This is a genomic window from Falsiroseomonas sp. E2-1-a20 (genome assembly GCF_051433195.1).
In the GTDB taxonomy this organism is placed as follows: Bacteria; Pseudomonadota; Alphaproteobacteria; order Acetobacterales; family Acetobacteraceae; genus Falsiroseomonas.
In genome coordinates this window covers 109,693-164,825 of sequence record NZ_JBHMFT010000005.1, presented here as the reverse complement: position 1 = coordinate 164,825, position 55,133 = coordinate 109,693, and the positions used below count along the sequence as shown (strand labels likewise).

At 71.2% G+C, this 55,133-nt stretch carries 53 protein-coding genes (2 of these 53 only partly in view); 29 read left to right on the top strand and 24 right to left on the bottom strand.

Annotation, left to right across the window (positions count from 1 at the left end):
- Nucleotides 1-352, top strand: the 3' portion of a protein-coding gene (locus ACFHPP_RS08800; protein WP_437162889.1) for a DNA polymerase III subunit chi. 107 nt of this gene lie to the left of the window's left edge; 352 of the gene's 459 nt are visible here — the last part of the coding sequence; its start codon lies beyond the left edge, outside the window; its stop codon occupies nt 350-352.
- Between the two features lie 274 nt (nt 353-626).
- Nucleotides 627-1,358: a hypothetical protein gene (locus ACFHPP_RS08795; RefSeq protein WP_437162888.1), complete on the top strand. Its 732-nt coding sequence runs from the start codon at nt 627-629 to the stop codon at nt 1,356-1,358.
- Between the two features lie 201 nt (nt 1,359-1,559).
- Here ACFHPP_RS08795 and ACFHPP_RS08790 read toward each other — a convergent pair whose 3' ends face one another.
- Together ACFHPP_RS08790 and ACFHPP_RS08785 are read right to left on the bottom strand one after the other, a co-directional pair.
- Nucleotides 1,560-2,519, bottom strand: a complete 960-nt coding sequence (locus tag ACFHPP_RS08790; RefSeq protein ID WP_437162887.1) for a Bug family tripartite tricarboxylate transporter substrate binding protein — start codon at nt 2,517-2,519, stop codon at nt 1,560-1,562.
- Between the two features lie 69 nt (nt 2,520-2,588).
- Nucleotides 2,589-4,463: an ABC-F family ATP-binding cassette domain-containing protein gene (locus tag ACFHPP_RS08785; RefSeq protein ID WP_437162886.1), complete on the bottom strand. Its 1,875-nt coding sequence runs from the start codon at nt 4,461-4,463 to the stop codon at nt 2,589-2,591.
- Between the two features lie 212 nt (nt 4,464-4,675).
- Between ACFHPP_RS08785 and ACFHPP_RS08780 the strand changes: the two genes are divergently transcribed.
- A complete protein-coding gene (locus ACFHPP_RS08780; RefSeq protein ID WP_437162885.1) occupies nt 4,676-5,512 on the top strand; it encodes an NF038132 family protein in 837 nt (278 codons plus the stop codon).
- 102 nt (nt 5,513-5,614) lie between these two features.
- The gene (ndk, locus tag ACFHPP_RS08775; protein WP_437162884.1) at nt 5,615-6,037 is read left to right on the top strand and encodes a nucleoside-diphosphate kinase; all 423 of its coding nucleotides are present in this window, start codon (nt 5,615-5,617) and stop codon (nt 6,035-6,037) included.
- A 123-nt stretch (nt 6,038-6,160) separates the two neighbouring features.
- Here the strand turns inward: ndk and ACFHPP_RS08770 are convergent, their stop codons facing one another.
- From ACFHPP_RS08770 to purM, 3 genes are read right to left on the bottom strand one after another with little or no spacing between them, the layout of a single operon-like run.
- Nucleotides 6,161-6,319, bottom strand: coding sequence for an aa3-type cytochrome c oxidase subunit IV (locus ACFHPP_RS08770; RefSeq protein WP_437162883.1), 159 nt, complete (start codon nt 6,317-6,319; stop codon nt 6,161-6,163).
- Nucleotides 6,320-6,327: 8 nt separating this feature from the next.
- The gene (gene purN, locus ACFHPP_RS08765; protein WP_437163000.1) at nt 6,328-6,969 is read right to left on the bottom strand and encodes a phosphoribosylglycinamide formyltransferase; all 642 of its coding nucleotides are present in this window, start codon (nt 6,967-6,969) and stop codon (nt 6,328-6,330) included.
- A 55-nt stretch (nt 6,970-7,024) separates the two neighbouring features.
- Nucleotides 7,025-8,086: a phosphoribosylformylglycinamidine cyclo-ligase gene (purM, locus tag ACFHPP_RS08760; RefSeq protein ID WP_437162882.1), complete on the bottom strand. Its 1,062-nt coding sequence runs from the start codon at nt 8,084-8,086 to the stop codon at nt 7,025-7,027.
- A gap of 48 nt (nt 8,087-8,134) precedes the next feature.
- Here purM and ACFHPP_RS08755 point away from each other — a divergent pair, with 48 nt between their 5' ends.
- Genes ACFHPP_RS08755 through ACFHPP_RS08745 form a run of 3 tightly spaced genes read left to right on the top strand, consistent with a single transcriptional unit; the run spans nt 8,135 to nt 10,707 of the window.
- Nucleotides 8,135-8,917, top strand: coding sequence for a hypothetical protein (locus ACFHPP_RS08755; RefSeq protein WP_437162881.1), 783 nt, complete (start codon nt 8,135-8,137; stop codon nt 8,915-8,917).
- On the top strand, nt 8,901-9,497 hold the full coding sequence (locus ACFHPP_RS08750) for a CDP-alcohol phosphatidyltransferase family protein (protein WP_437162880.1): 597 nt from the start codon (nt 8,901-8,903) through the stop codon (nt 9,495-9,497). The genes ACFHPP_RS08755 and ACFHPP_RS08750 overlap by 17 nt, the downstream gene beginning before the upstream one ends.
- Nucleotides 9,498-9,510: 13 nt before the next feature.
- Nucleotides 9,511-10,707 (top strand): AI-2E family transporter, encoded by a 1,197-nt coding sequence (locus tag ACFHPP_RS08745; protein WP_437162879.1) that lies wholly within the window; start codon nt 9,511-9,513, stop codon nt 10,705-10,707.
- 3 nt (nt 10,708-10,710) lie between these two features.
- Here ACFHPP_RS08745 and ACFHPP_RS08740 read toward each other — a convergent pair whose 3' ends face one another.
- A complete protein-coding gene (locus tag ACFHPP_RS08740; RefSeq protein ID WP_437162878.1) occupies nt 10,711-11,952 on the bottom strand; it encodes a sensor domain-containing phosphodiesterase in 1,242 nt (413 codons plus the stop codon).
- A gap of 149 nt (nt 11,953-12,101) precedes the next feature.
- Entirely contained in the window at nt 12,102-15,359 is a 3,258-nt protein-coding gene (locus tag ACFHPP_RS08735; RefSeq protein ID WP_437162877.1) for a CheR family methyltransferase, read from the bottom strand.
- Between the two features lie 238 nt (nt 15,360-15,597).
- Here ACFHPP_RS08735 and ACFHPP_RS08730 point away from each other — a divergent pair, with 238 nt between their 5' ends.
- The 3 genes from ACFHPP_RS08730 to ACFHPP_RS08720 all read left to right on the top strand — a co-directional run bounded on the left by ACFHPP_RS08730 (nt 15,598) and on the right by ACFHPP_RS08720 (nt 20,190).
- Entirely contained in the window at nt 15,598-16,311 is a 714-nt protein-coding gene (locus ACFHPP_RS08730) for an HdaA/DnaA family protein (protein ID WP_437162876.1), read from the top strand.
- A gap of 18 nt (nt 16,312-16,329) precedes the next feature.
- Nucleotides 16,330-18,570, top strand: a complete 2,241-nt coding sequence (locus ACFHPP_RS08725; protein ID WP_437162875.1) for an RNA degradosome polyphosphate kinase — start codon at nt 16,330-16,332, stop codon at nt 18,568-18,570.
- Nucleotides 18,571-18,687: 117 nt separating this feature from the next.
- A complete protein-coding gene (locus tag ACFHPP_RS08720) occupies nt 18,688-20,190 on the top strand; it encodes a Ppx/GppA phosphatase family protein (protein WP_437162874.1) in 1,503 nt (500 codons plus the stop codon).
- A 46-nt stretch (nt 20,191-20,236) separates the two neighbouring features.
- Here ACFHPP_RS08720 and ACFHPP_RS08715 read toward each other — a convergent pair whose 3' ends face one another.
- From ACFHPP_RS08715 to rnd, 3 genes are all read right to left on the bottom strand, one after another.
- Nucleotides 20,237-20,743 (bottom strand): DUF5675 family protein, encoded by a 507-nt coding sequence (locus ACFHPP_RS08715; protein ID WP_437162873.1) that lies wholly within the window; start codon nt 20,741-20,743, stop codon nt 20,237-20,239.
- 229 nt (nt 20,744-20,972) lie between these two features.
- Entirely contained in the window at nt 20,973-21,290 is a 318-nt protein-coding gene (locus ACFHPP_RS08710; RefSeq protein WP_437162872.1) for a hypothetical protein, read from the bottom strand.
- 201 nt (nt 21,291-21,491) lie between these two features.
- Entirely contained in the window at nt 21,492-22,673 is a 1,182-nt protein-coding gene (gene rnd, locus ACFHPP_RS08705; protein WP_437162871.1) for a ribonuclease D, read from the bottom strand.
- A 110-nt stretch (nt 22,674-22,783) separates the two neighbouring features.
- On the opposite strand from rnd, the gene aspS reads away from it, so the two are divergent.
- Together aspS and ACFHPP_RS08695 are read left to right on the top strand one after the other, a co-directional pair.
- Nucleotides 22,784-24,601: an aspartate--tRNA ligase gene (gene aspS, locus ACFHPP_RS08700; RefSeq protein WP_437162870.1), complete on the top strand. Its 1,818-nt coding sequence runs from the start codon at nt 22,784-22,786 to the stop codon at nt 24,599-24,601.
- A 30-nt stretch (nt 24,602-24,631) separates the two neighbouring features.
- Nucleotides 24,632-25,483 (top strand): cell envelope integrity EipB family protein, encoded by an 852-nt coding sequence (locus ACFHPP_RS08695; protein ID WP_437162869.1) that lies wholly within the window; start codon nt 24,632-24,634, stop codon nt 25,481-25,483.
- Between the two features lie 3 nt (nt 25,484-25,486).
- Here ACFHPP_RS08695 and ACFHPP_RS08690 read toward each other — a convergent pair whose 3' ends face one another.
- Genes ACFHPP_RS08690 through ACFHPP_RS08680 form a run of 3 tightly spaced genes read right to left on the bottom strand, consistent with a single transcriptional unit; the run spans nt 25,487 to nt 28,343 of the window.
- The gene (locus ACFHPP_RS08690; protein ID WP_437162868.1) at nt 25,487-26,485 is read right to left on the bottom strand and encodes an asparaginase; all 999 of its coding nucleotides are present in this window, start codon (nt 26,483-26,485) and stop codon (nt 25,487-25,489) included.
- A complete protein-coding gene (locus ACFHPP_RS08685) occupies nt 26,482-26,904 on the bottom strand; it encodes a hotdog fold thioesterase (protein ID WP_437162867.1) in 423 nt (140 codons plus the stop codon). The genes ACFHPP_RS08690 and ACFHPP_RS08685 overlap by 4 nt, the downstream gene beginning before the upstream one ends.
- 29 nt (nt 26,905-26,933) lie before the next feature.
- Complete coding sequence (locus tag ACFHPP_RS08680) at nt 26,934-28,343, bottom strand: MATE family efflux transporter (RefSeq protein ID WP_437162866.1); 1,410 nt, start codon at nt 28,341-28,343, stop codon at nt 26,934-26,936.
- Between the two features lie 149 nt (nt 28,344-28,492).
- Between ACFHPP_RS08680 and ACFHPP_RS08675 the strand changes: the two genes are divergently transcribed.
- Both ACFHPP_RS08675 and ACFHPP_RS08670 read left to right on the top strand, forming a co-directional pair.
- Nucleotides 28,493-29,965 (top strand): DUF2231 domain-containing protein, encoded by a 1,473-nt coding sequence (locus ACFHPP_RS08675; protein WP_437162865.1) that lies wholly within the window; start codon nt 28,493-28,495, stop codon nt 29,963-29,965.
- Nucleotides 29,966-30,051: 86 nt separating this feature from the next.
- A complete protein-coding gene (locus ACFHPP_RS08670; protein WP_437162864.1) occupies nt 30,052-31,089 on the top strand; it encodes an alpha/beta hydrolase in 1,038 nt (345 codons plus the stop codon).
- Here the strand turns inward: ACFHPP_RS08670 and ACFHPP_RS08665 are convergent.
- Both ACFHPP_RS08665 and ACFHPP_RS08660 read right to left on the bottom strand, forming a co-directional pair.
- Complete coding sequence (locus ACFHPP_RS08665; protein ID WP_437162863.1) at nt 31,086-32,639, bottom strand: PAS domain-containing sensor histidine kinase; 1,554 nt, start codon at nt 32,637-32,639, stop codon at nt 31,086-31,088. The genes ACFHPP_RS08670 and ACFHPP_RS08665 overlap by 4 nt on opposite strands.
- The gene (locus ACFHPP_RS08660) at nt 32,611-33,366 is read right to left on the bottom strand and encodes a response regulator (protein WP_437162862.1); all 756 of its coding nucleotides are present in this window, start codon (nt 33,364-33,366) and stop codon (nt 32,611-32,613) included. The genes ACFHPP_RS08665 and ACFHPP_RS08660 overlap by 29 nt, the downstream gene beginning before the upstream one ends.
- A gap of 292 nt (nt 33,367-33,658) precedes the next feature.
- Here ACFHPP_RS08660 and ACFHPP_RS08655 point away from each other — a divergent pair, with 292 nt between their 5' ends.
- From ACFHPP_RS08655 to ACFHPP_RS08640, 4 genes are all read left to right on the top strand, one after another.
- The gene (locus ACFHPP_RS08655) at nt 33,659-35,449 is read left to right on the top strand and encodes an IlvD/Edd family dehydratase (RefSeq protein WP_437162861.1); all 1,791 of its coding nucleotides are present in this window, start codon (nt 33,659-33,661) and stop codon (nt 35,447-35,449) included.
- Nucleotides 35,450-35,612: 163 nt separating this feature from the next.
- Nucleotides 35,613-36,362 (top strand): SDR family oxidoreductase, encoded by a 750-nt coding sequence (locus ACFHPP_RS08650; RefSeq protein WP_437162860.1) that lies wholly within the window; start codon nt 35,613-35,615, stop codon nt 36,360-36,362.
- A 32-nt stretch (nt 36,363-36,394) separates the two neighbouring features.
- The gene (locus tag ACFHPP_RS08645) at nt 36,395-37,240 is read left to right on the top strand and encodes a fumarylacetoacetate hydrolase family protein (RefSeq protein WP_437162859.1); all 846 of its coding nucleotides are present in this window, start codon (nt 36,395-36,397) and stop codon (nt 37,238-37,240) included.
- The gene (locus tag ACFHPP_RS08640; protein ID WP_437162858.1) at nt 37,233-37,562 is read left to right on the top strand and encodes a YdhR family protein; all 330 of its coding nucleotides are present in this window, start codon (nt 37,233-37,235) and stop codon (nt 37,560-37,562) included. The genes ACFHPP_RS08645 and ACFHPP_RS08640 overlap by 8 nt, the downstream gene beginning before the upstream one ends.
- Here ACFHPP_RS08640 and ACFHPP_RS08635 read toward each other — a convergent pair.
- The 5 genes from ACFHPP_RS08635 to ACFHPP_RS08615 form a co-directional block, all read right to left on the bottom strand.
- Complete coding sequence (locus ACFHPP_RS08635; RefSeq protein ID WP_437162857.1) at nt 37,538-37,939, bottom strand: VOC family protein; 402 nt, start codon at nt 37,937-37,939, stop codon at nt 37,538-37,540. The genes ACFHPP_RS08640 and ACFHPP_RS08635 overlap by 25 nt on opposite strands.
- Before the next feature lie 70 nt (nt 37,940-38,009).
- On the bottom strand, nt 38,010-38,831 hold the full coding sequence (locus ACFHPP_RS08630; protein WP_437162856.1) for a helix-turn-helix domain-containing protein: 822 nt from the start codon (nt 38,829-38,831) through the stop codon (nt 38,010-38,012).
- On the bottom strand, nt 38,828-40,363 hold the full coding sequence (locus ACFHPP_RS08625; RefSeq protein WP_437162855.1) for a UxaA family hydrolase: 1,536 nt from the start codon (nt 40,361-40,363) through the stop codon (nt 38,828-38,830). The genes ACFHPP_RS08630 and ACFHPP_RS08625 overlap by 4 nt, the downstream gene beginning before the upstream one ends.
- A 64-nt stretch (nt 40,364-40,427) precedes the next feature.
- Entirely contained in the window at nt 40,428-43,901 is a 3,474-nt protein-coding gene (locus ACFHPP_RS08620) for an AAA family ATPase (RefSeq protein WP_437162854.1), read from the bottom strand.
- Entirely contained in the window at nt 43,898-45,121 is a 1,224-nt protein-coding gene (locus ACFHPP_RS08615; RefSeq protein WP_437162853.1) for a metallophosphoesterase family protein, read from the bottom strand. The genes ACFHPP_RS08620 and ACFHPP_RS08615 overlap by 4 nt, the downstream gene beginning before the upstream one ends.
- Nucleotides 45,122-45,202: 81 nt before the next feature.
- Between ACFHPP_RS08615 and ACFHPP_RS08610 the strand changes: the two genes are divergently transcribed.
- The 6 genes from ACFHPP_RS08610 to ACFHPP_RS08585 all read left to right on the top strand — a co-directional run bounded on the left by ACFHPP_RS08610 (nt 45,203) and on the right by ACFHPP_RS08585 (nt 48,716).
- Entirely contained in the window at nt 45,203-45,952 is a 750-nt protein-coding gene (locus ACFHPP_RS08610) for an MBL fold metallo-hydrolase (RefSeq protein ID WP_437162852.1), read from the top strand.
- A complete protein-coding gene (locus ACFHPP_RS08605) occupies nt 45,949-46,602 on the top strand; it encodes a hypothetical protein (protein WP_437162851.1) in 654 nt (217 codons plus the stop codon). Before ACFHPP_RS08610 ends, ACFHPP_RS08605 begins: the two co-directional genes overlap by 4 nt.
- Nucleotides 46,599-46,880: a DUF3297 family protein gene (locus tag ACFHPP_RS08600; protein ID WP_437162850.1), complete on the top strand. Its 282-nt coding sequence runs from the start codon at nt 46,599-46,601 to the stop codon at nt 46,878-46,880. Before ACFHPP_RS08605 ends, ACFHPP_RS08600 begins: the two co-directional genes overlap by 4 nt.
- Nucleotides 46,881-46,900: 20 nt before the next feature.
- The gene (locus ACFHPP_RS08595) at nt 46,901-47,386 is read left to right on the top strand and encodes a YcgN family cysteine cluster protein (RefSeq protein WP_437162999.1); all 486 of its coding nucleotides are present in this window, start codon (nt 46,901-46,903) and stop codon (nt 47,384-47,386) included.
- 80 nt (nt 47,387-47,466) lie between these two features.
- Nucleotides 47,467-48,405, top strand: coding sequence for a dihydrodipicolinate synthase family protein (locus ACFHPP_RS08590; protein ID WP_437162849.1), 939 nt, complete (start codon nt 47,467-47,469; stop codon nt 48,403-48,405).
- A complete protein-coding gene (locus tag ACFHPP_RS08585) occupies nt 48,402-48,716 on the top strand; it encodes a cupin domain-containing protein (protein WP_437162848.1) in 315 nt (104 codons plus the stop codon). The genes ACFHPP_RS08590 and ACFHPP_RS08585 overlap by 4 nt, the downstream gene beginning before the upstream one ends.
- Nucleotides 48,717-48,732: 16 nt before the next feature.
- On the opposite strand, the gene ACFHPP_RS08580 is transcribed toward ACFHPP_RS08585, so the two are convergent.
- Entirely contained in the window at nt 48,733-49,029 is a 297-nt protein-coding gene (locus ACFHPP_RS08580; protein ID WP_437162847.1) for an alkylphosphonate utilization protein, read from the bottom strand.
- A gap of 109 nt (nt 49,030-49,138) precedes the next feature.
- Between ACFHPP_RS08580 and ACFHPP_RS08575 the strand changes: the two genes are divergently transcribed.
- The 3 genes from ACFHPP_RS08575 to ACFHPP_RS08565 are packed head-to-tail and all read left to right on the top strand — an operon-like array spanning nt 49,139 to nt 51,073.
- Complete coding sequence (locus ACFHPP_RS08575) at nt 49,139-49,855, top strand: M48 family metallopeptidase (RefSeq protein WP_437162846.1); 717 nt, start codon at nt 49,139-49,141, stop codon at nt 49,853-49,855.
- Between the two features lie 16 nt (nt 49,856-49,871).
- Entirely contained in the window at nt 49,872-50,624 is a 753-nt protein-coding gene (locus ACFHPP_RS08570) for an SDR family NAD(P)-dependent oxidoreductase (RefSeq protein WP_437162845.1), read from the top strand.
- 20 nt (nt 50,625-50,644) lie between these two features.
- Nucleotides 50,645-51,073 (top strand): DUF1810 domain-containing protein, encoded by a 429-nt coding sequence (locus ACFHPP_RS08565; RefSeq protein WP_437162844.1) that lies wholly within the window; start codon nt 50,645-50,647, stop codon nt 51,071-51,073.
- Nucleotides 51,074-51,084: 11 nt separating this feature from the next.
- Here ACFHPP_RS08565 and ACFHPP_RS08560 read toward each other — a convergent pair whose 3' ends face one another.
- From ACFHPP_RS08560 to ACFHPP_RS08550, 3 genes are read right to left on the bottom strand one after another with little or no spacing between them, the layout of a single operon-like run.
- A complete protein-coding gene (locus ACFHPP_RS08560) occupies nt 51,085-52,023 on the bottom strand; it encodes an HpcH/HpaI aldolase/citrate lyase family protein (protein WP_437162843.1) in 939 nt (312 codons plus the stop codon).
- Nucleotides 52,020-52,922, bottom strand: a complete 903-nt coding sequence (locus tag ACFHPP_RS08555) for a tyrosine recombinase (protein ID WP_437162842.1) — start codon at nt 52,920-52,922, stop codon at nt 52,020-52,022. Before ACFHPP_RS08555 ends, ACFHPP_RS08560 begins: the two co-directional genes overlap by 4 nt.
- A gap of 10 nt (nt 52,923-52,932) precedes the next feature.
- Nucleotides 52,933-53,079 carry a hypothetical protein gene (locus tag ACFHPP_RS08550; protein ID WP_437162841.1) on the bottom strand — a complete coding sequence of 49 codons (147 nt, stop codon included), beginning with the start codon at nt 53,077-53,079 and terminating at the stop codon, nt 52,933-52,935.
- A gap of 49 nt (nt 53,080-53,128) precedes the next feature.
- On the opposite strand from ACFHPP_RS08550, the gene aroB reads away from it, so the two are divergent.
- Together aroB and ACFHPP_RS08540 are read left to right on the top strand one after the other, a co-directional pair.
- Nucleotides 53,129-54,826, top strand: coding sequence for a 3-dehydroquinate synthase (gene aroB, locus ACFHPP_RS08545; protein WP_437162840.1), 1,698 nt, complete (start codon nt 53,129-53,131; stop codon nt 54,824-54,826).
- Nucleotides 54,827-54,891: 65 nt separating this feature from the next.
- Nucleotides 54,892-55,133, top strand: partial view of a DUF2889 domain-containing protein gene (locus ACFHPP_RS08540; RefSeq protein ID WP_437162839.1) — the start only. Its footprint extends 337 nt past the window's final position; only the first 242 of its 579 coding nucleotides appear in the window; its start codon is at nt 54,892-54,894; its stop codon lies off the right edge, out of view.

Genomic DNA, 55,133 nt, shown 5'->3' with positions numbered 1-55,133 from the left:
GGCGGAACCGGCGCGGCTGGAGGTGCTGGACGCCGCGCTGTGGACCTGCCCCGACCCGGACTGGCTGCCGCACGGCACCCCCCGTTCCGGCCACCCCACGCTCAACCCCATCTGGCTGACGACGGAGGATGCCGGGCCGGAGGGCGCCCCGAACGGCGCGCGCTTCCTGTTCCTGCTGGAAGGGACGGAAAGCGCGCGGCTGGAGGCGTTCGACCGGGTGCTGGACCTGTTCGACGGCGGCGATGCGGAGGCGGTGGCCGCGGCGCGGGGGCGCTGGAAGGCGGCGAAGGCGGCGGGGCATGCGCTGGCGTACTGGCAGCAGGGGGCGCGGGGGTGGGAGAAGAAGGGGTGAGGGGACGTAGATGAAGAATGCAGGAAGGTCCGAGTTTGGCGGGAAGTGGTGGTTTCTTGTCCACTAAGCCTGCCTTCTTGAGCACCCAGGACGCCCCCAAGCGCGGGTTTGGACACATCATGGCAGCCGTCGCTCGGATGTTGAGTATTCATCGAATCGAAGGCGAATTCCGTTGCAATCGTTAAACTTCTGTGCACGCTATGTTCTGGGCCCGGTTCTCACGGCGATCTGCCTCCTCTTTTCGAGCGGAGACAGCCTGTCTCAAGAAGGGGACATGATGCGTAGAGCCACCCTTGCAGCGGAGCGCAGCGCTAGGGCAGCAGAATGGCAGGCTGAATTGACTGCCTTTCAAGCAGCCCTCTCCCTCGTCGGTTCAATCGCCCTCCTATACACTTTGTATTTAACATTGAAATCGCTTCGTTCGGCACGAGAAGCTAATGAACAGCAAAGGCATCTGTTCATTGCTGATCAGCGGCCATGGGTTAGTGTACGAGCTGAATTGATTCACCTAGAATATTGGGGCGAACAACTCGGGCTTAAAATACGTTTCACGGTGAAAAATTCTGGGAAGACCCCTTCTCTACACGTGTGGATCGCGTCCGAATTCCGCCCACACACCGTCGGCCAAGCTATCTGGGACCTACAGCGGGATCTTGCCGCCCGCATACGCACAACATACCAAGAACGATCTACTCAAGGAGATCCAATTCTTGGGTTTTCGGTTTTGCCCGGCGACGAGCGTCGACATGAGCAAGTTTATTCTGTACACAAGGAGGAGGTGGCTGAGGGACCAAATGTAACGCCACGGTGGCGCCGCCAGCCGCATATAATTGGGTGCGTGACATACTCGTCTGAAGCCGCCCCATTTGCCTATCAGACATTATTCATTCTTGAATTGAGGCAGGGCGGTGAAAGCGGATCAAGCTCAGTCGATCTCGATCCAGAAAAATCTCTATTTAGAGACGTTGTTGTGATGCCGTATTTTGTTGGAGATCACGCTATCTAGCTTTAACTACTGCTTTAGATCCCGTTTTGAAACGACGGAATACAAAATCGGCGTAAATACGATGAGAGCGCAGATTATAGACGACATTTGGAATATCAGCATCTCAGCAGCCGGTCGTTGTTTGAGGTCGAGCGCATGCGTCCGCTTTGGGTCAAGTGCGGGCGCTAACCCACCGCAGAGCTACCATTCCAAAATCTAGGGTCAATCCTCCAGCTTCACCCCCGTCAGCGCCACCATCTCCGCCCACCGCGCCACTTCCGCCCGCTGGAACGCCCCGAACGCCTCCGGCCCCATCGGGTCCAGCGTGAACCCGGCCGCTGCCAGCCGCCGCTTCACCTCCGCCTCCTCCAGCGCGCCGAGGAACGCCCGCGAAAGCCGCTCCGCCATCGCCGCCGGCAGCCCGGCCGGGGCGAACAGCCCAAACCAGGCATCCACCGCCATGTACGGCACCCCCGCTTCCGCCGCCGTCGGCAACTCGGGAAAATCCGCCAGCCGCGCCGGCGCGCCCACCTGCAGCGCGCGCAGCCGCCCGTCGCGGATCAGCGCCGCCACGGTCGGGAAGGTGGAGGTGTAGAAATCCACCACCCCCGCCACCGTATCCGTCGCCGCCGGCGCCGCCCCCCGGTACGGCACATGCGTCGCATCCATCCCGGACCGCCGCACGAAGGTTTCCGAGATCACATGGCTCGCCGAGCCGGCCTGGGAGGAGGCATAGGTCACCCGCCCGCCATTCCGCCCCATCGCCTGCAATTCCGCCATGGTCTTCGCCCGCGAGGAGGCCGGCACCACCGTCGCGTGATGCACCGTCCCCATCTTGGCGATCGGCGTGAACCCCTCCACCACGTGGAAGGGCAGGCGGGCCATCATGGATTGGTTGGAGGCATGGGTCTGGTTGTGCCCGACCATGATGGTCAGCCCATCCGGCGCGCTGCGCGTCGTGGCCTCCGCCCCGATCACGCCGCCCGCGCCCGCCCGGTTGTCCACCACCACCGGCTGCCCGAGCGTCACCGCCGCGCGTTCCCCGGTCAGCCGCGCCAGGATATCCGTCGGCCCGCCGGGCGGCGCCGGCACGATCAGGCGGATCGGTCCCGCCCCCTGCGCCAGGGCCGGCGCGGCGAGGGCAACGAGCGGCAGGGCGGCCAGCGTGCGGCGACGGATCATGACGTTGTCTCCCGGGATGGATTTCCTCCCGGTGTCGCAACCGTCCCCCGTACCGTCAAGCCCGCGCTGTCAGGCCGCGTCCAGCTCCTCGGACAGCTTCAGCCATTCCTCTTCCAGCGCCGCGGTCTGGCGGGAAATCACGATGCGCCGCGTATTCGCCCAGGTGATGTCTTCCGGCTTGCGCTTCGCATAGGTCGCCGGGTCGTTCAGGCGCTTCTCGATCAGCCTGGTCTCCAGCGCCAGCTTCTCAATCGCCTTCTCGATCTCCTTCAGCCGCGTCCGCATCGGCGCCAGCGCGGCCCGCGCGGAGGCGCTCTTCTTCCGCTCCAGCGACCCCTTGCCGCCACCTTCCGCCTCCGCCGCGCGCCCCGGCCCGCGCGCCTGGTCGGCCAGCAGCGCGCGGTATTCGTCCATGTCGCCGTCGAAGGACTTCACCTGCCCATCCGCCACCAGCCACAGCCGGTCCGCGATCAGCTCCACCAGGTGCGGATCGTGGGTGATCAGCAGCACCGCGCCGCCGAAATCCGCCAGCGCCCGCACCAGTGCCTCCCGCGCATCGATGTCGAGGTGGTTGGTCGGCTCGTCGAGAATGAGCAACTGCGGCGCATCCCGCGTGCACAGCGCCAGGAGCAGGCGCGCCTTCTCACCGCCCGAGCAATTCGCGATCCGCGTCTCGGCGCGCTCCACCGTCAGCCCGAAGCGGGCGAGCTGGCTGCGGCATTGCGCGATGGTGGCGTTGGGCAGCGCCGCCTGCATGTGGCTCAGCGGCGTGCCGGAGGCGTCCAGATCCTCCGACTGGTGCTGCGCGAAGAAGCCGACTCGCAGCCGCGGCGCCCGCTTCACCGTGCCGCGCGACGGCCCCAGCCGCCCCGCCAGCAGCTTGGCCAGCGTGGACTTGCCGTTGCCATTGGCGCCGAGCAGCGCGATCCGGTCCTCCTGGTCGATCCGCAGGTCGAGGTTGCGCAGGATCGGCGGCCCGCCATAGCCGACCTCGACATGCTCCAGCGCGAGGACGGGCGGCGCCAGCTCCTCCGGCTCCGGGAAGGCGAAGGTGGTGCTGGCGTCCTCGATCACCGCATCCAGCACCGGCAGCTTCTCCAGCGCCTTGATGCGGGACTGCGCCTGCTTGGCCTTGGAGGCCTTGGCCCGGAAGCGGTCCACGAAGGCCTGCATATGCGCCCGCTGCGCCGCGATCTTGCCGCGCTGCGCTTCCACCTGCGCCGCGCGTTCGGTGCGGATGCGGACGAAGCGTTCGTAATTGCCGGGGTAGTACAGGATCTTGCCGCGATCGAGATGCGCGATCCCGTCCACCGCCCGGTCCAGCAGCCCACGGTCATGGCTGACGATGATGGCCGCACCCGCGAAGCGGTTCAGCCAGCCCTCCAGCCACAGCGTCGCTTCCAGGTCGAGGTGGTTGGTCGGCTCGTCCAGCAGCAGCAGGTCCGGCTCCAGGAACAGCGCGCGGGCCAGCGCCACGCGCATCCGCCAGCCGCCGGAGAAACTGTCCAGCGGCCGCGCCTGCGCCTCCGCATCGAAGCCCAGCCCGGCCAGCACCGTCGCCGCGCGGGCCGGCGCCGCATCGGCCTGGATCGCCATCAGGCGTTCATGGATTTCCGCCGCCCGATGCGCCTGGTCGTCCCGCTCCAGCGCCGACAGCAGCTCCGCCCGCTCGGTATCCGCCTCCAGCACCGCCTCCAGCAGGCTGGAGGGACCGCCCGGCGCCTCCTGCGACACCACGCCCATACGGGCGCGCGCGGCCAGGCGGATCTCGCCCCCATCCGGGATCAGGTCGCGGGTGATGGCCTTTAGCAGCGTGGATTTCCCGGCGCCGTTGCGCCCGACCAGGCCGAGCTTGTGCCCGGTGTCGAGCGTCAGCTCGGCCCCGTTCATCAATTCGCGCCCGCCGAAGCGGATGGTGAGGTCACGGATGCTGAGGACGGTCATGGGACCGCTTCATAGCCGGCCCGGCGCCGCAGGCGTAGGGGCAGAACCGAGCCGCCACCATAACGACCTGTCGGCACTCATTACAGGGGCGGATGAACTCCACAATCCAAATCGTATAACAAGTTGAACAAGCTTGAGATTGCGCCCTGGCATCGATCTTGCGGTTACGTGTCCGCGGCGATGGACGCCGCTACGCCAGGATGGAGAGCGTGATGTTGATGGAAGCAGGCTACGGATTTGCGCGGCGCCTCAAGCACCCCGCCAGTGGTGCGCTTGTCGCCGCCGTACTGGCCTTCGCCCCGCTGGGCGATGCCCTCGCCGGGCCGGTGCCCGTGGGTTGGACCGCCATCGGCGCGGCGGGCACCGAAAGCCCGAATGGCGTCGTCGTGGCGCCGCCGGTGGGTGGCCCAGGCTATTCCTACGTCACCACCAATGGCGGCACCAACGGCGGCGGCACGCTGCGGAACGGCTTCGGCAGCGAGACCAACGGCTCGACATTGACCACCAACGCCTTCGTCGCCGCAGCCAACGACACGCTGCGGTTCTTCTTCAACTACGTGACATCGGATGGTTCGGGCTTCGCCGACTATTCCTGGGCGCGGCTGCTGAACGGCGCGATGGACGAGGTCGCCATCCTGTTCACCGCGCGCACCCAGCCGGCCCCCGGCAACATCGTGCCCGGCTTCGGCCTTCCGGCCGCGCAGGCGACGCTGACGCCCGGCAGCATCGGCATCCAGGCCGGCACGACTTGGAACGTGCTGGGCGGCGACAGCGGCACCTGCTTCGCCAGCGGCTGCGGCCATTCCGGGTGGATCCAGTCGGACTACACCATCGCGGATGCCGGCACCTACCGCCTGCAGTTCGGCGTGACGAACTGGTCGGACACGATCTATGACTCCGGCATGGCGATCGCCGGTACCACCATCGCCGGCGTGCCGATCGACCCGCCGACCTCGGTGCCGGAGCCGGCCTCCATGGCGCTGTTCGGCTTCGGCCTGGCGGCGCTGGGCCTGGCGCGTCGCCGGCAGCGCGGCACGGCGCCGGCCTGATCTGGCCCCGGCCCGGCCTGGCGGGTTGGCGCGGCGGGTGCGGGGCTTGCGCAGGGCGCATTCCCCGCCTATCCGCCGCGCCACCAACCAAGGATCATCGCCATGGCCACCGAGCGCACCTTCAGCATCCTCAAGCCCGACGCCACGCGCCGCAACCTGACCGGCACGATCAACGCGGTGTTCGAGGAGAACGGCCTGCGCATCGTCGCCCAGAAGCGCATCCACATGTCCCGCGCCCAGGCCGAGACCTTCTACGGCGTGCACCGCGAGCGTGGCTTCTTCAACGACCTGGTCGGCTTCATGACCTCCGGCCCCGTGGTCGTGCAGGTGCTGGAAGGCGAGGATGCCGTGGCCAAGCACCGCGAGATCATGGGCGCCACCAACCCGGCCAACGCCGCCGAGGGTACGATCCGGAAGATGTTCGCCGAGAGCATCGAGGCCAATTCCGTGCACGGCTCCGACAGCGCCGAGAACGCCGCGACCGAGATCGCCTATTTCTTCGCCGGCACCGACATCGTCGGCTGACACCAAAGCCCTCTCCCCCCGCTGGGGGGAGAGGGTTGGGTGAGGGGGGCTCGAGACAGCCCCACGAAAAAGGGCCGCACCCCTCACGGGATGCGGCCCTTCCTTCATTTCAGCGCGCCTTCCTCAGACCAGGAAGATCGCCATCAGCAGCAGGATCGCCACGGTGATCCCGATCGACCAGGTCGTGCCCTTCATGAAGGCGCCGTAGAAGGATTGGCGCTCCGCCAGGATATCCTCGGCCTTCACTTCCACCATTTCATAGGTCGGCGCCTGCTCGGCCATGGTTGCCCTCATACGGATCCGCGTGTGGACCTGTTTGTAGGTAGCGCGGCGGCCAGCGGCAAGGGGTTGGCGAGGGCGCCCTCTGCCCCCGGCGCATCGATCTCCGCCACGCCGCCCACCACCCGCACCCGCCCCGCCGCCAGCCAGGCCAGCGCCGCCGGGTACAGCAGGTGTTCCTGCGCCAGCACCCGCGCGGCCAGCGTCGCCTCGGTGTCGCCAGCCAGGACGGGCACCGCCGCCTGCGCCAGGATCGGCCCCTCATCCACGCCGGGCGTCACCAGGTGCACCGTGCAGCCATGCAGCCGAACCCCGGCGGCCAGCGCGCGCGCATGGGTGTCCAGCCCGCGGAAGGACGGCAGCAGGGACGGGTGGATGTTCACCAGCCGGTCGCGCCAGGCTTCGCAGAACTCCGGCGTCAGCACCCGCATGAAGCCGGCCAGCGCCAGCAGCCGGATGCCGTGGCGGGTGAACTCCGCCTGCATCGCCGCCTCGAAGCCCGGCTTGTCGCGGCCGCGGCTTTCCACCACCACGGTCGGCACCCCGGCGGCCTGTGCCACCGCCAGCCCCGGCGCGTCGGCCCGGTTCGACAGCACCAGCCCGATCTCCGCCGGATAACCCGGCACTGCCGCCGCCCGCAGCAGCGCCGCCATGTTGCTGCCGCGGCCCGAGATCAGGACGCCGATGCGCTGCCTCAAGACGGGTGCCTCAAGCGGGCCAGCCGGGACCGATGTTGTCGATGCGCACCGTGGCCCGCCCTTCGCCGGCGACCAGCCCGCCGATGCGGAACACCGTCTCCCCGGCCGTCTCCAACTGCGCCGTCGCGGCTTCGACGTTGCCCTCGGCCACCACCAGCACCATGCCGAGCCCGCAGTTGAACACCCGCAGCATCTCCTCCGCCGCGACGTTGCCCTGGCGCGCCAGCCAGCCGAAGACCGGGGGCAGGGACCAGGCCCCGGCATCCAGCACCGCCGCCACGCCTTCCGGCAGCACGCGCGGCAGGTTGCCCGGCAGGCCGCCGCCGGTGATGTGCGCCGCCGCCTTCAGCAGCCCGGCCTTGTGCAGCGCCAGCACCGGCTTCACGTAGATCCGCGTCGGTACCAGCAGCGCCTCCGCCACCGACTTTCCCGCGCCGAACGGCGCCGGTGCCGACATCGTGAGGTTGGTGCCCTCCAGGATGCGCCGCACCAGCGAGAAGCCGTTCGAATGCACGCCGGAACTGGCAAGCCCCAGCAGCACGTCGCCCGGCCCGACATCCGGCTTCGGCAGCAGCGCGTCACGTTCCGCGGCGCCCACCGTGAAGCCGGCCAGGTCGTAGTCGCCGCCACGATACAGCCCCGGCATTTCCGCCGTCTCGCCACCCACCAGCGCGCAGCCGGCGATGCGGCAGCCTTCCGCGATGCCCGCCACCACCTGGGAGGCCTGCGCCACCTCCAGCTTGCCCGTCGCGAAATAATCCAGGAAGAACAGCGGCTCCGCGCCCTGCACCACCAGGTCGTTGACGCACATCGCGACAAGGTCCTGGCCGACGAAGCCATGGATGCCGCTGTCGATCGCCAGCTTCAGCTTGGTGCCGACGCCATCGGTGGAGGACACCAGGACCGGGTCGCGGAACCCTGCCGCCTTCAGGTCGAACAGCGCCCCGAAACCGCCGAGCCCACCCATCGTTCCAGCCCTGTCGGTGCTGCGCGCCAGCGGCTTGATGGCTTCCACCAGCGCGTCGCCGGCTTCGATATCAACCCCCGCGTCTCGGTAGGTCAGGCTGGTCATGGCGGCCCCCGATCGGGTATGCGGCTGGGAATGGAAAAGGATGGCAAGATGCCGGCGAGCCTGCGGCGCGGCCAGCGGAGCGGAAACAACCACGCGGCCGGGGGATCGGCAACTCGCGTGCTGCGCGCGATCTGCCTCGCTGTCCTGCTCGCCCTCACCCCCGCCCTGGCCGGCCCCGGCATGGCGCAGGAGGATCCGCTGGTCCAGCGCGGCATCCCCGCCGAGGCCACGGCGGAAACCGCCGTGCTGGCGCGCGAGCAGGCGCTGAACAACGGCCAGCGGCTCGCCTATGAACGCATGGCCGCCAGCCTCGGGATGAACCCCCGCGCCTCCGACGCGCAGATCGAGGGCATGGTCCGCTCCCTCATCATCGAATCGGAACGGATCAGCGCCCGCACCTACACCGCCCGCATCACCGTGAACTTCAACCCGCAGCGCGTCGCCGCCGCCGGTGGCCGCGCCCCCGCGCCGGCCTTCGACGGCAGCGCCCCCGCGGCGCCGCCCGGCGCGCCGGCCGCGGCGCCCAACCCCGGCTCCGGCCCCGCCGTCACCACGGTGGAGGCGCTGGCCAGCTACCGGTCTTTCGCCGAGTGGGTCGAGATCACCCGCCGCCTGTCCACCGCCGCCCCGGTCGCGCGGATGCAGGTGGTGGCGGTGGCCGCCGATGGCGCCCGCCTGCGCCTGTCGCTGCGCGCCCAGCCGGCCGAGGCGGCCGCCGGCATGGCCGATAGCGGCCTGTTCCTCAGCCCGACGATGGCCGATCCGCGCCTGCCGCCGAACCCGGTCCCAGGCCGCGAGGGATGGCGCCTCAGCCTTGCCGGAGCCCGCTGACACGCCACCCGAGCGCGTCCAGGCCTCGGCTGTCGCGCCGGATGCCGGGCCGTTCACGCTGCCAAACGCGATCACCTTCGCCCGGCTCTGCGCCGTCCCGGGCGCCATCTGGCTGATGCTGCAACACCGGCTGGACCTGGCCTTCTGGGTCTTCGTCGCCGCCGGCCTCTCGGACGGCATCGATGGCTGGCTGGCCCGCATCCGCAACAGCCGCTCCGCCCTCGGCGCGCTGATGGACCCGGTCGCCGACAAGGCGCTGCTGGTTTCCGTCTACGTCACGCTGGCCGCGCTCGGCGTGCTGCCGGATTGGCTGGCGATCCTGGTGGTGTTCCGGGACCTGCTGATCGTCGGCGGCGTGCTGGTGCTGTACCTGCTCGGCCAGCCGCCGCTCATCGAGCCGCTGTGGATCTCGAAGCTGAACACCGCGGCGCAGATCGCGCTCGCCGCCGGCGCGCTGCTGCTGTCCGGCTACCGGCTGGATGCGGATGCCGCGCTGCAATTCGGCATCTGGCTGGTCACCGCCACCACCCTGGCCTCCGGCGCCGCCTATGTGGTGCAGGCCGCCCGGCGTCACGCATGACAGGGCGGCGTCCATGACCGCGCCGCGCCTGCCGCCGCCCACCTTGCCGCCGGCGGTGCCGATGCCGCAGGGCGCCCTGCCGCCGCCGCGCCCGCCCATCCCGCCGCCGCCCGCCCCGGTGCAGCAGGGCCGCCGCGCCACACGGGGCGAGCGCTGGGGCCTGGTCGCGGGCGGCGCCGCCTTCCTGCTGTTCTGCGTCTGGCTGTTCTCCGCCATCCTGACGCCCTTCGTCCTGGCCGGCTGCATCGCCTATTTCCTGGACCCACCGACGACGCGCCTGGCGAAGCTCGGCGTGCCCCGCTCGGTCGCCGCCTTCCTGCTGGTACTGGCGCTGACGGCGCTCGCCCTGGTCGCGCTGCTGCTGCTGTATCCGCTGCTGGTGGCGCAGATCGGCGTGCTGATCGTCCGCATGCCCGCCTATGTCGCGGGCATCGGCCAGGCGGTGCGCCAGGCGCTGGAGGCGGCGCAGAACGCCTTCGGCCCGGATGTGGTGGACGCCCAGCTGCGCGACCTGGTGATCGGCCAGGCCGGCCAGATCGTCACCTTCATGGGCACCGCGGTCGCGCGCCTGATCGGCGGCGGCGTCGCGCTGTTCAACGTGTTCGCGCTGCTGGTGGTGACGCCGATCGTCGGCTTCTACCTGCTGCGGGACTGGCGGCGCATCATGGCGCGCATGGAAAGCTGGCTGCCGCGCCGATCCGCCCAGGTGCTGCGGCAATTGGCGCGGGACACGGACCGCGTGCTGGCGGCCTGGCTGCGCGGCCAGTTGCTGTGCTGCGCCATCCTGGCCGCCTACTACGCCGCCGCCCTGTCCGCCGCCGGGCTGGAACTGGGCCTGACCGTCGGGCTGATGGCCGGCCTGCTGTCCTTCATCCCCTATGTCGGCTCGCTGACCGGCTTCGTCACCGCCGTCATCCTGGCTGTCGCGCAGTTCGGCACCTGGAACGAGGTGCTGCTGGTCGTCGGCATCTTCGTCATCGGCCAGACGGTGGAGGGCTACGTCATCTATCCCCGCCTGCTGGGGGACCGGGTGGAACTGCACGCGGTCTGGGTGATCTTCGCGCTGTTCGCCGGCGGCGTCGCCTTCGGCTTCCTCGGCGTGCTGCTGGCGGTGCCGATGGCGGCGGCCATCGGCGTGATTGCCCGATATTGGCTGCGACGCTACCTGGAAAGTCCGCTGTACCTGGACCCGCCGCGGACGGGGAGTTGAGGCTCAGCCCACCCCCACCATCTCCCGCGCCGTCGCCAGGTCGCCAGGCCGGCCAAGCAGGTAGCCCTGGCCCTTCGCCACGCCCAGGCTTTCAAGCGTCGCGAACTCCGCCTCCGTCTCGATGCCCTCCGCCACGATCTCGCAGCCGGTCTCCCGCGCGAAGTGGCACAGCGCCGCCGCCAGGGCCCGCTTCGCCGGGTCGCTGTCCACCGACCGGGTCAGGCCCATGTCCAGCTTGATGATGTCCGGCCGCAGCTGCAGGATGTGGTGCAGGCTGGAATAGCCCGCGCCCGCATCGTCGATCGCGACCTTCGCCCCGGCGTGGCGCAGCGGCGCCAGCGCCTCGCGCAGCGCGGCGTAGTCCGGCACCTGCGCATGTTCCGTCACCTCCAGCACCAGGCGCTGCATCGGCAGCCCGGCAAAGACGCCCGGCAGCGCCCCGCCGAGGATCGTGGCCGGCGATGCGTTGACCGAGATGAACACCGGCGCCGGCAGCAGCCGCAGCGCCTCCACCGCATGGCGCAGCACCGCCACCTCCAGGCGTTCGCCGCACCCGGCGGCATGCGCCTCCTCGAACCACACATCCGGCGTCCGGTGGGGCTCCGGCGCGAAGCGGCACAGCGCCTCGAACCCCACCACCTGGAAGGGCTGCATGGACAGGATCGGTTGGTAGCGGAAGCCGAATTGCCGGCCGGCGATCACCTGCTCGATCCGCGCCGCCACCGCCGCCCGCGCCTGTTCCGCGGCGTGCACGCGGGAAATGTCATGCGCCGCCATGTCCGCGAACACCCGCATCACCTGCAGGTCGCGGGCATTGAGCGAGGGGTTCGGATGCGGGCTGAAGCAGCAGAACATGCCATAGGCCTGCCCATCGGGCAGCCGGATCGGCACGCTGAGATGCGCCCCGATCGGCACCGCGGCGGTGATGGGCAGGGACCGCGCCAGCGGATATCGCGCCGTATCCGCCATCAGCTCCGGCAGCCGGCCGGCCAGGATGTGCGGGCAGTACAGGTCCGCCAGCGGTCGCTGGTCCCCGGGCTTGATCAGCGCCTCCAGCCCCGGGGCATCCACCTCCCGGAACACCGCCCGGCCGCCGACGAACTGGGAGACGAAGGCCACCTCCATCCCCAGGTGCTTCCGCACCGCCGCCAGCTGGTGCCGGAGGCTGCCGCCGCACAGTCCCGGAAGTCCGCCATCCAGCCCGCCATCGCCCCCCTTCGGGGAGCCCGCCAAACCATCGAACATGCCTGCCTCCGCCGGACGGGATGACCGTCGAAACTGCTTCGCGGCAATCCTTGCGGCGTACCGGTACGGGCCGGCGGGCGGAGAATGGTGCGGGAAGGATTGAGAAAGCGTTGATAGGAGTGGCGCTTCCGCAGGTGCCGGCCTTGGCCTCAGTCCCACCCGGCCACCCGCTCGGTATCCAGCCGCCGGCCCGACGCGATCATGTCCAGCGGGATGCGCAGCGTCATCACCCGCCTGTCACCCTCCTGCGCCACCTCGCTGCTGCCACCGAGGTCGTGGCGCAGCAGCCTGTCGATCAGGTCGGAGCCGAAGCCGCGGCGGGTCGGTGCGCCGACCGCCGCCGGCACGCCGGTTTCCGACCAATAGATCAGCAGCCTCGCCCCGGCACGGGACCCTTCATGCCGCCAGCCCACCTGCACCCGCCCACCCGGCACGCCGAGTGCGCCATGCTTGGTCGCATTCGTCGCCATCTCATGCAGCACCATTCCCAGTGCCAGGGCGAATTTGGGCGGCAACCGCACCGGCTCGCCCTGCATCTCCACCCGGTCCGGGCCGTCCGCATAGGGCTCGACCTCCTTGGCGATCAGCGCCCGCAGGTCCACCGTGCTCCAGCCCTGGTCGGACAGCAGCTCATGCGCGCGGGCCAGCGCCTTGATGCGGCCGCCGAAGGCCTCGCCGAATTCGGGCAGGGATGTGGCGCGTCGCAGCGTGCTGGCCGCCACCGCCTGCACCACCTGCAGCATGTTGCGCACGCGGTGGTTCAGCTCATCCACCAGCGTGCCGAGCATCTCCCCCTCCACCACCTTGGTGACGTCGAAGAAGGTCAGCACCACGCCATCCACCTCGCCCTCCGCGGTGCGGTAGGGCAGCATCCGCATCAGGTAGTGCACGGTGCCGTCGCGCGCCGTCACCCGGCGCTCCACCGCCTCGCGCTCATCCAGGGCGCGGCGGGTTTCCATGCGCAGGTCCACCTGGTCCAGCTGGCTGGCGAAATCCGTCACCGGGCGGCCGCGGTCCGCCGGCACCAGGTTGAAGATGCTGCTGACCGCCGGCGTGAAGCTGCGGATCACCAGATGCCGGTCGAGGAACAGGGTGGCGATCTGCGTGCTGTCGAACAGGTTGCGCAGGTCGGCGTTGGCGAGGTCCAGCTCGTCGATCTTGCCGGACAGCTCGGTGTTCGCGGTGCGCAGTTCCTCGTTCACCGATTGCAGTTCTTCCTTCGAGGTCTCCAGCTCCTCGTTGGTCGATTGCAGTTCCTCGTTGACCGAGACCATCTCCTCGTTCGCCGAGGTCAGTTCCTCCGTCGCCGTCTCGTATTCCTCGGTGATGGATTGCAGCCGCTCCCGCGTGTCACGCAGCTCGCGCTCCAGCCGGGTGGTGCGTCCGTCCTCCGGCCCGCTTGCCACGGGTGCGTCCACGGCCGGCAGGATTTCGTTGAACAGGACCAGGAAAAGCCGGTCATTGGCCTCGCTTCCCGTCGCTGGCGGCGGCTCCGCCCCCGGCCCCGGCCCCGGCCCCGGCCCCGGCCCCGGCATGGGCATGGGCATCGGCGGAGCCTCGGTCGGCGGCGCAGTCGCCGGTGCAACGATGGGCACCACCGTCAGCGTCACGGTCAGGCGGCGCCCGTCGCTCTCCAACTCCACCATCGGTCGGACCGCGGGCCGGGACGTCCCAACCGCTTCCCGCAGCGCCGCCCGCAGGGCAACGCGCAGGCCCGGGCGTGCCATGGCCAGCAACTGGCGGCTCGGGCGGCCCGCCGCGGGTTCCAGGTAGCGACCGAGATGCGCCGACTGGTGCAGCACGTCGCCCTCCCGGCTCACCACCACATGCGGCGGCGCGAAGCGGTCCAGCACCAGGGATTCCGCCACCTGGCGCAATTCCGCCCTGCGTCCTGCCGCGGGCGGGCGCGTCGGCGGGCGCGTCGGCCAACCGCGGCTGGTTGCCAGGTGGAGGGGCGACGCGGCCGAGACGCCATTGTCCCGCCGCCGGTAAAGCCGGTGCGCCTTGTCCTCCGGTGCGAACAACTCCGTATGCCGCGCGATGGTCTCGGCCACGCCGAGGAACAGGAAGCCGCCCGGCCGCAGCGCGTAGTGGAACAGCGGGATCACCTGGTCCTGCAGGGCGCCACCCAGGTAGATCAGCAGGTTGCGGCAGGAGACCAGGTCGATGCGGGAAAACGGCGGGTCGTTGATGACGCTGTGCGGCGAGAAGACGCAGATGTCCCGCAACTCCTTCGTCACCGCGAAGCTGGCCGCATCCTCCGTGAAGAACCGCGCCAGCCGGGGCGGGGAGACGCCGGACAGCATCGGCCGGGGGTAGCGGCCACGCCGCGCCGCGGCCAAGGCCGCCTCGTCGATGTCGGTGGCGAAGATCTGTGCACGCGGGCCGCCGGGATGCGCGGCCATGTATTCGCGCAGCAGGATGGCGATGGAATAGGCTTCCTCCCCGGTGGCGCAGCCAGGCACCCAGACCCGCACCACCTCCTCCGCCGTGCGGTCGCGGAACAGGCTGGGAATGGCGTGCGATTCCAGCGCGGCGAAGGCCTCCGCATCGCGGAAGAAGCCGGTGACGCCGATCAGCAGGTCGCGGAACAGCAGGCGGGCTTCCTCCGGATCCGCCCGCAGCCGCGCCAGGTAGGCTTCCGCATTCGGCAGGCCGAGCACATGCAGGCGGCGCTGCACGCGGCGGAAGAAGGTCTTGTCCTTGTAGCCGGAAAAATCATGGCCGACGGTGGCCAGCAGGATGGCGGCGATCTCGGCATGCAGCGCCGCAAGCGCGGCGCGGCTGCGCACCCCTTCCGCCAGATCCGCCGGGCCGGCGGCCAGGGCGCGCAGCCGGGCGCCCATCTGTCCGGCCGGCACCACCAGGTCCACCACGCCGGCAGACACCGCGCTGTCCGGCATCTCCGGGTACTGCGGTGCGGTGCCCGCGGGCACACCGGCATCGGGCCCCTGGGCGATCGTCAGGCCGCCGGCCTCCCGGATCGCCTTCAGCCCCAAGGTCCCATCATGTCCGCTGCCGGACAGCACGACGCCGATCGCTTCCTGCGACTGGTCCTCGGCGAGGGAGGCGAGCAGGACGTCGATGGGATACCGTTCGCGCGCCTGGCCGGCAGGCTGATCGGCCAGCACCAGCTTGCCGTTGGCCACCGTCAGCACCGCATTGTGGTCAAGCACATGGACCTGGCCCGCCTGCAACTCCTGCCCGTCGACCGCCGCCAGGACCGTCATGGTGGTGCAGTCGCCGATGATCGCGGGCAGCGCCGAATGATGGCCGCGCGCCAGATGTGTCACGACCACGAAGGCCATGGGCGGCGCCGGGTCGGGCAGGCCGCGGAACAGCGTCTGCAAGGCCTCGACCCCGCCGGCAGAAGCGCCGACGCCGACGACGCGGAAGCTCTCAGTCACGGCAGAGCATCCATGAGGTGTGGAACTGGCGCAGTTTAGCACACAAAATAATATTGAAACAAAATATGCGTTACTTGATCATCATTTGGTGTGGTGTAAGCAATTTTCACAGCTGGCAAATAGCACTGATGGTGACTGTAATCCAGGCAATTACACCTCGCGATGTCCCGCCGCCGGACGCGCTGAATGGGTTGGCAATCGCCAGGACCTGCCGCCTCCGCTATCCAGGCAGCCAGCCATGCCCCTCGAGCCCCGCCAATTGCCGCTTCCACTCCCGCCACACCCGTCCTCCGCCCGTGCCGACCTGATCCCGGATGCCTCGAATGCGGAGGCGCTCGCCTGGCTCGAAACGCCCGAGATCTGGCCGTTGCGCCGTCTTGCCCTGCATGGCCCGGCCGGCACCGGCAAGACCCACATGCTGCAGGCCACCGCCGAAGCCTTCGGCTGGCGGGTGCTGGAGGGGCCGGGCCTGACGCTCGATTTCGCCCTGGCCGAGGCCACCGGCACGGCGCTGGACCGTGCCGATGCCGCGCCGGAGCCCGCGCTGTTCCACCTCATCAACCACCACGCCGCCGCCGGCCTTCCCCTGCTGATGGCGGCCCGCAGCCCGCCGGCGCGCTGGCCGACCATCCTGCCGGACCTCGCCAGCCGCCTCCGCGCCACCCATGCCGTGGGCCTCGCGGAACCCTCCGCGATCCTGCTCGCCGCCCTGCTGGCAAAGCACATCGCCGACCGCCAGCTCCACATCGAGCCCGCCGTCCAGGCCTTCCTGCTGTCCCGCCTGCCGCGCCATGCCGCTTCCATCGCCGACGCCGTCGCGGCGCTGGATGCCGCCTCGCTCGCCCGCGCCGCCGCCATCACCATCCCCTTCGCCCGGCAGACGCTGGCGCTGGATGACCGTTCCGAGACGTCATCCAACAACGCCTCCCCGGACCGCCCGCCGCTGCGCTAGTCTGGCGCGATGGACACGATGCCCGCGCCCGCGCCAGCCCCCGCCGCCCCCGCCCTCAAGCCGGGGGCCCCGCATGGCGCCGTCCGCCCCCCGGCCGTCGCGCCGGACAGCCCGACCCGATTCATCAACCGCGAATTGTCCTGGCTCGCCTTCAACACCCGGGTGCTGGAGGAAGCCGCCAATCCGCGCCACCCGCTGCTGGAACGCCTGCGCTTCGTCGCCATCTCCGCCTCCAACCTGGACGAGTTCTATTCCGTCCGCGTCGCCGGCCTTATCGGCCAGGAACGCGCCGGCATCACCGCCGCATCCCCGGATGGCCTGACGCCGAGCCAGCAGCTCGCCGCCGTGCACGGTGCCTCCCAGGCCCTGATCGAGGGCCAGCAATCCGCCTGGCACGAACTGCGCGGCCTGCTCGCCGGCGCCGGCGTCATCGTCGCCGACGTGAAGGACCTGACGGAGGCCGACCGCGCCTGGCTGGAAGGCTGGTTCATGGACCGGGTCTTCGCGGTGCTGACGCCGCTGGCGGTGGACCCTGCCCATCCCTTTCCCTTCATCGCCAATCTGGCGCTCTGCATGGTGCTGAAGCTGGTGCGGGAGGAGGATGGCGGCACCATGCGCGCCCTGCTGCCGCTGCCGCCGCAGATCGAGCGCTTCATCCGCCTTCCCGCCGGCCTGACGCCCGCCGGCGAACGCGCGCCGATCCGCTTCGTGATGCTGGAGGACCTGATCGTCCTGTTCCTCCGCCGCCTGTTCCCCGGCTTCATCGCCGCCGAGCACGGCCTGTTTCGCCTGATCCGCGACACCGACGTGGAGTTCGAGGAGGAAGCCGAGGACCTGGTGCGGTCCTACGAGACCGCCCTCAAGCGCCGCCGCCGCGGCCGCGCCATCCTGCTGTCGGTTGATGCCCGCATGGCGGCCGACATGGTGGACCTGGTGGCGGAGGAGTTGGATGCGGACCGCCAGGGCGTGGTGAAGGTGGATGGCCTGCTCGGCATCGCCGACATCAAGCAGCTGATCGTGGACGACCGCCCCGACCTGCTGTTCACCCCCTACACGCCGCGCTTCCCGGAACGCATCCTGGATTTCGGCGGCGACTGTTTTGCCGCCATCGCCGCCAAGGACATCGTCGTCCACCACCCGTATGAGAGCTTCGACGTCGTCGTCCAATTCCTGCGCCAGGCCGCGCGCGACCCCAACGTCGTCGCCATCAAGCAGACGCTCTACCGCACCTCGCGCGACAGCCCCATCGCACGCGCCCTGATCGAGGCCGCGGAGGCCGGCAAATCCGTCACCGGCATCGTGGAAATCAAGGCCCGCTTCGACGAGGAACGCAACATCGCGCTCGCCCGCGAACTGGAAGCCGCCGGCGTCCAGGTCGTCTTCGGCTTCGTCGAGCTCAAGACCCACGCCAAGGTCAGCCTGGTGGTGCGCCGCGAGCGCGAGATCCTGCGCAGCTACGCGCATTTCGGCACCGGCAACTACCACCCGATCACCGCCCGCATCTACACCGACCTGTCCTTCTTCACCGCCGATCCGGCCCTGACGCGCGATGCCGCGAAGCTGTTCAACTACATGACCGGCTACGCCCGCCCCGAAACCATGGAAGGCCTCGCCTTCGCCCCACTCACCATCCGCCCCGCCTTGCTCGGCCTGATCGAGCGCGAGATCGCCTTCGCCCGCGAGGGCAAGCCCGCCGGCATCTGGCTCAAGCTGAACTCCCTGGTGGACGAACAGATCATCGACGCGCTCTACCGCGCCTCCCAGGCCGGGGTGAAGGTCGAGTGCATCGTCCGCGGCATCTGCTGCTTGCGCCCCGGCATTCCCGGCCTGTCCGAGCACATCCGCGTCAAGTCCATCGTCGGCCGCTTCCTCGAACACTCCCGCGTCTACGTCTTCGGCAACGGCCACCGCCTGCCGTCCCGCCGCGCCCGCATCTTCATCTCCTCCGCCGACCTCATGGCCCGCAACCTGGACTGGCGGGTCGAAACCATGGTCCCGATCGAGAACCCCACCGTGCACGCCCAGATCCTGGACCAGGTGATGGTCGTGAACCTGCAGGACACCATGCAATCCTGGCAATTGCGCGCCGATGGCACCTATCGCCGCGTCACGCCCAGTGCCAAAGGAGACACCGGCAAGCCCGTCTCGGCCCACGACTACTTCATGACCAACCCGTCCCTCTCCGGCCGCGGCAGCGCACTCCGCCGCACCACCGCCCCGCCCCGCCGCAACCGCCAGGACCGCGTGCTGCAGGACTGAGAGGTGGAGGATTGACGTCCAACAGCATCGGCCCGGCCGACCGGAGACCGAACAGCGCGATGGGCGTTCAAGCTCGACCTCGATTCCACTTTAGGCCCTGAGCTTCTGGACCTCCCCATGCCCCGCACCCGTGCCGCCACCACCCTGCCGCCGCGCCAGGCGGTGGTCGATCTCGGCTCCAACTCCGTCCGGCTGGTGGTGTTCGAGGGTCTGTCCCGCAACCCGCTCACCATCTTCAACGAGAAGGCCGTCCTCGGCCTCGGCCGCGGCCTGCAGAACACCGGGCGCCTGAACGAGGACGCCATCGCCCCCGCGCTGACCGTCCTCTCGCGCTACGCCGCCGTCGCCCAGGCCATGGGCGCCGACACGGTGGAGGTCCTGGCCACCGCCGCCGCCCGCGATGCCGAGAACGGCCCCGACTTCATCGACGCCCTGCGCGCCCGCCTGCCGGGGCTGCCCGTCCGCGTCCTGACCGGGGAGGAGGAGGCGATGTTCTCCGCCGACGGCGTCCTGCTCGGCTTCCCCCAGGCGGATGGCATCCTGGGCGACATCGGCGGCGGATCGCTGGAGGTGGTGGACCTCGCCGCCGGCCGCGCCACCACCGCCGCCTCCCTGCCCATCGGCGCCATCCGCCTGGCGGACCGCGCCGGCAACGACGCCACCAGGGCCCGCGCCATCGTCGAATCCGACCTCGCCCGCGTCGCCTGGCTCAAGCGCGGGGAGGGGCGGGACCTGTACCTGGTCGGCGGCGCCTGGCGCGCCCTGGCGCGGATGCACATCGCCCAGACCGGCTACCCGCTGTCCATCGTCCACCACTACGTGCTGCGGCGGGAGGAGGCGCGGGACCTTGCCGGCGTCGTCGCGAAATCCGACCGCAAGATGCTGGCGTCCATGCCCGGCGCGCCCGCGAAACGCCTGGGCGACATGCCCTACGCCGCCGTGGTGCTTCGCCGCCTGCTGCGCGCCACCGGCGCCAGCCGCGTGGTGTTCTCCGCCAACGGGCTGCGGGAGGGTTGGTATTCCCGCCTGCTGCCCGATGCGGTGCGCCAGGAAGACCCGATGCTGGCCGCCGGCCGCGACCTGGCGATGCGCTGGGGCCGCGACCCGGACCTGCCCGCGGCGCTGTTCGCCTGGACCCAGGCGCTGTTCGACGAGGAAAGCCCGGAACAGGCGGCCTTGCGCGAAAGCAGTTGCTGGATCGCCGATTCCGGCAGCCACGACCACCCGGACTACCGCGCCGAGCACGCCTTCTACCGCGTCCTGCGCCAGCCTGGGGTCGGGCTGGACCACCACCAGCGCGCCTTCCTGGCCCTGGTCGTGGCGCTGCGCTACGAGGCCGACGCGACGGCCCCCTTCCTCGCCACCGCCCGCACCCTGCTGGATGCCGCGGCGGTGAAGCGTGCCGAAACCCTCGGTGCCGCCCTGCGCCTGGCCTTCACGCTGTCGGGCGGCACGCCCGTCCTGCTCGCCGGCACCGCCATCCGCCGCCGCGGCGGGGAGCTGCAACTGCGCCTGGTGGAGGGCAGCGGCGTCTTCGCCGGCGAAAGCGTCCAACGCCGCCTCGACGCCCTCGCCACCGCCCTCGGCCTGACCGCCACCGTCGAAGTCGCCGCCAACTAAAAGCCCTCTCCCCCCAACGGGGGGAGAGGGTTGGGTGAGGGGGGGCCTACGCCGGCACGCACATCCCCCCACCCCGCATCATGAAGTACAGCGGCAGCGGCGGATGCCCCATCTTGTCCTTGGGCCGCCCCACATCATTGCTGATCAGGATGCGGATGCCGCCCTTCGCCGTCCCCAGCACCTTCATCAGGCGCTTGAAGGCGGAGGCCGACCCGCCGATGAAGGCGGATTTCCGGTCCCAGCTATCGCCGACCAGGATGCAGCCATCCGTATGCTCGGCCTTGTTGCCGACATGGATGCGGATGCCCGAGAACTGCGGCACCTTGTCCACCAGCGGCACGATCCGCCCCAGCCCCTTCTTCGCGTAGCTGTCGGAGAAGCGCGGGCTTTCGCACAGGATCACCGGATAGGTCCCGGCGAAGATCGCCGTCCTGCTTTTGACCTTCTCCGTGCGGATCACATCCTCCAGCGTGAAGCAGGTGAAGTCGCCGATGGTCATGGTGCCGATCGTGGCTTCGTCCACGGCGAAGTGGCGGCGCAGGGTGATTTCCATGGGGCCTCCAGTACAGAGGGGTCAATGGCCCTGCACCGGGAATGCGCGCGGGCTTCTGGCGCCCGAAACTGGCCTTCGCCCATGCCGCCAGCATTTCGGCCCGTTTCGTGCGGCTTCACGCTGATCGCTGCCCGACGCGCCCCCAACCAACAATCTCGGCGCCGGCCTGTCCGGCCGCGCCCCCCCATCCATCAATATCGGGAATGCCCGCCCGCGCCCGCTGCCGCCCTCAGAACCGCTGCGCCGGCGCCGGCGCCGTCGCAGCCCGCGCGCAACTGCCCTGGTAGTCCACCGCCGTCCGGTTCGTGCAGCGCAGGCTCAGCCGGTATTCGCCGCTGGTGCGGTTCAGGGTCGCCGCCAGGTTGCAGCCCGCGGTGCTGGAAGGCGAGGTCATGGCGATGCGCTGCGGCGTGAAGGTCTGCACGCTCCAGGAAGACCACCGCTGGGTCCGTGTACTGTACTGCTGCACCGTCCCGCTCGGGAACAGCGCGTAGCGCGTGGTGAAGCGGGATCCCATCGCGGAATTGGCGCTGTTCGTGGCCGTCACGGCGTAGGTATCAGGTCACCTGCGTCGCCTGGGCCTGCGCCCGCGCCTCGCCCGGCAGCAGCGCCGCCGTGCCGAGGGCCAGCAGCCCCGCGCGCATCATGGTCTGGTTCATGTCGTTTCCCGCACCGCCGCTCATTATTGAGTGGTGGTCAGGGTGTAACGAAGTTCAGCTCACGCGCAAGTCTGTTTCATGTGCCCAAATCAGGCCTGGATCAGCCGCACCCGCCGCCCATCCACACCCAGCGCCACCCGCCCGGCGCGCAGATCGAGCGCCGCGCTGCCGAACACCTCCCGCCGCCAGCCCTGCAGGGCCGGCACCTCGGTCTCCCCGGCGGCGAGCCGTTCCAGCTCCTCGGAATTCGCCAGCAGCCGCGGCGCCACCTGGTGCTCCTCGCTTTTCGCCGCCAGCAGCACCTTCAGCAGCGCGACCAGGGCGGGGGAGGGGTTGGCGCCATTCGCCCGTTCCTTCGGCGCTTCCGGCAGGTCGCCCTCGCCGAGCCCCTTGGCCTCCTGCAACGCCACCAGCAGCGAAGCCCCGGACTTGCCCTTGGCGAAACCCTCCGAGATCCCGCGCGCCCGGGTCAGATCCGCCACCGTCTCCGGCGCCGTCGCGGCGATCTCGAGCAGCGTCTCGTCCTTCACCAGGCGTTGGCGCGGGATGTTGACGCGCTGCGCCTCCCGCTCCCGCCACGCCGCCGCGGCGCGCAGCAGGCCGAGGAAGCGGCGGTTGCTGGTGCGCGGGCGCAGCTTCTCCCACGCCGTCTCCGGGTCCTGGCGATAGGTCGCGGGCTCCGCCAGCGCCGCCATCTCCTCCGCCACCCAGGCGGTGCGGCCTTCGCGTTCCAGCTTGGTGGTCAGGCCGGTGTAGATGCGCCGCAGATGCGTCACGTCGGCCGCCGCATAGGCGATCTGCGCCGCGGACAGCGGCCGCGCCGCCCAGTCGCTGAACCGGTGCGCCTTGTCGATCTGCGCATTGGCGAGCGACCGGGCAAGCTGGTCGTAGCTCACCTGGTCGCCGAAGCCGGCGACGGTGGCGGCGATCTGCGTGTCGAAGATCGGCGTCGGCACCGCGCCGAAGCGCAGCAGGAAGATTTCCACATCCTGCCGCGCCGCATGGAACACCTTCATCACCGCGGGATCGGCCAGCAAGTCGCCGAGCGCCGCCAGGTCGATCCCCGGTGCCAGCGCATCCACCACCGCCACCTCGGAATCGCCGGCGAGCTGCACCACGCACAGCTCGGGCCAGTAGGTGCGCTCCCGCATGAACTCCGTGTCGACCGTCACGAAGCGCTCGCCGCGCAATCGGGTGCACAGCGCCACCAGGGCCTCGGTGTCGGTGATCAGGTACGGCGCCGATTCGGCGCCCTGGGTGCGGCGGCTCATGTCGGGGGGTGTAGCGCCCGGCAGGCCTTGGCGAAAGGCCGCCTGCCCTTGACATAAGCGGCCCGGTCGGGCGGTTTGCCGGATCATCCCAGCCCCACAGGCCATCACCCATGCACGCCTACCGCACCCATCACTGCGGCGCCCTCCGCGCCGCCGATTCCGGCAAGACCGTCCGCCTCTCCGGCTGGGTGCACCGCAAGCGCGACCACGGTGGCCTGCTGTTCGTCGACCTGCGCGACCATTACGGCCTGACCCAATGCGTGGTCGCCCAGGGCACCCCCGGCTTCGACACCCTGGATGGCGCCCGTCCTGAATCGGTGGTGACGGTGACCGGGGAGGTCGTGCCGCGCGAAGGCACCACCATCAACACCAAGCTGCCGACCGGCGAGATCGAGCTGCGCGTGCGCGACGTCACCGTGCAGTCCGCCGCGGAAATCCTGCCGATTCAGGTCGCTGGCGAGCAGGAGTTCCCTGAGGACCTGCGGCTCCGCTACCGCTTCATCGACCTGCGCCGGGAACGCCAGCACCGCAACCTGATGCTGCGCAGCGCCGTCATCGCCAGCATCCGCCGCCGCATGATCGACCAGGGTTTCACCGAGTTCCAGACCCCGATCCTGACGGCGAGCAGCCCGGAAGGCGCGCGGGACTTCCTGGTGCCCGCCCGCAATCATCCCGGCAAGTTCTACGCCCTGCCGCAGGCGCCGCAGCAGTTCAAGCAGTTGGCGATGGTCGCCGGCTTCGACCGCTACTTCCAGATCGCCCCCTGCTTCCGCGACGAAGCGTCGCGGGCCGACCGGTCCCCCGGCGAATTCTACCAGCTCGACTTCGAGATGAGCTTCGTGACGCAGGAAGACGTCTTCGCCGCCATCGAGCCCGTCCTGGCCGGCGTGTTCGAGGAATTCGCCGATTTCTCCGGCACGAAGCGCAGCGTGACGCCCGCGCCCTTTCCGCGCATCCCCTTCGACCAGGCGATGCTGGAGTTCGGCTCCGACAAGCCGGACCTCCGCAACCCCATCCGCATCGCCGACGTGACCGAGCACTTCGCCGGCGGCGGCTTCGGCCTGTTCGCCCGCGCCATCGACAAGGGCGCCGTGGTCCGCGCCATCCCCGCCCCCGGTGCCGCCGGAAATCCGCGCAGCTTCTTCGACAAGATGAACGAATGGGCGCGCGAACAGGGCGCCGGCGGCCTGGGCTACATCACCTTCGCCAATGGCGAGGCCGGCGGCCCGATCGCCAAGAACCTGGAACCCGCCCGCGTCGCCGCCATCAAGGCCGCCTGCAGCCTGTCCGATGGCGACGCCGTGTTCTTCGCCGCCGACAAGGTCGAAGCCGCCGCCAAACTATCCGGCCAGGCGCGCACAAGACTGGGCAATGAACTCGGCCTGGTCGAGAAGGATGCCTACCGCTTCTGCTGGGTCACCGACTTCCCCATGTATGAATTGAACGAGGAAACCGGAAAGGTGGACTTCAGCCACAACCCCTTCAGCATGCCGCAGGGCGAGCTGGAGGCGCTGAACACCATGGATCCGCTGAAGATCAAGGCCTACCAGTACGATATCGTCTGCAACGGCATCGAATTGTCCTCCGGCGCCATCCGCAACCACCGCCCGGACGTGATGATCCGCGCCTTCGAGATTGCCGGCTACACCGCGCAGACGGTGGAGGACCGCTTCGGCGGCATGCTGAACGCCTTCCGCTACGGCGCCCCCCCGCATGGCGGCTCCGCCCCCGGCATCGACCGCATCGTCATGCTGCTGGCCGATGAGCCGAATATCCGGGAAGTCATTTTGTTTCCCATGAATCAACAAGCTGAGGACCTGATGATGGGTGCGCCCGCGCCCGTCGATGCAGCGCGTCTCAAGGAACTTTCGATCCGCCTGGACCTTCCGCCGCCCAAGGGTGGTGCAGGCGGCCCCAAGGCTTCCTAAGTGCAGCGAAGCGCGCAGTCCGGAGTCCTCATGCAGCCAACCCGTCGCCTCAGCCTAATTGCCGCCCTTTGCCTGCTCGCGGTCCCGGCTTCCGCCCAGGTCACGGCGGGACCGCGCGCCGGGGTCTCGGAGGAAGCGCTGGCGGCCGGCATCGCGCGCATGGCACCGCATCGGGCCGCCTACCGGCTCGACCTGGGCGAGGCGCGGAACTCCGGCATCACCTCCGTCCGTGGCGCCATGGTGTTCGACGTCGCCGATGCCTGCGAGGGCTGGGCCACCCGCCAGCGCATGACGCTGACGGTGGTGGACCGCGAGGGCCAGGAGATCGAGACCGTCTCCGACTACGCGACCTATGAGGCCAAGGACAATTCCCGCCTGCGTTTCTCCCTGACCCAGTCCACCCAGGGCGCCGTCAGCCAGCGCGTGTCCGGGGAGGCCGAGTTGCGCCCCGATGGCGCCGGCACCGTGCGCTTCACCGACCCTGCGGGGCAGGAGGAGACGCTGCCCGCCGGCACGCTGCTGCCGATGCGCCACACGGTGCTGGCGGTGGAAGCCGCGCGTGCCGGCCGGCGCATCCTGTCCGCGCCGCTGTTCGACGGCACCACGAACGAGGGCGCGCAGGACACCACCACGGTCATCACGGCCTGGTCCGCCGCCGCCGGCACGCCGCGCTTCCCGCTGGCCAGCGGGGCCTCCGGCCAGATGCGCATCGCCTTCTTCGAGCGGGGCGGCAGCGCGGCCGGCGGCGCCTCCCAGCCGGAATACGAGGTCGGGCTGCGCTACTTCGAGAATGGCGTGGCGGACGATATCACCATGGATTTCGGCGATTTCTCTGTCACCGGCCGCGCGCTGGAACTGTCTCCGCTGCCCGGCGGCTGCTGAACCTCAGGCGGTCTCGAACAGCGCCGCGATCTCCGCCCGGTCCCGCGTCCGCGCCAGGGCCAGCATCAGCAGGATGCGGGCCTTCTGCGGGTTGAGGTTGTCCGCGGTGATGAACCCTTCCTCCCCGTAGCGACGCGTCGGGAAGGTCCGGCCGGACCCGGCGCGGGAGGACAGCACCACGGTGCAGCCGGTGACGATGGCCTCCGCCATCGCGGCGCGCTCCGCCGGGGTGAGGAAGCCGGGTGCCAGCGCCGCTGCGACCAGGCCGGAGGCGCCGGCGGCCAGGAAGGCATGCACCGCCACGCCATCGCCACCCGCCACCGAATACACGACGTCGACGCGGGGCGGCTGCTCGCTGTCCTGGATGGCAAAGCGCTGCGCCAACGGCAGCAGCCGCGTCGGGCGCCGCCAGTAGGAGACGCGGTCGGCATCGACATGGCCGAGCACGCCGACATCCGGGCTGCGGAAGGTCTGCAGCCGCCCGGTGGAGGTCTTGGTGACCTCCCGCGCCGCGTGCACCTCGTCGTTCAGCACCACCAGCACGCCGAGGCCGCGTGACGCCGGGTTCGCCGCCACCCGCACCGCCGCCACCAGATTCATCTGCGCATCGGAGGACAGGCCGGTGAAGGGTCGCTGCGCGCCGGTCACCACCACGGGCAGGTCGGTGGGCAGGGTCAGCGACAGCAGGTAGGCGGTTTCCTCCAGCGTCGCGGTGCCATGCGTCACCACCACGCCGGCGAGGTCCGGATGCGCGGCTTCCAGTTCGACAATCTTCGCCACCAGCGCCCGCCAGTCGGACCAGCCGATGGCGGTGGAGGGGATGGCGGCAAAGGGCACGGCGAACACCTCCGCCACCCGCGCCAGCTCCGGCACGCCGGCGACCAGCGCCTCCGCATCCAGGATCGGCCGTCCGGAGGAGGCGTAGTCCTGCACGTCCAGCGGATGCGCGCCCTGGGAGGCGATGGTGCCGCCCGTGCCGATCACGGCAACCTTGGGCCTCATGCGTCGATGACCGCGCAGGTCAGGCGGGAGACGCAGGCGAGCCTGCCGTCGCCGCGCCGGATCTCGGTCTGCCAGACCTGGGTGCGGGCGCCGGTGTGCATCGGGCGGCAGATGGCGGTCACGGTATCGCCCTGCTTCACGCCGGCCATGTGGCTGGCGTTGATCTCGATGCCGACGGCGCGATGCGCCTCGCCCAGGGTCATCATGCAGGCGACGGAGCCGATGGTCTCGGACAGCACCACGCTGACTCCGCCATGCAGCAGGCCGAAGGGCTGCACGTGCCGGGTATCGACCGGCATGGTGGCGTGCAGCGCATCCGCCTCGATCCGCGTGATCATGATGGACAGCAGCCCGGCCGTGGTCTCCGCCATGCGGGCGTTGATCTGGTCCGGCGTCCAGTCACGCTTCCAGAGGCTCATCGCAGGATCCCGGGCTGTTGCCGGCACAGTCATCCCAGCCGGCGGCGGAAGGTCAAGCCACCGGAGGCGGACAGACGCATCCAGCGCGCCAGCATCAGGCCGGCGACCAGGAACAAGCCGGCCGCCAGCCCGATCCACAGGCCGAGTGGCCCAAGCCCCAGCGGCAGCGCCAGGGCGAGGCCCAGCGGCAGGCCGATGATCCAGTAGCCGAAGCCGGCCAGCAGCATCGGCACCTGCGTGTCCTTCAGCCCGCGCAGCGCGCCGGCCGCCACCGCCTGCACGCCATCCGCCAGCTGGAACAGGCCGGCGACCACCAGCATCACGCTGGCCAGCGCCGCGGTTTCCACGGCTCCCGGGTTGCCGGCGGCGAGGAACAGCCAGGGAATCGCCCCGGCGAAGCCGACCAGGAAGGCGGCCGACACCGCCATGAAGCCGGCGCCGAGCACGATGCCGATCCAGCCGGCACGGGCCGCCGCGGTGGCGCGGCCGGCGCCGGTCATCAGCCCGACCCGGGCCGTCGCCGCCTGGGCGATGCCCATCGGCACCATGAAGGTGGCGGAGGCGATCTGCACCGCGATGGCATGCGCGGCGACGGCGATGGCGCCGAACCAGCCCATGGCGATGGCGGCGAAGGCGAACACGGCGATTTCCAGCGCCATGGAGCCCGCGATCGGCAGCCCGATCTGCGCCACTTCCCGCAGCCGTGCCACGTCCAGGCGCCAGAGCCGGCCGAACAGGTGGTAGCGGCGCAGGTGCCGGTCGCGCGCGATCACCAGCACCAGGCCCACGAACATGAACAGGTTGCACAAGGCGGAGGCGATGCCGGCACCGACCACGCCGAGGGCCGGGATGCCGTAGCCGCCGTGGATCAGCCAGTAGTTCAGCGGGATGTTGAGCGCGACGCCGACGAAGGAGACCACCAGGGCGGAAAGCGGCCGCTGTTCGGCCGAGAGGAACCCGCGCAGCACGACGAAGCCGCAGAACAGCGGCATGCCCCACATGAGGGCGCGGACATAATCCGCCGCCAGGGCCGCCAGCACCGGGTCCTGGCCCAGGCCACGCAGCAATGCCTCCGTGTGCCACAGGGCCAGCCAGACCGGGATGGTGGCGGCGGCGCAGGCCCAGAAGGCGGCCCGCACGTCGCGCCGCATGCCGCGCAGGTGACCCCGGCCGCGGCCGCGGGTCTGCGCGCACATCGGCCCGGCCGCCAGCGCCAGCCCGAAGGCCGGCGCCAGCGCCGCGAAATACAGGTTGCCGCCCAGCGTCGCCGCCGCCAGCGCCTCCGTCGCCACGCGGCCGAGGAACAGCGCATCGGTCAGCGACAGCGCGAATTGCGACAGGTTGGTCAGGACCAGCGGCCAGGCGAGCGCCAGGGTGGCCCGGCTCTCCGGCCCCCAGGCGCCGAGCCTTCCCCGGCTTGCGGCGGTTTGCGTGTGCATGGCGGTGGGGCTGTAGCGCGGATCGGCGGCCCCGTCCCGTGACGGTCCGGCGGAACAGCCGGGCCATGACCACGTTAGCGGGGCGACCCATGGAGGCCGGCCATGCCGATCCGCACAGATCCTCATCTGCCCCAGTGGAGGCCGCAGGCATGAGGTGGCGCAGGCGCGGCCGGGGCGCGGCGGAGGCGGCGATCGCCCGGATCGAGGCGGCCGTGGGGCTGGACGGGCCTGGCCGCGCGGTCGAGACCGCCCTGGCGCGGCCGGTTCAGCTTCTCGGCCGGCCGGCGCAGACGGTGCGCGATGCGCTGCATGGCAAATGGCTGGGCCATCCGCTGCATCCGATCCTCGCGACGCTGCCGGTCGGAACCTGGACGCTAGCCTTCGGGCTCGACCTGCTGGCGGCCGCCGGCCTGCTGAGGGACCGGCAGGCGAACCAGGCCGCCGACCTGGCACTGAAGGCCGGGGCGGCCGGGGCGGTCGTGGCCGCGGCGGCCGGGCTGGCGGACTGGCAATACACGGAAGGCCGGAACCGCCGCCTCGGAACTGTTCATGGGCTGACCAACAGCGCCGCCCTGGCCTTGACCCTGGCCTCCCTATCGCTCCGCAAGCGGGGCCGGCGGGGGCAGGGGCGGGCCATCAGCGCTTTGGGCTGGGCCTGCATGATGGCCGGCGGCTACCTCGGCGGGCACCTGGTCTATCGCCGGCGGGTCGGCGTGGACCAGGCCGATCGAAGCCGGGAGCCGCGGGATTTCGTGCCGGTCCTGCCGCTGGCGGCGCTGGAGGAGGACCGGCCGCGCCGCGTCGACGTGCACGACGCGGTGCAGCGGCGGGAGGTCGGCGTGGTGCTGGTGCGCCATCGGGGCGCGGTCCACGCCATGGGGGCGCGCTGCGCGCATCAGGGCGGGCCGCTGGACCAGGGCTGGGTGCTGGATGGCGCGCTCGTGTGCCCGTGGCACGGCTCGCGCTTCTGCCTGCGCACCGCGCAGCCGATGAGTGGCCCCGCCACCAGCCCGCAGCCGCGTTACCAGACGCGCATCCGTGACGGCCAGGTGGAGATCCGGCGGGAGCAGGAGCCGGGGGACGAGGTGGTGACGGCGGCGGATGTCCCACACGCCGTCGAGGCAGGGCGACCGGAGACGGGTCCAAAGGCCGATGAGGTGCTGTTCGAGCATCACCAGATGCTGCGGGCGCTGTTCCGCCGCATCGCGGCGACGCCGCGCGAGGACCCGGCCCGCCGCGACCTGCTGCGGACGCTGGCCTCCGAGCTGGAGATCCACGAATACGTCGAGGACCACATCTTCTACCCGGCGGTGCGCCCGGTCAGCGAGGATGTCGCCACGGCGCATGCCGAGCATCGGCAACTGTCCGACCTGCTGGCGATGACGCTGAAGCTGAGCACCTCAAGCTCCGAATTCGACGAACACCTGCGGGCGCTGCACGCGGCGGTGGAGCACCATGCGGGGTCCGAGGAGCGGTCGATGTTCATCGAGGCGCAGCGCCTGGGCGATGCGCGGCTGCGCGAACTGGGCCGGGCGTTGGAGGCGATGCTGGAGGACCAGCGGGTGTCGCGGTTCCGGCGCGGCTACCGCGACCTCAAGATCCGGCTGCTGGAAGGCGTCTGAGGCAAGGTTTGGCTCCGGCGCCGCCGCCCTTGGGCGCCGGGCGTCCGGCCGCTACAGTCGCGCCGGACGATCCCGGAGACCGGTTCATGAGGCGACGCCACCTTCTTGCCGCACCTGCGCTGCTCACCGCCGTCGCGGGCCTGCCAGCGGCGGCCCAGGGCACGCCGACCATCGTCACCGAGGAGTTCATGGTGCCGGTCGGCGAAGGCATCGAGGTGTTCGTCCGCAGCAAGCGGCCGGACGGCGCGACAACGGGCGCGTCCCGTACCCTGCTGATGGTGCATGGCGCCGGCTTCGGCGCCAGCAGCAGTTTCGACCTGCCCTTCGGCGGCCTGTCCTGGGTGGACTACATCGCCGGGCGCGGCTTCGATGTCTGGACGCTGGACGTGCGCGGCTTCGGTCGCTCCACCCGCCCGCCGGCGCTGTCGCAGCCGGCCGACCAGAACCCGCCGGTGGCGCGCGGGGAACAGGCGATGGCCGACCTGGCCGCCGCCGTCGCCTTCATCCGGCAGCGGCGCGGGCTGGAGAAGCTGGTGCTGCTCGGCCATAGCTGGGGCACCAAGCTGGTCGGGCGCCTTGCCGCGGAGAACCCGGCGCAGGTGGAGCGCCTGGTGCTTTACGCGCCGCCCTGGCTGCGGGACGGGCCGAGCCGCACCGACCCCGGCGGCGGGCCACTCGGCGCCTGGCGGCCGCTGACGCAGCAGGCAGCGCGACAGGGCATCCTGGCGCAGGCGCCGGAGGACAAGCGGGCGGCGCTGATCCCGCCCGGCTGGTTCGAGCATTTCGCCGGCGTGACCTGGGCGCAGGACCCGGATGGCATCCGCGCCAGCCCCTCCGTGCTGCGCATTCCGAACGGGCCGGTGGCGGATGGGCGGGAGTACTGGAATGCCGGGCGCCCGTGGTGGGAGCCCGCCAAGGTGACGGCGCCGGCGCTGGTCGTGGTCGGCGAGTGGGACCGCACCACGCCGCCGCCGCTGTGCTTCGCCGCCTTCGCCGAGCTGACGCAATCCCCGGGCAAGCGCATGGTCGTGCTGGCGGAGGGCACCCACAACATGTGGATGGAGCGCAACCGCGGCACGCTGTTCCAGGCGGTGCAGGTGTTCCTGGAGGAAGCTGTCGCTTAAGCGGGCCTTGGCAGCCGGACCACCAGCGCGGCGCCGCCGCCCGGAATTTCCTCCACGCAGATGCTGCCGCCATGCGCCTTGGCGATGGTGCGGCACAGCGAAAGGCCGACGCCCGTGCCCTCGCCATCCGGCTTGGTGGTGAAGAACGGGTCGAACACCCGTTCGCGCAATTCGGGCGGGATGCCGGGGCCATTGTCCGCGACGCGCAGTTCCACCGCATCGGACATGGCGCGCAGGCGGACCAGGATGCGCGGGCGCCAGCCGGGCTGCGGTGCCGTGCCGGCGAGCGCCGCCCGGGCATTGCCGACCAGGTTGCCCACCAGATGCGCCAGCTGGTCCGCATCGCCGCGGATGCCGGGCAGGTCCGGCGGAATGTCGGTGGCGAACTCGATCCCGGCCTCCCGCGCCACCTCGGCGGTCAGGTCGAGGCCGGTCGCCACGGCCGCCCGCAGGTCCACCTTCTCCCGCTTCGGCGGCTTCTGGCGGGCGGATGCGAGCAGGCTGGCGACGATGCGGCCGCAGCGCTCGGCGGCGCGGCGCACCTTTTCCGCCCGTTCGGCCAAGGGCGTGCCCTCGGCCTCCTCGGCCAGCAGCAGCGATTGGGCGGCGACGACGGCAAGCGGGTTGTTGATCTCATGCGCCACGCCGGCGAGCAGGGAGGCGATGGCGGACAGGCGCTCGTTGCGGCGCAGCGCGTCGCGGCTGGCGCGGCGGGCACGCTCGGCATCGCGGCGCAGCGTCAGGTCGCTGTAGGTGTTGACCAGCGTGCCGTCCGGCAGGCGTTCGGTGCGCAGTTCAATGACGGTGCCATCCGGGCGCGTTTCCTCCAGCCGTCCGGGCGGGCGGGTCATGATGTCGGCGACGCGGCGCAGGACCAGGGCTTCCTCCGGCTCGCAGGGGTCCTCCTCGGGCCGCAGCTCGGCGCGGCGCAGGCGGTGGCGGATGAAATCGGCGAGCGGCGTGCCCGGGGCACCGAGCTGGGGCGGGAAGCCGTACATCCGCAGGAAGCCGGGGTTGGCCAGCACCAGCCGTGCATCGGGGCCGACGATGTTCACGCCATCGGCGATGCCTTCCAGGATGGCGCGAAGCTGGGTGCGGTTCGCCTCCGCCTCCTCCTCCCGCAGCTTCTGGTCCGTCAGGTCGCGCATGAACAGGATGAAGGCGTCGCGGCGTCCCGCCACGGTCCGGAAGGGCGTGAAGGTCCAGGCGATGAAGCGGCGGCCGTTGCGGCGATAGTCGATCCAGCCCTCGATGTTCACCACATCCCCGGCCAAAGCGCGGTCGCCATGCGGGTCGAGCCGGCCGGCGACCTCCTCCCCCACCAGGTCGCGGGTGCGCATGCCGAGGATTTCCTCCACCGGGCGCTGGGCGAATTCGGCGAATTCGCGGTTGACGTAGATGTAGCGCCGATCGCGGGAGACGACGCAGACGCGGGCCGGGGCGGAATCGAGCACGCCGCGCAGCAGCGCGACGTCCGCGCCCGCATCAGGCCCCCCATCTGGCCCCGCATCCGGCATGGCTTCAGGATTCGGCAGTGGGGTCGAAGACATAGCCGGCGCCACGGATGGTGCGGATGACCGCGGGGCGGTCCGGCACGGCTTCCACCTTGCGGCGGATGCGGGCGATGCGGACATCGATGGAGCGGTCGAAATGCTCGTCGCCGCGCGGATGCGCCAGGTCCAGCAGCACCTCCCGCGTCAGGACACGGCCGGGGCGTTCGGCGAAGGCGCGCAGCAGGGCGAATTCGGAGGGGCCGAGGGGGATTTCCTGGCCATCCGGGCCGGTCAGCCGGCGGGCGTCGAGGTCGAGCCAGGTGCGGCCCATGCGGATGCGGTGGGTGGCCGGGGCCGGCGGCACGGCGGCCGGGGCCGGCGCGGCGGGTGCTGCGCCGATGGCGGCCGCCGTTGCCTCCCGCCGCCGCAGCACGGCGCGCAGGCGGGCGAGCAGCTCGCGCAGGTCGACGGGCTTGGCGACGTAGTCGTCGGCGCCGACCTCGAGCCCCACGACGCGGTCCACCACGTCGCCGGCGGCGGACAGCATCACGATGCCGATGTCGGATTCGGCGCGCAGCGCGCGGGCGACGGACAGGCCATCCTCGCCCGGCATGGCGATGTCGAGCACCACCAGATCCGCCATGCGCTCCGCCAGCAGGCGGCGCAGCGCGGCGCCGTCCTCGGCGCGGCGCACGTCGAAGCCGCGGCGGGCCAGGTATTCGGCCACCGCCTCGCGCAGGTCGGGTTCGTCGTCGCAGACGATGATGGCGGGCGTCTCCGCCATGGCGGGTCTCGCTTCAACAGGTAGGCGGGATGCAACATCGGCGGGTCGCACGATGCAATAGATCACTTCGGGGGAGGCAACGCACGAAATCCGGGTGAAACCTGGCTGCGGCATCAGGGCGGTGCGCGAAAGGAGCGAACCGCATGTCCGACATCGCCCAGGACTGCCTGTGGAGCCGCCTGTCCCGGCAGTGGCTGGGCGAGAGTGCTTCGCCGCGCCCAGGTAGAGGTTGACGAAAGGCCGCCGCGGCGCCTCACTCCCACCCAACGGCGACAGCCGATGGGGATACGCCATGGACGACCACGACCAGACCAAGAAGCCCTTCAAGCTGCGCAGCCAGCGCTGGTTCGACGACCCGCAGGACCCGGGGATGACCTCCCTCTATATCGAGCGGCAGTTGAACTTCGGCATGACGCGGGCGGAGCTGCAATCCGGCCGGCCGATGATCGGCATCGCCCAGACCGGGTCCGACATCTCCCCCTGCAACCGCCACCACATCGCGCTGGCGGAGCGGGTGAAGGCGGGCATCCGGGATGCCGGCGGCGTGCCGCTGGAGTTTCCGGTCCATCCGATCCAGGAGACGCTGAAGCGGCCGACGGCGTCGCTCGACCGCAACCTGCAATACCTGTCGCTGGTGGAGATCCTGCACGGCTACCCGATCGACGGCGTCGTGCTGACCACGGGCTGCGACAAGACGACGCCGGCCATGCTGATGGGCGCGGCCACCATGAATATCCCCGCCGTGGCGCTGCCGGGTGGGCCGATGCTGGATGGCTGGTGGCATGGGCGGCTCGCCGGGTCCGGCACCATCGTCTGGGAGGCGCGGAAGAAACTCGCCGCCGGCGAGATCGACTATGAGGGCTTCATCGAGATGGTGGCGGCGTCCTCCACCAGCGTCGGGCATTGCTCGACCATGGGCACGGCGCTGTCCATGAACTCGCTGGCGGAAGCCGTCGGCATGACGCTGACCGGCAGCGCGGCGATCCCCGGCCCGTACCGGCAGCGGGCGCAGATGGCCTACATGACGGGCGTGCGCGCGGTGGAGATGGTGAAGGCCAACCTGCGGCCCTCCGACGTGATGACCAAGAAGGCGTTCGAGAATGCGGTGATGGTGGCGAGTGCCATCGGCGCGTCGAGCAACTGCCCGGTGCACATGGTGGCGATCGCGCGGCACATGGGCGTGGAACACGACCTGGCCGACTGGCAGCGCGTCGGTGCCGAGGTGCCGCTGCTGGTCGATTGCCAGCCGGCCGGGCGCTTCCTGGGCGAGGCCTTCTACCGCGCCGGCGGCGTGCCGGCGGTGATGAAGGAATTGCTGGATGCCGGCATCCTGCATGGCGACGTGATGACCGTGACCGGCAAGACGGTGGCGGAGAACCTGGCGGGGCTCGGCGAGCCGGACCGGGAGGTGATCCGCAGCTTCGGCAAGCCGATGAAGGAGCATGCGGGCTTCATCGTGCTGTCGGGCAACCTGTTCGACAGCGCCGTGATGAAGATCAGCGTCATCGACAAGGAGTTCCGGGCGCGCTTCCTGTCCGAGAACCCGGATGTCTTCGAGGGCAAGGTCGCGGTGTTCGAGGGACCGGAGGACTATCACGCGCGCATCGAGGACCCCTCGCTCGGCATCGACGAGAGCACGGTGCTGGTGGTGCGGAACTGCGGCGCGGTGGGCTATCCCGGTGCCGCGGAGGTGGTGAACATGCAGCCGCCGGCGGCGCTGATCAAGCGCGGCATCATGGCGCTGCCGACGATCGGCGACGGGCGGCAGAGCGGCACGTCCGGCTCGCCCTCCATCCTCAACGTCACGCCGGAAGCTGTGGTGGGCGGTGGCCTCGCGCTGCTGAAGCACGGCGACCCGATCCGCATCGACCTGAAGGCGCGGCGCGTGGACGTACTGATCCCCGAGGCGGAGATGGCGGCGCGGCGCGCGGCCTGGACGGCGCCGGTGCTGCTGCACAAGACGCCGTGGGAGGAGATCTACCGCAGCATGGTCGGCCAGCTTGGCACCGGCGGCTGCCTGGAACCGGCGACGCTGTTCCTCAACATCCTGGAGACGCGCGGCGAAAGCCGGCACAACCATTAGCAGAAGCCCTCTCCCCCCTCTTCTGGGGGAGAGGGTTGGGTGAGGGGGATGTGCGAGGGGCCGAAGGCGTTGATCGCCTGGCGCGGCCCCCCTCACCCCACCCTCTCCCCCCGATGGGTGGAGAGGGCTTTGCAACAGGCGGGAAGAGACGAGGGTCGGGCCGATGGCAGGACGATTGGCGGGCAAGCGCTGCCTGGTGACGGCGGCGGCGCAGGGGATCGGGCGTGCCACCGCGCTCGCCTATGCGGCGGAAGGGGCGACGGTGGTCGCCACCGACAAGGATGTGGCGAAGCTTGCGGATTTGGCCGCGCCGGGGCTGACGGTGCGCGGGCTGGACGTGCTGGACGAGAAGGCCATCGCGGCGACCGTCGCGGCCATCGGCGAGATCGACATCCTGTTCAACTGCGCCGGCTTCGTGCACCAGAACACGGTGCTGACGGCGACCGATGCCGAATGGGATTTCGGCTTCGCGCTGAACGTGCGGTCCATGTGGAAGATGCTGCAGGCGGTGCTGCCGGGGATGCTCGAGCGCAAACGCGGCACCATCGTCAACATGTCGTCGGCCTGTTCCTCCATCAAGGGCGCGCCGAACCGCTTCCTGTATGGCACGACGAAGGCCGCGGTGATCGGCCTGACGAAATCCGTCGCGACGGAATACGTGACGCAGGGCATCCGCTGCAACGCGATCTGCCCCGGCACGGTGGACACGCCCAGCCTCGGCGAGCGTATTTCCGCCAATGCGGCGCAGGCCGGCAGCGAGGCCGCGGCGCGCGCCGCCTTCGTGGCGCGGCAGGCGATGGGGCGGCTCGCCACCGCCGAGGAGATGGCGGCGCTGGCGGTCTATCTCGCCAGCGACGAGAGCGCCTTCGTCACCGGCCAGGCCATCGTCATCGATGGCGGCTGGACGCTGTGATTTCCCGCGCAACCCGAGTATAGGCGTCCCCCATGAAACTCCTGCGCTATGGCCCTGCGGGTCAGGAAAAACCCGGCCTGCTGGACAACTCCGGCACCATCCGTGACCTCTCGGGCGTCGTCCCCGACCTTGCCGGCGTGGCGCTGTCCGCCGCGGGCCTGGCGCAGATCGCGGCGCTGGACCCGGCGAGCCTGCCGGCCGTGACCGGCACGCCGCGCATCGGCCCGCCGGTCGCCGGCATGAAGAACTTCGTCTGCATCGGGCTGAACTACGCCGACCATGCGGCGGAGACGGGCGCTGCGATCCCGAAGGAGCCGATCGTGTTCCTGAAGTCGCTCGGCGCGTTGTGCGGGCCGAATGACGACGTGATGATCCCGAAGGATTCGGTGAAGACCGATTGGGAAGTCGAGCTCGCCATCATCGTCGGCAGCCTCGCCAAATGCGTTTCGGAAGACACCGCGATGGAGCATGTCGCGGGCTATGCGATCTGCAACGACGTGTCCGAGCGCGAGTGGCAGATCGAGCGCGGCGGCACCTGGGACAAGGGCAAGGGCTGCGACACCTTCGGCCCGCTCGGGCCGTGGCTGGTGACGAAGGACGAGATCGCCGATCCGCAGGATCTGTCGATGACGCTGGATGTCGATGATGCGCGGATGCAGGACGGATCCTCCCGCACCATGATCTTCGGCGTGCGCCACCTGGTCTCCTACGTCTCCCACTTCATCACGCTGCATCCGGGCGACGTGATCTCCACCGGCACGCCGCCGGGCGTCGGCCTCGGCCAGAAGCCGCCGGTGTTCCTGAAGGCCGGGCAGACCATGAAGGTGGCGATCCAGGGGCTGGGCGAGCAGGTGCAGCGCACCATCCCCTATGCCTGAGGGTCCGACCGTCCTGATCTTCGACTTTCCGAATTTGGCCTTCGGGACAACGCGGACGGAGGCGTTGAAGCCGCTGGCGCAGGACATCGCCGGGCAGGCGGGATTGCTGTGGAAGATCTGGACGGAGGAACCCGCCGCCGGGCGCGCCGGCGGCGTCTACCTGTTCGAGACGCGCGCGGCGGCGGAGGCCTATCACGCCATGCACGCGGCACGGCTCGCGGCGCGTGGCGTGACGGGGATCGAGGCGACCTATCGCGGGGTGAACGAGGTGCTGACCGCGATCGATCGTGGGCCGGTTCAGGCCGGCGGTTCCGGCCAGTAGGTCCCGAAGGACCAGACCTGGCCCTGCGGGTCGCGCACGGTGAAGTCGCGGGAGCCGTAGTCGGTCTCCTCCAGCGGCCGCAGCACCTCCGCCCCGGCGGCGACGGCGCGGGCATGGGCGGCATCGGCATCCGGGGTCCGCAGGTAGATGGTGCCGGAAATGCCGCCGAGCGCGCCGGGCGGCTGACCCAGGCTGTCGGCGCGCGGCGAACCCAGCATCACCAGCCCCGAAGTGCCGTAGTGCAGTTCCGCATGGGCGATGCCGCCCTTGTCGTCGGGCACCACCAGGCCGCGGCGGAAGCCGAAGGCGCGTTCCAGCCAGTCGATCGCGGCCGGCGCATCGGCGTAGCGCAGGCAGGGGCAGAGCGGCGTGTCCATGCGGGGTCTCCTTGCCGTGGAGGTCCAAGGGTAGGCGCGGGGGCGGCGGCCGGATTGAAGAAATGTCGCCCTATTCGACGAAGCCCAGCCCATCCGGCAGCCGTCGCCGCAGCAGGTCGCCAGGCGTGAGGCCGGTGAAGGCGCGGACCTCGTGGATCAGGTGGGACTGGTCGGCATAACCAGCCTCCGCGGCGAGGGCGGCCCAGCCCTGCTCGGGCACTTCCGGCAGGCGGTCGATGACGGCACGAAAACGCTGCAGGCGCGCGGCCATCTTGGGGGTGAGGCCGGTGCGGGCGCGGAACCGCGTCACGAGGGTCTGGCGGGACCAGCCAAGTTCGCCGGCCAGCGCACCGATGGCGATGCGGCCGGCGCTGGCCTCGATGCGGCGCCAGGCCTGCGCTACCGGGTCGGCCGGAGGCGCCGTGCCGGCAAGGCGTTGCAGCAACTCGGCCTCGAGCAGGTCGAGGCAGTCGGCCGCGCCCCTGGTTTCCGCCAGGCGTTCGCCCAGGCTGGCGCCGCCCCGGCCCAACGCCTCGGGCAGCGACAGGAATGCGGCCGGGACGGCGGACAAAGGGGTTCGCAGCAGGCGTTCCGCGCCGAGCGGCGTCAGCATCACCTGCACGCCGCGCTGGCGGCCGGACATGACGCTGCGGGCGGGGGCGGGGTGCGGCCGGGCGAAGAAGCCGGCGGCGCTGGCGAAGCCGGTTTCCGCCGCGGGGTCGGGCCAGGCCACGCCGATGGGCGGGCCGAGGTTGAACAGCAGCACCGCCTCGGCGACCGGCATCTCCAATCGTCGCAGCGGTGCGTCGCGCTGTTCCTCGTAGTGCCACAACCCGCGCACCAGGCCGCGCAGCGCGGGGTGGATGGTGCGGGGGTGGAAGGCGGAGCTCACATCGTGGCGCCGATCACCCAGGGGGCGAATTCGCTGCTGCCGAAATCGTAGGTTTCGCTTTTCGTCCGCTCGCCGCTGGCCACCCGCAGCATCAGCTCGAAGATGCGCTGGCCGGCTTCCTCGATGGTCTCCTCGCCGGTGACGATGGCGCCGCAATTCACGTCCATGTCTTCCGACATGCGCTCATACATCGCGGTGTTGGTGGCGAGCTTGATGGAAGGCGCCGGCTTGCAGCCGAAGACCGATCCGCGTCCGGTGGTGAAGCAGACCAGGTTGGCGCCGCCGGCGACCTGGCCGGTGGCGGCGACGGGGTCGTAGCCGGGGGTGTCCATGAAGACGAAGCCCTTGGCGGTGACAGGCTCCGCATAGCGATAGACCTCGACCAGGTTGGTGCTGCCGGCCTTGGCCATGGCGCCGAGCGACTTCTCGAGGATCGTCGTCAGCCCGCCGGCCTTGTTGCCGGGGGAGGGGTTGGCGTTCATCTCCGCACCTTCCCGCGCCGTATACTCATCCCACCAGCGCATCAGGTCGACCAGCTTTTCGCCGACTTCCCGTGAGACGGCGCGGCGGGTCAGCAGGTGCTCGGCGCCGTAGGTCTCGGGTGTCTCGGACAGGATCACGGTGCCGCCGTGCCGCACCACGAGGTCGGAGGCCGCGCCGAGCGCCGGGTTGGCGGTGATGCCCGAATAGCCGTCCGAGCCGCCACATTGCAGGGCGACAACCAACTCACTAGCCGGCACCGGCACGCGCTGGGCGGCATTGGCCTCGGCCAGCACCTCCCGCACGAAGGCGATGCCGGCTTCCACGGTCTTCCGGGTGCCGCCCATCTCCTGGATGTCCATGGTGCGCAGCCGGCCGGCGAGGCGCTGTTCCTCCAGCAGCCCGCCGAGTTGGTTCACCTCGCATCCAAGGCCGATGGCGATGACATGGGAGAAATTCACGTGGCGCGCGAAGCCGGCCAGCGTGCGGCGCAGCAGCTTCAGCGGCTCGCCTTCCGTCATGCCGCAGCCGGTCTTGTGGGTCAGCGCCACCACGCCGTCCACGTTCGGGAAATCCGCCAGCGGGTCGTGGCCCACGAAGGGGTTGCGCTTGAAGGCATCGGCGATGAGGTCGGCGACATGGGCGGAGCAGTTCACCGAGGTGATGATGCCGATGTAGTTGCGCGTCGCGGCGCGACCATCGGGGCGCCGGAAGCCCATGAAGGTGGCGGGGGTGTTGGCGTATTGCGTCGGCCGCGTCTCGCGGCTCCAGGCATAGTCTTTGGAGAAATCGCCCATGACGCAGTTGTGGGTGTGGACCCAGTCGCCGGGCGCGATGGTCTCGGTGGCGAAGCCGATGATCTGGCCGTACCGGCGGATCTCCTCGCCCGGCGCGTGCGGGCGGATGGCGACCTTGTGGCCGGGCGGGATGCGGCGCGCGCCGACGGTGACGCCTTCGATGACGGTCGTGCCGGGGGGCAGGCCGATGCGGGCGATCAGGACGCCGTCGTCGGGCGCGAGGCGGATCACCGGGGGCTGGGTGCGGACATCCATGAAACTGTTCCTCCGTTGCCGCAGCTTAGGCCGCGTGGGGGGCAGGGCGGAAGGGCGCTGCGCCTCAGGCCGCGGCCGGCCGGGGCAGTTCCCGAACCGCCACCCCGGGCTGGCGCCGGGCGAGGTCGGCGATGTGGGCGTGGTGGGTGAAGAGGATGGTCTGGGTGGTGCGCCCGAGGCGGGCCAGCATGGCGAGCGCCAAATCCGCGCGGGCATCGTCGAAGGTCGCCAGCAGGTCGTCCGCGATGAAGGGCAGCGGCTCCGTGCCGGCCGCATGCGCCTCGACGGCCGCGACGCGGAGCGCGAGGTACAACTGGTCCCGCGTGCCTTCGCTCAGCGCCTCGACCGGGCATTCGGGGCCGCTGTCGCGCACCGCGCGCAGCGTCGTGCGGCCGGCATCGTCCTCATCCGTGGTCAGGCTGGCGTAGCGACCCTCGGTCAGCAGGGCGAAATGGCGGCTGGCGGCGCGGAGCAGCGGCGCCTGGCGTTCCGCCCGGATCCGCTCGATTCCGGCGGCCAGCAGGCTGCGGGCCAAATGCAGCCGGGCGTAGCGCTCGGCGGCCGCGCCGGCCTCGGCCAAATGGTGCCGTGCTTCCTGGGCCAGCCCGGCGGAATCATGTCCCGCCCGCATGGATTCGAGGCTCGCCTCCGCCGCCTGGCGGGCGGCACCGAGGCTGGCGAGGGAGTCGCGGAGCGCGGCCTGTTCGGCCTCGATCTGGTCGAGCCGGGCGCGGGCCTGGTCCGGATCGGCCGCCGCGGCCTCCGCGCGGAGCGTGGCCTCGTCGCCGCCATCGCCCTGGCGCAGCAATTCGGCGGATTGCAGGGCGATCTCGGCGTGCAGTGCCTCGCGCCGCGCCGCGCGCCGGATGGCCGCCTCCAGCGCCGGCAGGTCGGCGGCGCCGGCGGCCTGGCGCAGCGCGGACAGGCCGCGTTCGGCGGCGTCGTGGCGGGCGGTGGCCTCGGCCAAAGCGCGGCGGCGCTGCTGCAGGCGTTGCGCGAGGTCGGCGGCGGCCCGGCTTGCCTCGCGCGCCTCGGCCAGGCGGCGGGCCAGCCGGGCGACGGCGAGCGGCGCCGCTTCGTCCGGTCCGGCGGCACCGAGGGCGGCGAGCAGCCGGCTGGTTGTCCCGGCAAATTCGGCGACGGTGCGCTGCATGTCGGCCACCCGCGCGGCGTCGCGGTGCCAGGCGGTGGCGGCCTCCGCGACCCGGGTCCAGGCGCCGAGGGCAGATTCCAGCATCTCCGCCGAGGCTTCGGCCGGCAGGTCGAGCGCCAGGGCCGCGGGCCGCCATTCCGCCTCGAAGGCGGCAAGCTCGCCGGCGGCCAGGCTGTGGCGGGCCCTGGCGGCGTCCAGGCGCTCCGCCGCATCCGCCAGTCGGGTGGCGAGGGTCCTGTGCGCCGTCTCCGCCGCCTCGGCCTCGGCCAGCCGGTCCTGGGCTTCGGCGAGCACCCCGGCCAGGGTCGGGTCGGCCGCGCCGGCGGGCAGCAGGCCAGCGAGCCGGTCCCGTGTCGTGGCAAGTCGGCTGGCAAGTTCGTCGCGCTTCTGGCGGGCTTCCGCCTCCAGCCCGGCGAGCCGCAGGATTTCGGCATGGACGCGCCGCCATTCCGCCATGGCCGGCGGGTCCGACGGCGTGAGGCCGGCCAGGGCCCAGAGCGCCTGCCAGGCGGCTTCCGCGGCGCCGGCACGGGAATCGGCGGCGGCCTGGGCGGCCTCGGCCTCGGCGCGGCGGCCCCGGAGCAGGTCGAGGCGGGCCGATTTCGCCGCGTAGTCATTCACCCGGGCGGCGTCGTCTGCGCGGGCATCTGCCAGGCGGTCGGCGGCATCGCGCAGGTCTTCGAAGGCGTCCGGATCGGGCGGTGCGTCGGGCGCGCCGTCCTCCAGCGCGGCGCGGATCCGGCGCCAGGCCGCGTCGCGTCGGGCGCGTTCCGCGGCGATGACGGCGCGCGTCGGCACGGTCTCGCCGCGGGCCAGGTGGGCGATGGCCGCCTCCAGCTCGGCGATCTCGGCACGCAATCCGGCGGCCGCGGCCTGGGCCTGCTCGCTCTCGGCGTGGGCCGCCGCCAGATGCTGCGCGGCGGCCTCGGCGGCGGGTTGCAGCGGCAGCTTGCAGGCGGCGAGCGCCTCGGCCGTCCCGGTCCAGAGTGGCAGGGCGGCAAGGGCGGTTGCGACCCGTCCGGCCGCGACGGCGAGCGCCCGTTCCGCGGCCGCCAGTTCGCGATCGAGCGGACCCTCGCCGCGCGCGGCCTCGATGGCGCGCCGCAGCGGTGCGGAGGATGGCGGGGCGGCGGCGTCAGGGGTGGCGGCGTCGAGTCGGTCGCGGCATTCGGCATGCGCCCGGCCGGCTTGGCGCAGCGCCTCGGTGGCCTCCTCCAGCGCGGTGGCCAGGGCGGTGCGGCGGCGGATCAGGGTCTGGGCGCGGCGCCGATCCGCCGGGCTCGGCAGGGCATCGCGGACGGCTTCCGGGGTCGCGGCGGTGCCGAGTTGTGCCGCGGCCTCCAGGACCTCTGCGCGATAGCGATCCACCTCCCGCAGCACCTCCGGCAGGTCGCGGGCCGCGTTCAGGGCGGCGACGCGCTGCTCCGCCAGCAGGTCGATCTCATCCTGCAGGGCGAGCACGGCCGGGTCCTGCGGCAGGGCGTCCTGTTCCGCCGCCAGCCGCTCGGCTTCCTCCTGCTCCCGGCGCCGGTCCTCGGCGGCCTGGCGGCGTTCCTCGACCAGCGTGGCCAGGGTGGTGGCGGCGTTGGCGGGCAGGGTCGGCGCATCGGCGACCTCGGCCAGTTCGGCGCGGCTGGCGGCGAGCGCGGTCAGCAGGGGCAGGACACGGCGCAGGCGGTTGAGCCGGGCGGCCTCGGTGGCGAGCATCGAGGCCTGGCGACGATTGGCATCGACCTGCTCGTACAGCCCGTCCAGTTCCGTCTTGGCCGCCAGCCAGGCGCGGGGCTGCACGGTTGCGTCCTCCGCGGCGCGGCGCTTCTCGCTCCAGGCCTCGGTCGCGGCGGCGAGGGCGCGCCGGCCGCGGCCATCGCCATGCAGGGTCTTCGCCTCCGAATCCAGCCGGTCCAAGGCCTTGCGCAGGTTGGGCAGGCCCATGCCGGCCAGCAGGCTCTCGCCGGCTTCGCCGCCGCTGGCCAGCAGGGACAGCGCGCCGCGGCGCAGCGCATCGCCGTTCAGGCCGTAGGTCGTCTCGAACAGGTCGCGGCCGGCACCGCCGAGCAGGCGCAGCAGCGCGCCTTCGGGGACCGGGCTGTCGGCCGCATCGCGCAGCGTGTCCTTGCGGCCCTTGCGGCGGATGAAGGCGGCGCGGCTGCCGTCCTGCCCGGCGACCTCGAAGCCCAGGCGCAGCTGGGCGGTGTCGTGCAGGAAGGCGTAGGGGCTGCGCTGCGGGAAGCCGAACAGCGCGTCGCCGATGGCGGACAGGGCGGTGGATTTGCCGGCCTCGTTGGCGCCCAGCACCACGACCAGGGGGGCCTCCGGCGGGAAGTCCAGGCGGGCATCGGTGAGGTGGCCGTAGCGCAGCAACTCCAGGCGCAGCAGCCTCATCCGGCCGGCTCCGCCGCGATCGCGGCCGCGACCTCCTGCCAGGCAACCTCCGCGAGGCTGGCCAAGCCGGCTTCGTCGCTGGGCAGGTCGAGCCCCTCGCGCGCCGGCGGCGGCACCTTGCCGCGCAGCGCGGCGAAGTCGGCCAGCAGCGTGGCGACAAGCTGCGGGTCGCCGAGGCCGGCGGTGAAGGCAGCGCGCAGCGGAGCGATGGCTTCGCTGGCCGTGGCACGTGGCGGCGTGGTGCGCAAGCGCACCTTTTCGACCCACAACTCGCCGCCGGCCTCGATGGCGGCGTTGCGGCATTCCGCCGCCAGGCGCGCCGCATCGGTCGCGAGCGCGGGATGGGGCGGCGCTTCGCCGTGCAGCACCAGGCGGGCGAGCATGGGACGGTCCTCGGCGCCCGACAGCGCCTGCTGCACCGCATCGGCGATGCGTCGGGCGAGGGCCGCGTCGTCGGCCGCGGTTGCATCGACCTCCAGCAGGGCCCAGCGCAGCGTGTCGACGGCGCGGTGTTCCACGGCGACGATGCGGCGATCCTCCACCGTGACCAGGGAGCAACCCTTGGCCCCGGTCTCCCGGATGTGGCGGCCCTGGAGGTTGCCGGGGAAGACGATCCAGGGGCGCTGCTGGATCACCTGGCGCGCGTGGATGTGGCCGAGCGCCCAGTAGTCGTAGCCCTTCAGGGCCAGCCGGCCGGGCTCGCAGGGGGCGTAGGTTTCGTGCTCGCCGGGGTCGTTGGCGGAGGTGTGCAGCAGGCCGATGTTCAGGAAGCCGGGCAGCGGGTCGCAATAGCCCTCCGAGATGTCCTCCGGCACCGCGCGGTTCGGGAAGGAATGGCCGTGCAGGGCGATGCCGAGTTCGCCAAGCTCGTGGCTGGTGCAGCTGCGGGTGGAGAATTCGCGGACGTTGGGCGGCAGCGACAAATCCTTGGTGATGATGGACTTCGCATCATGGTTGCCGCGCAGCAGGAAGCAGGGGCGCGCCAGGCGCTTCATCTGCTCGGCAAAGAACAGGCCGGTCGAGAAATCCTTCCAGTCGCCATCGTACAGGTCGCCGGCGATGAGGAGGAAAGCGACATCCTCGGCGATGGCCAGGTCGACCAGGGCGGCGAAGGCGCGGCGGGTGCAGCCGCGCAGCAGTCCGGGCGGCAGGTCGGCCCGCGCGTGCAACCCGGCCAGGGGGCTGTCCAGGTGGATGTCGGCGGCGTGCAGGAACTTCATGGGCGGTGACACCCAGGATCGGCCGGCTTGGCGGCCGGCGCAACCCCGCTACTGTGCAGGGAGGGCAAGGGGTGGGCGCGCATGTATACGCTGGACGTGCTGGTGCAGGGCTATCCCGGCAAATCCGTCTGCCACGGCGCGCTCGGCTGGAGCACCATCGCGCTGTTGCGCGGCGAGGGCCGGGTGGCGCTGGTCGATGTCGGGTCCTTCAACATCCGGCCGGAACTGGCGAAGCAATTGGCGGCCCGCGGCGTGCGGCGGGAGGATGTGACGGACATCCTGCTGACCCACGCGCATTGGGACCACAGCGTGAACGCGCCGCTGTTCCCCAACGCCACCGTCTGGATCGGCGCGGCGGAGCTGGCCTGGGCGGAAGCCGAGCCGTGGGATTTCAACGCGCTGCCGGAGCTGCATGTGCGGGAGCTCGCCAGCAATCCAAGAACGCGGCGGATCGTGGCGGGGGATGAGCCGCTGCCGGGCGTGCATGCCATCGCGGCGCCGGGGCATACGCCCGGGTGCCTCGCCTTCTACATGGCGGCGAACGACCCGCCGGTGATCTTCAGCGGCGACGCGGCGAAGAACCGGGCGGAGATGCTGTCCATGGCCGCCGACATGACGATGGATGCCGCCGCCTCCGAATCCTCGATGGCCGGCATCTGGTCGCTGTGGCGGGCGGTGCCGGGGACGCTGCTGGTGCCGGGGCATGACCTGACCATGCGGCTGGATGCGGAAGGCCGCCCGGAATATTGCGGGCAGCGCCAGGCGGCGGTGCGGTCCTGGTTCAGCGAAGACCTGGCCGTGACCACCGACTTCGACCTGACGGCGCCTTGAGCGGATCAGCGCGCGCCTGGGTACGGCTGCCCTCCGGCCGGCGGCTGGACCTGCTGGCGCCGACGCCCTTCGACTGGACGGACGAGGACCTGGCGATCGGCCTGGCGCGAACGTTTCGGTGGGGCGGGCACTCGGTCTGGCCGGGGGCACCGCTGTCCGTCGCGCAGCATTCGCTGGCGGTGCTGGCGCTGCGGCGGCGGGCCAGGCCGGCGCCCCGGCGGGCCGAGGCGTTGCGCGAGTTGCTGCACGATGCGGAGGAGGGGCTGACGAATTTCGACTGCATCTCCCCGCTGAAGCCCTTCCTCGGGCCGGGCTTCATGGCGTTGCAGGACCGCCTGGCGTCCGTGGTGGCGCAACGCTACGCGCTGGCGCCGTGGGATGCGGAGGGGAAAAAGCTGCACAAGCGGCTGGACGTGGCGATGGCGGCGGCGGAGGCGGTGCATGTGGCCGGCTGGTCGCGGGCCGAGGTGCGGGCCGTGCTCGGCATCCGGGCGCGGGTGATGGAGGCGGACCCGCTGGCGGCGGCTTTCGGCGGCGTGCCCTGGCAGCCCTGGCCGCCGGAACTCGCCGCCCAACGCTTCCTCGATGCGCTGCGCGGATTGCAGGAACCCTTGGCAGCGCGGCCCGGCGCGACTACCACCCCCGCATGAGCGAAGATTCTGCATCTCCCCAGGCTGCCTCCGAGACGCTGCCCGACCGCCTGTCGGTCAACCCGGGCAGCCCGCACTACCAGGAGGCGCTGCTGGCGCGCGGCGTCGGCATTCGCTTCAACGGCACCGAGAAGACGAATGTCGAGGAATACTGCGTCAGCGAAGGCTGGGTGCGGGTGTCCGTCGGCAAGGCGGTGGACCGCCGCGGGCAGCCGCTGACCCTGAAGCTGAAGGGCACGGTCGAGCCCTATTTCCGGGATGTGGCGCCGGAGGCGTGAGCTCGACTAGCCTGCCCGCCATGGCGGCCCCCGAGCCTTTCTGGCGCACCAAGACCCTCGGCGCGATGACGCGGCCGGAATGGGAAAGCCTGTGCGATGGCTGCGGCCGCTGCTGCCTGCACAAGCTGCGCGACGAGGAGACGGAGGCGCTGCGCTGGACCAACGTGGCCTGCCGGCTGCTGGACGGGCAGAGCTGCCAGTGCCGCAACTACGCGAACCGCAAGGCGGTGGTGCCGGACTGCGTGAAGCTGACGCCGGCCAAGGTGGCCTCGATCGACTGGCTGCCGCCGACCTGCGCCTATCGCCTGCTGGCCGAGGGCCGAGACCTGCCCTGGTGGCACCCGCTGGTGTCGGGCGATCCGGAGACGGTGCACCAGGCCGGGGTTTCCGTGCGCGGCCGCGTGGTGGCCGAGCGCGAGGCCGGCGCGCTGGAGGAGAACACGGTCGCCTGGCCCGGCGGCTGGCCGAAGGCGGCCCGCCCCATGCCACGCCTGAGGCGTGCCTGAAGACCACACGCCTGAGGCGTGCCTGAAGACCACACGCCTGAGGCGTGCCTGAAAACCAATCGAGGGAAGGAGACCCGACCATGAAGGACGCGCTTTTCGGCGGCATCAATGCGGCGGCGCTGACCGCCATGACGGCGGATTTCGCGCCGGACCTTGAACGCTACGCCGGGCACTGCAAGTGGCTGCTGGCGAATGGCTGCAACGGCCTCGGCATCCTCGGCACCACCGGCGAGGCGAACAGCTTCGGCTTCGATGAGCGGAAGAACATCCTGGAAGGCATCGTGGCGCGCGGCGTGCCGGCCACGGCGCTGATGCCGGGCACCGGCTGCGCCAGCCTGACGGATACCGTGGAACTGACGAAGCACGCGAAGGCGCAGGGCTGCCGCGGCGTGCTGGTGCTGCCGCCCTTCTACTACAAGGCGCCGTCGGATGACGGGCTGTTCGCCTACTTCTCCGAGGTCATCCAGCGGGTTGGCGGCGGGATTGCCATCTACCTGTACCACTTCCCGCAGCAATCCGCGGTGCCGTTCAGCCTGGACCTGATCGGGCGGCTGTTGAAGGCCTACCCGGGCGCCATCAAGGGCGTGAAGGATTCGTCGGGCGACTACGCCAACATGAAGGCGATGATCGACCATTTCGCCAAGGACGGGTTCGAGGTCTATTCGGGCTCCGACGAGTACATCCAGAAGATCCTGGCCGAGGGCGGCGCGGGCTGCATCACCGCGGCGTCGAACGTCAACGCCCGCTTCGGCGCCATCGTCTACAAGCACCGCACCGGGCCGGAAGCGGATGCGGCGCAGCTTGTGCTGAACGCGACGCGCAAGGCGGCCACGTCCTCGCCGCTGATCCCCGGGCTGCGGGAGATCATCGCGCGCAGCACCGGCGATGCCGCCTGGCGCAACATCCGCCCGCCGCACCTGCCGCTGTCGGCGGAAGCCGGGCAGAAGGCGTGGGACAACATGCAGGCGACCGGCGCGCTGCCGCTGGCCGGCCTGTCCATGGCGAAGGCCGCGGAGTGAGCACGCCGCTGACCTGCCGGGCGCCGGCGATCGGCACGGTGCAGCAGGATGATGCGATGGTCCGCGTCACGCGCTGGGATTTCGATCCCGGCGCGGAGACCGGCTGGCACCGGCATGGCTGGGGCTATGTCGTGATCCCCGTCACCGACGGGACGCTGCTGCTGGAACTGCCTGGCGGCGCGACGGCGAACGCCACGCTGACGGCGGGCGTGTCCTACACCCGCGATCCGGGCGTGGAGCACAACGTCGTCAATGCGGGGACGGCGAAGCTGTCCTTTGTCGAGGTGGAACTGAAGGCGGTGGCCGGCTGACGCGCCGGGCGGCGGGTCAGCGCTTGCGGACGAACTCCGTCCGAAGCACGAGGCCCTTGATGCTGTCGTGGCGGCAGTCGATTTCCTCCGGGTTGTCCGTCAGGCGGATCGACCGGATGACGGTGCCCTGCTTCAGGGTCTGGTTCGCACCCTTCACCTTCAAATCCTTGATGAGGGTGACGGAATCGCCATCGGCCAGCGCGTTACCGGCCGCGTCGCGGATCTCCGGCCGGTCGGGGCTGGCAGGTGCGGTGACTTCGCCCGCCGGCCGCCATTCGCCGGTCGCTTCGGGGTAGATGTAGTCGTTGTTCATGGCCGGTCTCCGCTGCGCCGGCCTTCTCCGGCACCTGGAGGGTTGCGGCAAGGGCGCCGGGCCGCCCGCACCGTTGAATCGCCTGGCACGGCTGGGCCATGGTCCTGGAATGCAACTGCCCGAGTCGGAAATCATCGCGCTGCCGGGAGCCTTGGCGCCGCACGGCCAGTGCCGGGTGCGTTGGCGGCCCTCGGCGCGGGCCCGGCGCGTGTCGCTGCGCATCTGCCCGCGCGAGGGCGCGGTGGTGATCGTCCTGCCGCCACGCGCCTCGCGGCGGGCCGGGCTGGCGCTGTTGCGGGAACATGGGCCCTGGGTGCTCGAACGCCTCGCGGCGCTGGCCCCGGCGCTGCCCTTCGTTGCGGGCGGCAGCCTGCCGATCGGGGGGCGGGCGCATCTCATCCGGCACGAGCCTGCGGCGCGCGGCGGCGCCTTCCTGCGGGACGGGGCGCTGGTGGTGACGGGTGGGGCGGAGTTCGTGGCGCGCCGCGTCGCGGATTTCCTGCGGGCGGAGGCGGCGCGGCGCGTCGGTGCGCTGGCCGCCGGCCATGCCGCCATGCTGGGCGTGACGCCGCGGGCGATCCGGCTGAAGGATACGCGCAGCCGCTGGGGCAGTTGCGCGCGGGATGGCACGCTTGCCTTCTCCTGGCGCCTGGTGATGGCGCCGGGCTGGGTGCTGGACTACGTCGTGGCGCATGAGGTGGCGCATCTGCGGGAGATGAACCACTCGGCGCGGTTCTGGGCGCAGGTGGCGCGGCTTTCGCCGCATCGCGAGGCGGCCGTGGCCTGGCTGCGGGCGCATGGGCCGACGCTGCTGCGGGCCGGATAGATCAGGGAGACACTGCATGCCCATCGCCTTCGTCACCGGCGCGACCGCCGGCTTCGGCCTCGCCATCGCGCGCCGCTTCGCCGCCGATGGCTGGAACATCGTGGCCGCCGGGCGGCGGGAGGATCGGCTGGAGGGGCTGGTCGCCGAACTCGGCGCGGATCGCTGCCACCCGGTCGTGCTGGATGTGCGGGACCGGGCGGCGGTGGCGGCGGCGGTGGATGCGCTGCCGGCCGCCTTCGCGGCGATCGACCTGCTGGTGAACAATGCCGGCCTGGCACTCGGCCTGGCGCCGGCGCAGGGCGCGGACCTGGATGACTGGGACGCGATGGTCGACACGAACTGCAAGGGACTGATGTACGTGACGCGCGCCGTGCTGCCGGGGATGGTGGCGCGCAACCGCGGGCACGTGGTGAATATCGGCTCGACGGCCGGCGAATTCCCCTATCCCGGCGGCAACGTCTACGGCGCGAGCAAGGCCTTCGTGCGCCATTTCAGCCTCAACCTGCGCGCCGACCTGTTCGGGACCGCGGTGCGGGTGACGGAGATCGAGCCGGGGCTGGTCGGCGGCACGGAATTCAGCGCGGTGCGCTTCAAGGGCGACGCGGAGAAGGCGGCGGCACCCTATGCCGGGGCGGATGCGCTGACGCCGGACGATATCGCCGCTGCCGTGCATTGGGTGGCGAGCCGTCCGGCGCGGGTCAACGTCAACATCCTGCAGGTCATGCCGGTGGCGCAGAGCTTCGGGCCGCTGCGCGTGCACAAGGCCTGATCGAGGGCAGGCGGCGCGGCATGACGGACCGCTTCCAGCTCGACCGCTTCGTGCAGGCCCAAGACCTCGTGATCGCGGTGGTGCGGCGCGAGCTTCGCGAGGGCCGGAAGCGCAGCCATTGGATGTGGTTCGTCTTTCCGCAGTTGCGCGCCCTCGGGCACAGCGCCACCGCGCAGCACTACGGCATCGCCTCGCTCGCCGAGGCGCAGGCCTTCATGGCGCATCCCGTCCTGGGGCCGCGGCTGGTCGCGTGCGCGGAGTTGGTGCTCGCGATCGAAGGCCGGTCGGCCACCGAGATATTCGGCAGCCCCGATGACCTGAAGCTGCGCTCCTCCATGACGCTGTTCGCCGCGGCACGCCCCGAGGCCAGCGTCTTCGCCGAGGTGCTCCGGCGGTACTTCGACGGCGCGCCCGATCCACGGACGACGGAGTTGCTCGCCGCGGGCTGAAGGCGCCGCGGTCAGATCCGCTCGGCCTTGGCGACCATCGCCTCGGCCTGGCGGATGGAGGCGATGTCGAGCAGCCGGCCATCCAGTGCGACCGCGGCGCGGCCTTCCTTGCGGCCGGCTTCCATGGCGGCGAGGACGCGGCGGGCTTGGGCGATCTCCGCTTCGCCGGGCTGGAAGGCGGCATTGAGGGTGGCGACCTGGCCTGGATGGATCGCCATCTTGCCCTCCGCGCCGAGGGCACGGGCGCGGCGCGTGGCGGCTTCCAGGCCCTCCATGTCGCGGAAATCGCCGTAGGGGCCATCGATGGGACGCAGCCCGGCGGCACGCGCGGCGGTGATGACGCGGGCGAGGGCGAAGTGCCAGGGGTCGAGCAGGCCCGCCGTGGTGGCGTAGTCCGGGTTCAGCCCGCCGATCGCGGTGGTGCGCATGCCGAGGCTGGCCGCCAGGTCGGCGACGCCCAGGTGCAGGCTCTCGGTGCGGGGGGAGGCGGTGGCGATCGCCTCGACATTCGCCAGGCCCTTGGCGGTCTCGATCACCAGGCCGAGGCCGACGCGGCGGGCGCGGTTGGCATTGGCCTCGATCTGGCTGGCCAGCAGGTCCACCGCGAAGGGCTCGCGCGGGTCGCCGATCTTGGGGACCATGATGATGTCGAGCCGGTCGCCGCCCACCGCCAGCAGGGCGATCAGGTCCTTGTAGAAATGCGGCGTGTCCAGGCCGTTGACGCGGACGGCCAGGATCTTGCGGCCCCAGTCCAGGTCGCGCACCGCGGCCACGGCATTGGCGCGGGCGCGGTCCTTCTCGGCTTCCGGCACGCTGTCCTCGAGGTCGAGGAAGACGGCATCGGCGGCGCCGGCGGCGGCCTTCGGGAACAGCTCCGGCCGGATGGCGGGCACGGCCAGTTCGCTGCGGTGCAGGCGGGCCTTAGGGGAAGACGTTGGAGAGATGGTCATGCGGCGTGCTCCTGGGTGGACAGCGGATGAAAATCCTCGACCAGGCGTTGCAGCCGTTCCTCGAGCACCTTCGTGTAGATCTGCGTGGTGGCGATATCCGCATGGCCGAGCAGGATCTGCAGGCTGCGCAGGTCGGCGTCGTTGGCCAGCAGGTGCGAGGCGAAGGAATGCCGCAGCACATGCGGGCTGACCCGCGCGGGGTCCAGCCCGGCGGCCAGCGCCGCGTCCTTCAGGATCAGGCCGATGGTCTGGCGGGTGACATGCCCGCCGGCGGCGCGGGAGGGGAACAGCCAGCGCGATGTCCGTTCCGGCTCCGGCCGGGCCTCCGCGGCGGCCAGCACGGCGGCCCGGGCGCGGGCGGAGATCGGCACCAGCCTTTCCTTGTTGCCCTTGCCGCGCACGGCGATGAGCGGCGCATCCGGCCGCAGCGCGCCGGAGGGCAGCGACACCAGTTCGCTGACCCGCAGGCCGCTGCTGTACAGCAACTCCACCAGCGCCACCGCGAAGGGGCCACGCGCACCGGACAGCCGGGCGGCGCCCTCGACCAGCGCGGTGATCTCCGATTCGGCAAGCGGCTTCGGCAGGCTGGCGGGCAGGCGCGGGCCTTCCTGGCGCTCCGTCGGGTCATCCGTGCGCAGGCCTTCCTGCACCAGGAAGCGGAAGAACTGGCGCAGGGCGGAGAGGCGCCGTGCGGCGGTGCGGGCGGCGAGGCCGCTGTCGGTCAGGTTGCGGAGATAGGCCTGGAGGGCGCCGGCATCGGCGGTCAGCGGGGTCAGGCCGCGCGGCGTGCTCCAGGCGCTGAAATCCGCCAGGTCGTTGGCATAGGCGGCGATGGTGTTGCGCGCGGCGCCGCGTTCGGCGGCCAGCATTTCCAGGAACGCCTCCGCATGACGATCCATGGCGGGCGGGTCAGCGCGTGCCGAAGCGCTCGGCCGGGACGGTGCGTTCCACCGGCTGCGGCGCGACGGAGGGCGGGAAGGCGCCGAGCACCAGCAGGCCCAGGACCAGCACCGCCAGGATGACGCCGACCAGCAGAAGCAGGGGGTGACGGAACATCGGCTGGGCGGATCCTCGCGCGGGCCGGGCTGTGCTAGCCTTGGTCACCGTGTCACGCAACTCCGCCCTGCCGGCCTGGACCACCCCGGACGCCGCCCCCGACCTCCTCGCCCCACCGCGCCGCAGCGTGGTGCTGGTGGGCATGCCCGGCTGTGGCAAATCCTCCATCGGACGGCGGCTTGCCACCAAACTGGGCCTGCCTTTCGTCGATGCGGATACCGAGATCGAGGCGGCGGCGGGGCTGCCGATCACGGAAATCTTCACACGTTATGGCGAGCCGCATTTCCGCGACGGCGAAAGGCGGGTGATCGCCCGGCTGCTGGCCGGGCCGCCGCTGGTGCTGGCGACGGGCGGCGGCGCCTTCACCGATGCCCGGACGCGGGCGGCGGTCGCAGGCTCCGGCGCCGTGGCGGTGTGGCTGCGCTGTTCGCTGCCGGTGCTGCTGCGCCGGGTGGCGGGGCGGGAGCACCGGCCGTTGTTTCTCAACCGGGACCCGCGGGAGGTGCTGGAGCGCCTGATGACCGTGCGGCACCCCACCTTCGCGGAGGCGAGCGTCATCGTGGACTGCACCGACGAACCGCCGGAGACGACGACCCGGCGGGTGATGGAGGCGCTGGCCGGCTACCGCGCCCCCGCCCGCCTGCCGGTGCGCCTCGCCGAGCGCAGCTATGACATCCTGGTGGGGGAGGGCCTGCTGACGCGCGCCGGGTCGCTGATGGCGCCGGTGCTGCCGGCCCGGCGGGTGGTGGTGGTGACCGACCAGTCCGTGGCGCCGCTGCACCTGCCGTCGCTGCGCGCCGGGCTGGAGAGTGCGGGGGTGGAGGTGCTGGCGGTGGTCGAGGTGCCGCCCGGCGAGGCCAGCAAATCCTTCGCCCAGTTCGAGCGGGTGGTGGAGGCGGCGCTGGCGTCGGGGGCCGACCGGCGCACCGCGATCGTGGCCTTGGGCGGCGGCGTGGTCGGCGACCTGGCCGGATTCGCCGCGGCCGCGGCGCTGCGCGGGCTGCCCTTCATCCAGGTGCCGACGACGCTGCTGGCGCAGGTGGACAGCTCGGTCGGGGGCAAGACCGGGATCAACCTGGCGCTTGGCAAGAACCTGGTCGGTGCCTTTCATCAGCCGCTGCTGGTGCTGGCCGATACCGGCGTGCTGGCGACGCTGCCGGTGCGGGAATTGCGCGCGGGCTATGCCGAGGTCGCCAAGCATGGGCTGTTGCAGGGCGCGCTTTGGGACTGGTGCGAGGCGGAGGGCGCGCGGGCGGTGGCCGACGACCCGGTGGCGCTGGCCCATGCGGTGCTGGAATCCTGCCGGCTGAAGGCGGGCGTGGTGGCGGCGGATGAGCGGGAGGAAAGTGCCGAGGGCGGCCGCGCCCTGCTGAATCTCGGCCACACCTTCGGCCACGCGCTGGAAGCCGAGTGCGGCTATGGCGGCACGCTGCTGCATGGGGAGGCGGTGGCGGTGGGCCTCGGCCTTGCGGCGTCGCTGTCCGCGCGGCTCGGCCATTGCGCGCAGGAACTGCCGGGGCGGGTGATGGCGCATTTGCAGGACTGTGGGCTGCCGGCGCGGATTGGCGACCTGCCACGCGGCTTCTCGGCGGCGGCGCTGATGGGGCGGATGCGCAAGGACAAGAAGGTGCGCGACGGCGCCATGCGTTTCGTGCTGCTGCGCGGGCCGGGCGAGGCCTTCACGACCGCCGATGTGCCGCCACAGGCGGTGGAGTCGCTGCTGCGCGACGAGGGCTGCCACGAATAGACGCTGCGTGGTGGCGCGTGCCATACCGGGATGCCGCACCGCACCATATCCGGGGGACCCACCCGATGCCGCTCTCCGATCCCCCCTCGCCGCGCACGAAGCTGCACCGCCGCCAGATCACCATGGATGGCTTTCAGCGCGAGGACGGGCTGTTCGACATCGAGGCGCACCTCGTCGACACGAAATCCTACCCCTTCGAGAACATGGACCGCGGCACCATCACCCCGGGGGAACCGCTGCACGGCATGTGGGTGCGGCTGACGGTGGATGAGGCGATGGTGATCCGCGCCTGCGAGGCGGTGTCCGA

Coding starts and splice junctions, on each gene's coding strand:
- ACFHPP_RS08690 (WP_437162868.1), bottom strand. CDS start 26,485: ATGAGGCCCAAGGTTGCCGTGATCGGCACGGGCGGCACCATCGCCTCC.
- aspS (WP_437162870.1), top strand. CDS start 22,784: ATGCACGCCTACCGCACCCATCACTGCGGCGCCCTCCGCGCCGCCGAT.
- ACFHPP_RS08640 (WP_437162858.1), top strand. CDS start 37,233: ATGCCTGAGGGTCCGACCGTCCTGATCTTCGACTTTCCGAATTTGGCC.
- purM (WP_437162882.1), bottom strand. CDS start 8,086: ATGACCAGCCTGACCTACCGAGACGCGGGGGTTGATATCGAAGCCGGC.
- ACFHPP_RS08650 (WP_437162860.1), top strand. CDS start 35,613: ATGGCAGGACGATTGGCGGGCAAGCGCTGCCTGGTGACGGCGGCGGCG.
- ACFHPP_RS08600 (WP_437162850.1), top strand. CDS start 46,599: ATGAGCGAAGATTCTGCATCTCCCCAGGCTGCCTCCGAGACGCTGCCC.
- rnd (WP_437162871.1), bottom strand. CDS start 22,673: ATGAGCCGCCGCACCCAGGGCGCCGAATCGGCGCCGTACCTGATCACC.
- ACFHPP_RS08725 (WP_437162875.1), top strand. CDS start 16,330: ATGCCCGCGCCCGCGCCAGCCCCCGCCGCCCCCGCCCTCAAGCCGGGG.
- ACFHPP_RS08590 (WP_437162849.1), top strand. CDS start 47,467: ATGAAGGACGCGCTTTTCGGCGGCATCAATGCGGCGGCGCTGACCGCC.
- ACFHPP_RS08740 (WP_437162878.1), bottom strand. CDS start 11,952: ATGTTCGATGGTTTGGCGGGCTCCCCGAAGGGGGGCGATGGCGGGCTG.
- ACFHPP_RS08550 (WP_437162841.1), bottom strand. CDS start 53,079: ATGTTCCGTCACCCCCTGCTTCTGCTGGTCGGCGTCATCCTGGCGGTG.
- ACFHPP_RS08580 (WP_437162847.1), bottom strand. CDS start 49,029: ATGAACAACGACTACATCTACCCCGAAGCGACCGGCGAATGGCGGCCG.
- ndk (WP_437162884.1), top strand. CDS start 5,615: ATGGCCACCGAGCGCACCTTCAGCATCCTCAAGCCCGACGCCACGCGC.
- ACFHPP_RS08635 (WP_437162857.1), bottom strand. CDS start 37,939: ATGGACACGCCGCTCTGCCCCTGCCTGCGCTACGCCGATGCGCCGGCC.
- ACFHPP_RS08755 (WP_437162881.1), top strand. CDS start 8,135: ATGCCGGCGAGCCTGCGGCGCGGCCAGCGGAGCGGAAACAACCACGCG.
- ACFHPP_RS08665 (WP_437162863.1), bottom strand. CDS start 32,639: ATGTCTTCGACCCCACTGCCGAATCCTGAAGCCATGCCGGATGCGGGG.
- ACFHPP_RS08730 (WP_437162876.1), top strand. CDS start 15,598: ATGCCCCTCGAGCCCCGCCAATTGCCGCTTCCACTCCCGCCACACCCG.
- ACFHPP_RS08625 (WP_437162855.1), bottom strand. CDS start 40,363: ATGGATGTCCGCACCCAGCCCCCGGTGATCCGCCTCGCGCCCGACGAC.
- ACFHPP_RS08565 (WP_437162844.1), top strand. CDS start 50,645: ATGACGGACCGCTTCCAGCTCGACCGCTTCGTGCAGGCCCAAGACCTC.
- ACFHPP_RS08610 (WP_437162852.1), top strand. CDS start 45,203: ATGTATACGCTGGACGTGCTGGTGCAGGGCTATCCCGGCAAATCCGTC.
- ACFHPP_RS08715 (WP_437162873.1), bottom strand. CDS start 20,743: ATGGAAATCACCCTGCGCCGCCACTTCGCCGTGGACGAAGCCACGATC.
- ACFHPP_RS08570 (WP_437162845.1), top strand. CDS start 49,872: ATGCCCATCGCCTTCGTCACCGGCGCGACCGCCGGCTTCGGCCTCGCC.
- ACFHPP_RS08795 (WP_437162888.1), top strand. CDS start 627: ATGATGCGTAGAGCCACCCTTGCAGCGGAGCGCAGCGCTAGGGCAGCA.
- ACFHPP_RS08615 (WP_437162853.1), bottom strand. CDS start 45,121: ATGAAGTTCCTGCACGCCGCCGACATCCACCTGGACAGCCCCCTGGCC.
- ACFHPP_RS08645 (WP_437162859.1), top strand. CDS start 36,395: ATGAAACTCCTGCGCTATGGCCCTGCGGGTCAGGAAAAACCCGGCCTG.
- ACFHPP_RS08720 (WP_437162874.1), top strand. CDS start 18,688: ATGCCCCGCACCCGTGCCGCCACCACCCTGCCGCCGCGCCAGGCGGTG.
- ACFHPP_RS08555 (WP_437162842.1), bottom strand. CDS start 52,922: ATGGATCGTCATGCGGAGGCGTTCCTGGAAATGCTGGCCGCCGAACGC.
- ACFHPP_RS08675 (WP_437162865.1), top strand. CDS start 28,493: ATGAGGTGGCGCAGGCGCGGCCGGGGCGCGGCGGAGGCGGCGATCGCC.
- ACFHPP_RS08560 (WP_437162843.1), bottom strand. CDS start 52,023: ATGACCATCTCTCCAACGTCTTCCCCTAAGGCCCGCCTGCACCGCAGC.
- ACFHPP_RS08770 (WP_437162883.1), bottom strand. CDS start 6,319: ATGGCCGAGCAGGCGCCGACCTATGAAATGGTGGAAGTGAAGGCCGAG.
- purN (WP_437163000.1), bottom strand. CDS start 6,969: ATGGCGGCGCTGCTGCGGGCGGCGGCAGTGCCGGGTTATCCGGCGGAG.
- ACFHPP_RS08655 (WP_437162861.1), top strand. CDS start 33,659: ATGGACGACCACGACCAGACCAAGAAGCCCTTCAAGCTGCGCAGCCAG.
- ACFHPP_RS08575 (WP_437162846.1), top strand. CDS start 49,139: ATGCAACTGCCCGAGTCGGAAATCATCGCGCTGCCGGGAGCCTTGGCG.
- ACFHPP_RS08780 (WP_437162885.1), top strand. CDS start 4,676: ATGTTGATGGAAGCAGGCTACGGATTTGCGCGGCGCCTCAAGCACCCC.
- ACFHPP_RS08595 (WP_437162999.1), top strand. CDS start 46,901: ATGGCGGCCCCCGAGCCTTTCTGGCGCACCAAGACCCTCGGCGCGATG.
- ACFHPP_RS08695 (WP_437162869.1), top strand. CDS start 24,632: ATGCAGCCAACCCGTCGCCTCAGCCTAATTGCCGCCCTTTGCCTGCTC.
- ACFHPP_RS08790 (WP_437162887.1), bottom strand. CDS start 2,519: ATGATCCGTCGCCGCACGCTGGCCGCCCTGCCGCTCGTTGCCCTCGCC.
- ACFHPP_RS08745 (WP_437162879.1), top strand. CDS start 9,511: ATGACCGCGCCGCGCCTGCCGCCGCCCACCTTGCCGCCGGCGGTGCCG.
- ACFHPP_RS08785 (WP_437162886.1), bottom strand. CDS start 4,463: ATGACCGTCCTCAGCATCCGTGACCTCACCATCCGCTTCGGCGGGCGC.
- ACFHPP_RS08685 (WP_437162867.1), bottom strand. CDS start 26,904: ATGAGCCTCTGGAAGCGTGACTGGACGCCGGACCAGATCAACGCCCGC.
- ACFHPP_RS08670 (WP_437162864.1), top strand. CDS start 30,052: ATGAGGCGACGCCACCTTCTTGCCGCACCTGCGCTGCTCACCGCCGTC.
- ACFHPP_RS08620 (WP_437162854.1), bottom strand. CDS start 43,901: ATGAGGCTGCTGCGCCTGGAGTTGCTGCGCTACGGCCACCTCACCGAT.
- ACFHPP_RS08680 (WP_437162866.1), bottom strand. CDS start 28,343: ATGCACACGCAAACCGCCGCAAGCCGGGGAAGGCTCGGCGCCTGGGGG.
- ACFHPP_RS08660 (WP_437162862.1), bottom strand. CDS start 33,366: ATGGCGGAGACGCCCGCCATCATCGTCTGCGACGACGAACCCGACCTG.